The following is a 56205-nucleotide window of genomic DNA, read 5'->3' on the forward strand; positions in this document are numbered from 1 at the left end:
CAGCAATGTGTGGAGCTGACCGGTACTAATAGGCCGAGGGCTTGACCAACACACCTTGCATTGAATATCTACTGTCTCGCGTCCACTGTGCGGTTCTGAAAGTGCGGAACCCATCGTTCCACCACCCCCCCTGTCTTGACCGGACGGGTGTGGGTGGAGACTTTCACAGCGTTACGGCGGTCATGGCGAGAGGGAAACGCCCGGTCTCATTCCGAACCCGGAAGCTAAGCCTCTCAGCGCCGATGGTACTTCCCGAAACGGGGTCACAGCTACGGCTGTGGCCCCGTTTCGGCGTTCTGGTGACACCCCCTGTAGTGCAAGAAGCGCCTTTCTCGTCAGGACTCCTGACGAGAAAGGCGCTTCTTGCTGGGTGGGGTCAGCGGCGGCGATCGGGTGGGGCGGTGGTGGCGCCGACGTTGTCGGCGAGCCAGTCGTTCAGGGGCTTGAGCGCACGCCAGGTCTTCCGGACCCGGTCGAGGACCTCGCGGCTGTCCAGCCAGTCCTCCGGGGTCCAGTGCCGGCCGCCGTGGATGCTCTTGTGACGCAACAGCTCGATCCTGGGGTGGTCCGGGTCGTAGCCGCGGGGTGCGCGCTTGAGCTGTTCCCCGTCGACCGACAAGCCTGCCCGGCGGATCTTGGCGACGAGCTGTTCCAGCTGTCCACCGGGGAGGTCGTCGTCCACGGCGCGGCGGTAGCGCTCGACCTGGTCGGGCTGCATGCGCCAGCTGCCCCCGCGGGCGGCCAGTCCGTCCGCCGACACCTCGACGTACCAGGCACCGGTGCCGGCACCCTCGGGGTGCAGCACGGCGCCCTGGTGGGTCTTGTAGGGCGTCTTGTCCTTGCTGAAGCGGACGTCGCGGTACGGGCGGAAGAGCTTGGTCGCGCCGAACTCGGCCGCCAGCTCCTCGACCAGCGCCTGCATGGGTGCCTTGACGTGCTCGTCGTAGGCGGCCTTGTGTTCGGTCCAGTAGGACTTGCTGTTGTCGGCCTCGAGGCCCTCGTAGAAGACGAGGCCCTCGTCGGGGAAGCCGGTGAAGCTCACGCGTCGGTCTCCTGGGTGGGGTCGAGCAGCACGTGCCAGCGGTGCTCGCGGATGGTGGAGGTGCCCGTGTCGAGCGTGCGGGCCCAACCGTCTGCTGCCCACCCCGCGGACTGAAGGAAACCCGCGGTCACCTCGTCGGTCTCGGGCACCCACTGCTGCAGGCGCCGGACGCCGGTGGGCAGCAGGAGGTCGACCGCGGCGGCCAGGAGCCGGCTGCCGTGGCCGCGGCGCCCCCAGCGTGGGTCGACCACCAGGGCAGCCACCTCGGTGGTCGGGCCCTCGGGTGAGGACGTCTCGTCCTCGGCGAGCTCGGCGGGTCCGTAGGCCAGGTAGCCCACCTGTTCGGGCCCCTCGGTGGCGACCAGCAGGCCGTGACCGGGGGTGGGCGGGGACGTGATGGCCTGCGTCCAGCTCTCCGCCGCGGCGGTCTCGTCCCAGGTGTCCAGGACGTCGGCGGGCAGCAGGGAACGGTAGGCGGTGCGCCAGGTGACCAGCTGGACGTGCGCGATCGCCGGGGCGTCGGCCGGACGGGCGGGGCGGACGGCGGACTCGGCTCGACCCGTCAGCTGCACCCCCGCACCCTAGGCCGGGGCGGCCGTCCCACCCAGCGGGCAGGATCGAGTCCGTGCCCCCGCTCGAACGTCTCCCTGCTCCACTGGCCCGACGCATCGCGCTGGCGGCCCAGGGGCTGGCAGACGCCCGGCCCACGGCGGTGGCCGGCACCCGGGCGCTGCGGACGACGGTCGATCGGTTGGCCGTGGTCCAGATCGACTCGGTCAACGTGGTCTCCCGCAGCCACTACCTGCCGCTGTTCAGCAGGCTGGGCCCTTACGACCGCGCGCTGCTCGACGGTCTGCACGGCCGCCGACACGACGTGTTCGAGTACTGGGCGCACGAGGCCTCCTACCTGCCGGTGCGCCTGCACCCGTTCCTGCGCTGGCGGATGGCTGCCGCGGAGCAGGAGGCCTGGGGGTCGATGACCCGGGTGGCCCGGGAACAGCCGGGACTGGTGGCCGAGCTGCTCGAGCGGGTGCGTACCGACGGACCGCTGCGCGCCGGGGAGCTCGGCGGAGAACGGCCGAAGACCCCGGGCCAGATGTGGAACTGGCACCCGGGCAAGGCCGCACTGGAGTACCTGTTCTTCACCGGGCAGCTGACCGCGCGGTCGCGCACCGCCGGCTTCGAACGCGTCTACGACCTGCCCGAGCGGGTGCTCCCCGCCGCGGTGCTCCGAGCGCCCACCCCCGACCGGCCCGACGCGATCCGTGAGCTGGTGCGGACGGCGTCCCGGGCGTTGGGCGTGGCCACCGAGACCGACCTGCGGGACTACGTCCGGCTGAGCCCGGTCGAGACGCGGACGGCGATCGCCGAGCTGACCGAGGGCGGGGAGCTGATCCCGGTGGACGTCGAGGGCTGGGGGCGTCCTGCCTGGCTGGACCCCGCCGCCCGGCGGCCGCGGTGGGCCCGGGCCCGGGCGCTGCTGTCGCCCTTCGACTCCCTCGTCTGGGAGCGGCCGCGGGTCGAGCGGCTGTTCGGCTTCCGCTACCGGCTGGAGATCTACACGCCGGCCGCGCAGCGGGTGCACGGCTACTACGTGCTGCCGTTCCTGCTCGGCGACGAGCTGGTCGGGCGGGTGGACCTCAAGGCCGACCGGCAGGCCGGGGTGCTCCGGGTGCAGGCCGCGCACGTCGAGGAGCACCACCCCGCACCCGGTCTCGTGGCCGACCAGCTGGCGGCCGAGCTCCGGCTGATGGCCGACTGGCTGGAGCTGGGGGACGTCGTCATCGCCGGGCGGGGCGACCTGGCCCCCGCGCTCACCCGTGCTGTGGGCGGCTGACCCCGGCCAGCCGGTGCACCACGACCAGACCCGCCGGCGACCCCGGCCAGTGCCGGTCCACCGCGTCGACGCCGGCCCGCCGGACCACCGACCGCAGCGCCCAGGCGACCACGACGACGTCGTCGGCGTACCCCAGGACCGGGACGACGTCGGGCACGAGGTCGATCGGCGACAGCAGGTAGCCCAGGAGCAGCCACAGCCGCACCCGCACGCTCCTGGGGAGCGTGGGGTCGGCAGCGAGCCGACGCACCAACCGCACGGCGTCGGGCACCAGCCGGACGGCGTCGCGGACCGTGAGGTCGTCGGGGCGGCGCAGCCACAGCACCGCCAGGCCCACCAGCCAGAGCGCCAGCAGTGAGCCGGTCACGAGCAGGGCGGTCTGCCAGCCGGTCACCGGAGCAGCATGACGGGCACGTCACCGGAAGGGTCCTGGAGGTGTCGGCGTCCTCGCCGTAGGGTTCGTCCCCGTGCCCGCATTCGCCCCGTTGAAGGTCCAGGTCGTCGCCCAGACGCAGTTCACCCCGCCGGCCGACGTGCCGTGGGAGACCGACGTGGACGGCGGTCAGGCGCTCGCCGAGTTCGCCGGCCGCGCCTGCTACCAGTCCTGGACCAAGCCGAACCCGGCCACCGCGACCAATGCCGGCTACCTGCGGCACATCCTCGAGGTCGGGCACCTGTCGGTGCTCGAGCACGGCACGGTGTCGATGTACCTGACCGGCGTCTCCCGCTCGCTCACCCACGAGTTGATCCGGCACCGGCACTTCTCCTACAGCCAGCTCTCCCAGCGCTACGTCCCCGAGCGGGACGCCGCGTTCGTCGAGCCCGGCGTGATCGCCGACGACCCGGCGCTCCACCAGCTGTTCACCGATGCCGCGGACGCCTCGCTGAAGGCCTACACCGACCTCCTCGAGGGCCTGGAGAAGCGGTTCGCCGACGTCCCCAACGCCACCCTGCGCCGCAAGCAGGCCCGGCAGGCCGCCCGGGCCGTGCTGCCCAACGCGACCGAGACGCGCATCGTCGTCACCGGCAACTACCGGGCGTGGCGGCACTTCGTGGCCATGCGGGCCAGCGAGCACGCCGACGTGGAGATCCGTGAGCTCGCCGTGATGTGCCTGCGCGAGCTGCAGCGGGTGGCCGGCAACGTGTTCGAGGACTTCCGGATCAGCACGCTGGCCGACGGCAGCGAGGTCGCCGCGAGCCCGTACGTCAGCGAGGGCTGAGCGGGCTCACCGGCTCGGGGTCGCCGTCCCGGCGGCGGCCCACAGCGCCTGCACCGCGGCGACCACCGCGGGCAGGTCGGCGGTGGCGTCGACCTCGGCGTCGGCCGGCACCAGCGCGGCCTCGGCGTGCAGGGCGTCGAACTCGACGGCGCTGAGCGTGCTGCCGGCCGCCCGCCCACGGGCGACCTCCAGCGGCAGTCGCAACGCCACGACGAACGGGTCGGCGACCGCTGTCCGGTAGACCTCGGCCACCACCGGCCGCACGACGTCGCAGAGCACCACCTCCACGCCGGCGGCGACGAACGACGAGGCCAGCAGACCGGCCTGCACGGCGGCCAGCCGGTGCTGTCCCTCTCCGGCTCCCGGGCGCCACGGGTCGACCGCCCCGGAGCGGACCAGGCCCCGCAGGTCGGCCACCTCGACCAGGGCGCACAGCGGCCGGGACGCCACCAGGGCAGCGGCGACCGAGCTCGCGCCGGCGGCGGGCGGGCCGGTGATCAGCAGGGGACGGCGGAGCGGCTCGACGTCGGGGGCGGCAGCAGAGGTCACGCCCGCATGATGCCGGTACGTCCGCGGTGCGGGGCCCGGAGCGCTCGGTAGGTTGGCGGTCATGCCTGCACCCGTCGCCAGTGACCCCCGGCGGCCCTTCGGTCGACTGCTCACGGCCATGGTCACCCCCTTCACCGAGGACGGGTCGGTCGACCTGGCCGGCGCCCAGGAGCTGGCGACCCACCTCGTCGACCGCTGCCGGCACGACGGCCTGGTGGTCAACGGCACGACGGGGGAGTCCCCGACGGTCTCCGACGCCGAGCAGCGCTCGCTGCTGGAGGTCGTCCTGGACGCCGTCGGCGACCGCGCCACCGTGGTCGCCGGCGTGGGCACCAACGACACCGCGCACTCCATCGAGAAGGCCCGGGACGCAGCGCGGCTGGGCGCGCACGCGCTGATGGCCGTGACGCCGTACTACAACAAGCCCCCGCAGTCGGGCCTGCTCCGGCACTTCACCGCGATCGCCGACGCGACCGACCTGCCCGTGATGCTCTACGACATCCCGCCCCGCTCGGTGGTGCCGATCGAGGTGGAGACCCTGGTCCGGGCCGCCGAGCACCCGCGGATCGTCGCGGTGAAGGACGCCAAGGGCGACTTCTCGGCGGTGGCGTGGACGCTGGCCCGCACCGACCTCGCCTACTACTCCGGCGAGGACGCGCTCACCCTCCCGCTCCTGTCGCTGGGCGCGGTCGGCGTGGTCAGCGTGGTGGGGCACCTGGTCGGCCCGCGGCTGGCCGACATGATCGCCGCGGTCGAGGCCGGTGACCTGGCCCGCGCCCGGGAGCTGAACACCGGGATGCTGCCGGTCTACGACGGGCTGTTCCGCACCCAGGCCGCGATCCTGGTCAAGGCCGCCCTGAAGCTGCAGGGCCTGCCGTCCGGGCCGGTCCGCCCGCCGCTGGTCGACGCCACCGACGACGAGGTGGCCCGGCTGCGCCGCGACCTCGCCGCCGGCGGCATCGAGCTGTGACCGCCCAGCCGCACCTGACGCTCGGCCCACCGCCACCGGTCCCCGACGGCGCCCTGCGGGTCCTCCCGCTCGGTGGCCTGGGCGAGATCGGGCGCAACTGCGCGGTGCTGGAGTTCGGCGGCCGGCTGCTGGTGATCGACTGCGGGGTGCTGTTCCCCGAGGCGCACCAACCCGGGGTGGACGTCGTCCTCCCCGACTTCAGCCACCTCGCCGACCGGTTGGGCGACATCGAGGCCGTCGTCCTCACCCACGGGCACGAGGACCACATCGGGGCGGTGCCGTACCTGCTCCGCCTGCGGGCCGACATCCCGGTCGTCGGGTCGCGGTTCACCCTGGCCCTGGTCGCGGCGAAGCTGGCCGAGCACCGGATCGACCCGGTGCTCGTCGAGGTCGCCGCTGGCGACCACCACCAGGCGGGGCCCTTCGACACCGAGTTCGTCTGCGTCAACCACTCGATCCCCGACGCACTGGCCGTGGCGGTGCACACCCGAGCCGGCACGCTGGTGCACACCGGGGACTTCAAGATGGACCAGCTGCCGTTGGACGGGAAGGTCACCGACCTCGCCGCGTTCGCCCGGCTCGGCGCCGCCGGCATCGACCTGCTGCTCAGCGACTCCACCAACGCCGAGGTGCCCGGGTTCGTCACCGGCGAGCGCACCATCGGACCGGTCCTGGACGCCGTCTTCGCCGCCGCCGACCAGCGGTTGATCGTCTCCAGCTTCGCCAGCCACGTGCACCGCATCCAGCAGGTCCTGGACGCCGCCGTCGCGCACGGTCGCAAGGTCGCCCTCGCCGGCCGGTCGATGGTCAAGAACATGGGCCTGGCCCAGGAGCTGGGCCTGCTGCACGTCGAGCCCGGGCTGCTGGTCAGCGTCGACGAGGCGGTGACAATGTCGGCACACCAGGTCGTGCTCGTCAGCACCGGGTCGCAGGGCGAGCCGCTCAGCGCGCTGGGCCGGATGGCCCGCGGCGACCACAAGCAGGTCACCATCACCGCCGGGGACACCGTGGTGCTGGCCAGCTCGCTCGTGCCCGGCAACGAGACCGCCGTCTACGCCGTCATCAACGGCCTGACCAGGCTCGGCGCCACCGTGGTGCACAAGGAGACCGCCCGGGTGCACGTCTCCGGGCACGCCCCGGCCGGGGAGCTGCGGACCCTGCTGCAGGTCGCCCGCCCCCGGCACCTGCTCCCGGTGCACGGCGAGTGGCGGCACCTGCGCGCGCACGGCGCCATCGCCACGTCGGTGGGCCTGCGCCCGGAGCAGGTGCTGCTCGCCGAGGACGGCGTCGTGGTCGACCTGGTCGACGGGGTCGCCACGATGGTCGGGCGGGTGCCGATCGGCGACGTCTACGTCGACGGCAAGGTCGAGGGGCTCGTCGGCGAGGACACCCTGGCCGCCCGCCGGATCCTGGGCGAGGAGGGCTTCGTCGCGGTCACCGTCGTCGTCGAGCCCTCCACCGGCACGATCGTGGCCCCCCTGCGGCTCACCACCCGTGGGTTCGCCGACGACCCGGCGGTCTTCGACCCTGCCCTGGCCCTCGTCACCGAGGCCCTCGCCCGGGCCACCGCCGACGGGCCGGTCGACACCCACAGGCTGTCCCAGGTCGTGCGGCGCACCCTGGGCACCTGGGTGGCCCAGACCCACCGTCGCAAGCCGATGATCGTGCCCACCGTCATCACCGTGTGACGACGACGATGGGCGTGATCCCCTCGGACTCGGGCAGCTCGAAGCCGAGCACCTGGGCGTAGAAGGACAGCTCGCCGTCCAGCGAGGCACGGATGTTCTCCGCCTTGCGGAAGCCGTGCTGCTCGCCGGGGAAGAGCAGGTAGGCGTGCGGGACGCCCTTGGCGCGCAGGGCGGCCACCATCACCTCGGCCTGCTCGGGCGGGACGATCCGGTCCTCGTCGCCCTGGAACACCGCCAGCGGGGTGTCGAGGGCGTCGACGTGGTGGATGGGGGAGCGCGCGGTGTAGACCGCCTCCCCCGACGGCCAGGGCGCGATGAGCCCGTCGAGGTAGCGCGACTCGAAGGAGTGCGTGTCGGCGGCCAGCGCGGCGAGGTCGGCGACCCCGTAGTGGCTGGCCCCGGCGGCGAACACCCCCGGCCGGAAGGTGAGCGCGGCCAGCGTCGTGTACCCGCCGGCCGAACCGCCGCGGATCACCGCGCGGGCGGGGTCGACCCGCAGCTGCGCCGGGGCGTCGGCCGAGGACAGGTACGCCACGACGGCGGCCACGTCGTCCAGGTCGGCGATGCCCCAGCTGCCCTGCAGCGCGTCCCGGTAGACCCGGCCGTAGCCGGTGGAGCCGCGGTAGTCGACGTCGGCGACCGCGAACCCTCGGGAGGTCCAGTACTGCACGCCCAGGGTCAGCACCGGGGACGCCGCGGCCGTCGGCCCGCCGTGCACCACGACGACCAGCGGGGGCAGCTCGCCGTCGGGGCCGGCGACCTCGGGGTTGGTCGGCGGGTAGACCAGCGCGTGCGCCTGCGACGTGCCGCCGATCGTGGTGCTGGGGAAGGTGACGTGCCGGGGCCGGGAGAACCAGGCCGCGTCGACGTCCTGGGGTGCGGGGCGCAGCTCGGTGACCTCGCCGGAGTCGACGTCCACCCGGGCGACGACGGCCTTCGTGGTGGGCCCGCCCGCGACGCAGACGACCCCGGTGCCGTCGGCGCGGAGCTGGGCGAAGGAGGCGTACCGGGTCTCCAGCTCGCGGGGGCCGCCGGGCTCGAGCACCGCGAGCCGGTCGGCGCCGTCGCGGCCGTAGGCCACCACCAGCCGGCCGTCGGGGAGCTCGGCGTACCGGCTGGCGCCGAAGACCCACTGCGGGCCGGCCATGTCCGAGCCCGGGTCGAGCACCAGCTCGGGCCCGGTGCCGCGCCAGCGGAACAGCGACCAGGTGTCGGTGCGGTCGGCGTAGAACAGCAACGAGCCGTCGGCGGCCCAGGACGGCTGCACCACCGACTCCGGTCGGGTGCCCGAGCGACCGCCCGCGACGACGGTCTCGACCCCGTCGGGGGAGCGGACGACGAGCTCGGCGGCGTCCCACGGCATGTCCGGGTGCTGCCACTGCAACCAGCACAGCGACCCGTCGGGCCCCCGTCGCGGGTCGGAGACGAAGTCCGGGCCGGTGACCAGCACGGTCTGCTCCCCGTCGGGGGCCACGGCGACGACCTCGTGGACCACCTCGGCGGCGTCCCCGGAGGCAGTGTGGGTCTCCCGGACGCACAGCACGGCCCCGTCCGGGGTCACGCTCAGGTCGGCGAACCGCACCCCGGCGGGGAGCTCGGGCTCGGCCGTGAGGGCCTCGGGCTCCCCGCCCGGGACGACCCGGTACAGCCGCTGGTCGCCGAAGTCGGTGAAGAACACCTGCCCGTCGGCTACGGCCCACGAACCGCCGCCGTACTCGTGCACCCGGGTGCGGGCGTTCCAGGGGGCGGGCAGCAGGTCGGTCGTCGTCCCGTCGGGGGAGCGGTGCACCAGGACGGTGCGCCCGCCCTCGGTCGCCCGGGCCTCGGCCCACCACACCCCGTCGGGGGCCACGGCCACCTCACCCAGCCGGGCCGCGGTGGCGACCACCTGCTCGGAGGTGATCGGGGTGGGCCAGCTGCCGAACGGGAGCGTCTGCATGCAGCGACCGTAGCCACCGGCACCGACAGACACGCTGTCCCGCCTGCCCCACGAGCACCAGTCCGGCGCTTACCGTCGGCACATGCCTGCGCGCGCGACGACACCGAGCCGACGGCCGGCGGCCGGCGGTTCCTCGCGCAGCCGGCCGGCCACCACGGCGGCCAAGAAGAAGGCGCCGGCGAAGACCGCGGCCAAGCGGGCCCCCGCCAAGCGCGGCGGCTCGACCACCGCCGCCCGGCGCCCGGCCGCCAAGCAGCGCCGGTCGGTCGGTGCCGGCATCTGGTCGGCCGCCAGCGGCACCTGGTCGTTGCTGGCCCGCGGCGCCGGCGGCCTGGCCCGCTCGGTCGCCCGCCCGGAGGAGGCCGAGCCGCTGGCCCCCGAGCACCGCCGCGACGGGATCGGCCTGGCCGTGCTCGGCCTGGCCATCGTGCTGGGCGTCACCGCCTGGATCGGCGACGTCGGCCCCGTCGGCTCCACCATCGCCGGGGCCTTCCGCTGGGCCTTCGGCGTGCTCACCCTGCTGCTGCCCGTCGTCCTGCTGCTCACCGCGGTCCGGCTGCTGCGCCACGGCCCGCGCCCCGAGGCCCGCGGCCGGCTGGTCATCGGCTGGGCGTGCATCGTCGTCGCCGTCCTCGGCATCACCCACCTGGCCACCGGCTCGCCCACCGACGAGGCCGGCCGCGCGGCCGGCGGCGGCATGCTCGGGTGGCTGGTCGGCCAGCCGGTGGGCGCCGGCGTGGGCAGCATCGTGGGCATCGCGCTCTTCGTCCTGGCCGCCTTCTTCGGCCTGCTCGTGGTCACCGCCACCCCGGTGCACCAGGTGCCCGAGCGGCTGCGCGGGTTCCTCGACCGGGTCACCGGCCGTGCGGACGACGAGGACGAGGACGAGGAGTACGACGACGAGGAGTACGAGGACGACGACGTCCTGGACGCCTTCGCCCCCGAGCCCACCCCCCGCACCCGGCGCAGCCGCGCCAAGGCCGCGCTCGACGCGCTGCGCGACGACGGCACCCAGGACACCGGCGTCATCGACACCGGGGCGCTGGACGACGCCGCCGACGCGGTCGCCGTGGCCCCCGCGGCCACCACCGCGCTGCGTCGTCCCCCCGTCGTGGACCGCACGCTCAAGCCGGTCGAGCTCGAGCCGGTGCCCGCCGGGGAGACCGAGCAGCTGGCCATCGAGCCGGTCGAGGGCGACTACGTGCTGCCCTCGCTGAACACCCTGCGCGCGGGCACCCCGCCGCGGGCGCGGTCGAAGTCCAACGACGTCGCCATCGAGGCGATCACCGGCGTCCTCGAGCAGTTCAACGTCGACGCCGCCGTCACCGGGTTCACCCGCGGCCCGACCGTCACCCGCTACGAGGTGGAGCTGGGCCCGGCGGTCAAGGTCGAGAAGATCACCGCGCTGACCCGCAACCTGGCCTACGCCGTCGCCAACGACAACATCCGCATCCTGGCCCCGATCCCCGGCAAGTCCGCTGTGGGCATCGAGGTGCCCAACACCGACCGGGAGACCGTCAGCCTCGGCGACGTCATGCGCTCGGGCGCCGCCAAGCAGGACCCGCACCCGATGCTGGTCGGCCTGGGCAAGGACATCGAGGGCGGGTTCGTCTGCGCGAACCTGGCGAAGATGCCGCACCTGCTGGTCGCCGGGGCGACCGGTGCCGGCAAGTCCTCCTGCATCAACTCGCTGCTGACCTCGCTGCTGCTGCGGGCCACGCCCGACCAGCTGCGGATGATCCTCATCGACCCGAAGATGGTCGAGCTCACGCCCTACGACGGCATCCCGCACCTGATCACGCCGATCATCACCGACCCCAAGAAGGCCGCCACCGCGCTGGCCTGGCTGGTCGAGGAGATGGAGCAGCGGTACCAGGACATGCGGGCCACCGGGGTGCGGCACATCGACGACTTCAACAAGAAGGTCGAGCGCGGGGAGATCACCGCCCCGCCCGGGTCCGAGCGGGTCTACCGGCCCTACCCCTACATCCTGGCGATCGTCGACGAGCTCGCCGACCTGATGATGGTCGCCCCCCGCGACGTCGAGGAGTCCATCGTCCGGATCACCCAGAAGGCCCGTGCGGCCGGCATCCACCTGGTGCTCGCCACCCAGCGGCCCTCGGTCGACGTCGTCACCGGGCTGATCAAGGCCAACGTGCCCTCCCGGCTGGCCTTCTCCACCTCCAGCCTCACCGACAGCCGGGTCATCCTCGACCAGCCCGGCGCGGAGAAGCTGATCGGCATGGGCGACGCCCTGTTCCTGCCGATCGGGGCCGGCAAGCCGATCCGCGTGCAGGGTGCCTACGTCTCGGACTCCGAGATCGAGGCGGTCGTCGAGTTCACCAAGCGGCAGGCCGAGCCCGACTACCGCCAGGAGGTCGTCGAGAAGGCCGGCGGCGAGCAGAAGGAGATCGACGAGGACATCGGGGGTGACCTCGAGCTGCTGGTCCAGGCCGTCGAGCTCGTGGTCACCAGCCAGTTCGGCTCCACGTCCATGCTGCAGCGCAAGCTGCGGGTCGGGTTCGCCAAGGCCGGACGCCTGATGGACCTCATGGAGAGCCGCGGGATCGTCGGTCCGTCGGAGGGCTCCAAGGCCCGGGACGTGCTGCTCAAGCCCGACGAGCTCGACGGCACGTTGTTCCTGCTCCGCGGCGGCGGGGGAGAGGGATGACAGGGGCGCATACGCTGTCGTGGTGACTGCTCCGCCTGCTCTCCCCCTGTCCGACCTCCCGACCGGTGCGCGCCGGGTCGCCATGGTGACCCTCGGCTGCGCCCGCAACGAGGTCGACTCGGAGGAGCTGGCCGGCCGGCTGGCCGCCGACGGCTACGAACTGGTCGCCGACGCGCAGGACGCCGACGCCGTCCTGGTCAACACCTGCGGGTTCATCGAGACCGCCAAGAAGGACTCCGTCGACGCGATCCTCGAGGCCGGCGGGCACGGTGCGCAGGTCGTGGCGGTCGGCTGCATGGCCGAGCGCTACGGCAGCGAGCTGGCCGGGGCGCTGCCGGAGGCCACGGTGCTGGGCTTCGACGACTACACCGCCATCGGCGACCGGCTCGACGACGTCCTCGCCGGCCGCCCGCTGGTCCCGCACACCCCGCGCGACCGGCGCACCCTGCTGCCGATCAGCCCCGCCGACCGCACCCGCGCCGCGGTCGCGCCGACCTCCCCGGCGATCCCCGGCCACGACTGGCTCAAGCGCACCCGGCTGACCAGCGGCCCGTCGGCGGCGCTGAAGCTGGCCAGTGGTTGCGACCGGCGCTGTGCCTTCTGCGCCATCCCCACCTTCCGCGGGGCCTTCGTCTCCCGGCCGGTGGCCGAGGTGCTCGGCGAGGCGCACTGGCTGGCCGGACAGGGCGTCACCGAGCTGGTGCTGGTCAGCGAGAACTCGACCTCCTACGGCAAGGACCTCGGCGACCTGCGCACGCTGGAGAAGCTGCTCCCCGAGCTGGCCGCCATCGAGGGCCTGGTGCGCGTGCGGGTGGCCTACCTGCAGCCCGCCGAGCTCCGCCCCGGCCTGCTCGAGGTCATCGCCGGCACCCCGGGCATCGCGCCCTACTTCGACCTGTCCTTCCAGCACAGCTCGCCGACCCTGCTGCGCCGGATGCGTCGCTTCGGCGGCACCGAGGACTTCCTCGCCCTGGTCGACCGGGCCCGGGCCATCGCCCCGACCGCCGGGTTCCGCACCAACGTCATCCTCGGGTTCCCCGGCGAGACCGAGGACGACGTCGCCGAGCTCGAGCGCTTCCTGACCGCCGCGCGGCTGGACGCCGTCGGGGTGTTCGGCTACTCCGACGAGGACGGCACCGAGGGCGCCCGGCTGGACGGCCACCTGCCCCAGCACGAGGTCGACGCCCGGGTCCGCCGCATCACCGACCTGGTCGAGGAGCTCACCAGCCAGCGGGCCGAGGAGCGGATCGGCGAGACCGTCGAGGTGCTCCTCACCGAGGCACTGACCACCGTGGGCGACCCGCGCACCTGGACCGGGCACGCCGCCCACCAGGACCCCGACGCCGACGGCACCACCACCGTCACCGGGGTGCCCGTCGACGCGGTCGCCGGCCAGGTCGTCACCGCCCGGGTCACCGACACCGAGGGCGTCGACCTGGTCGCCGCCTGCCTCGTGCCCGTGGTCGCCGGTCGCTGATCCGATGACCAGCGGCCGCACCCACCAGGGGCCACGATGAGCAGCGTGGTCCCCGACCCCGCTGCGACGCCGTCGTCCTCGGCGCAGCTGGTGAACCTGCCCAACGCGCTCACCGTGCTGCGGCTGGCCGTCGTCCCGCTCTTCGCCTGGCTCCTGCTGGCCAACAGCGGCATGGACGACGGGCAGCGCTGGTGGGCGACGCTGTTCTTCGCCGTCGCGATCATCACCGACCGGTACGACGGGATGATCGCCCGCAAGCGCAACCAGGTCACCGAGTTCGGCAAGCTCGCCGACCCGATCGCGGACAAGGCGCTGACCGGCACCGCGCTCATCGGGCTCTCGGCGCTGGGGCTGCTGCCCTGGTGGGTGACCCTGGCGATCCTCGTCCGTGAGCTGGGGGTCACCCTGCTGCGGTTCTGGGTGATCCGGCACGGTGTCATCGCCTCCAGTCGGGGCGGCAAGGCCAAGACCGTCGTCCAGGCGCTGGCCATCGGGCTGTACCTCATGCCGCTGACCGGGGTGCTCGCCTCGGTGCGCTGGTGGTTCATGGGCGTCGCACTGGTGCTCACCCTGGTCACCGGGTTCGACTACGTGGTGCGGGCGCTGCGGCTGCGCCGCACGAGTGCCCGGGCGATGAAGGCCGCCGCCGCGCGCCGGGCCGCCGCGGGCGGTCCGCCCGGCGAGCGCCGCACCGACCGGGCCGCGTGAGCGCAGCCGAGGACGTCCTGGCCGCCCTGGCCCGGCGCGGGGAGAGCGTCGCTGCCGCCGAGTCGCTGACCGCCGGCCTGTTCTGCGCCACCCTGGCCGGGGTGCCCGGCGCCAGCGCGACGCTGCGCGGGGGAGCGGTGGTCTACGCGACCGACCTGAAGGCCACCCTCGCCGGGGTGGACCCCGACCTGCTCGCCCGGGTCGGCCCGGTGGCCCCGGAGACCGCGGCCGCCCTGGCCGAGGGCATCGCCGACCGGTGCGGCGCGACGTGGGGCGTGGGCCTCACCGGGGCTGCCGGCCCCGACCCGGTCGACGAGCACCCGCCCGGCACGGTGTTCGTGGGCCTGGCCGGACCCGACGGGACGACGGTCGAGCGGCTCGCGCTCAGCGGTGACCGGGCGGCCGTGCGCACCGGCACCGTGGCGGCCGCACTGCGGCTGCTGCTCACCCGTCTGGGGTGACCGGGGCGGGAACGCCGCCCTCGCTCCCGGCGTTACGCCAGGAGCGGACGACGTCCCGGCCGGCAGGTCGGCGGGGGTGCATCCGCGTACCGTGGGTGCACGGCGACCAGGGGGTCCCACCTCCTGCGGAGCCGTCGTGCACGACCAGACAGGAGACGGCCATGACGCTGCTGCGCACCCAGCTCGGCGACACACTGCGCGGCCACCGGCTGAGCCAGCGCCGCACCCTGCGCGACGTCTCCGGCGCGGCCCGGGTCAGCCTCGGGTACCTCTCGGAGGTCGAGCGCGGGCAGAAGGAGGCCTCCTCCGAGCTGCTGGCCTCGATCTGCGACGCCCTCGACGTCGGGCTCGCCGACCTGCTCGCCCAGGTGAGCCAGGAGCTGCGGCACGCCGACGGCGACCAGCTGCGCCCGGTCGCCCCCGCCCCGGAGACCCCGGTGGCCGAGCCGGCCCTGGCGCTCGTCGGTGCCGACGCCCCGCGCACCGCCCGCCGTCGCGGCGCCGTCGCGCTGGCTGCCTAACCCACCAGCCGGACGGCGAGGTCCGGGTCGAACTGGCCCGAGACCGTGCCCGCGCCGATCCCGCAGTCGCCGTCGGACTCCCCGGGCGGCTTGATCCACAGCAGGGCCAGCACGTCGTCCCCGAGCCCGGGGTCGGTGGTCGGCGGCGCGCCGACCCGCTGGCCGTCGGGGTTGCACCAGTCCCGGGTGCCGGTGCCGTTGCGGCTGGTGTCCACGACCAGGTCCAGCTGCTGGCCGGTGTCCCTGGCCAGCGCGCGGGCGGTCTCCCGGCCGAAGGCCACCGCGGTGTCGGTGTCGGTGTAGGCCGAGACGCCCAAGGCGATGCCGTCGGCGTCGGCGATGCCGGAGGCCACCAGCCGGTCGGCCAGCTCGTGGGCGTCGATGGACCAGTTCGCGGCCGAGCCGTCCAGGAAGACCTCGGACCGGGGAGCCGAGTCGGCGAGCACCGCGGTGGCGTCGGCCAGCAGGGCCTCGCGCTCGGCGACCTGCTCGTCGTCCAGGCAGTCGAAGTGCACCAGCGAGTCCGGCTCCAGGACGACCACCGCCCGCCGGGTGCCGATGCCCTCGGCGAACGACCGGATCCAGGAGCGGTAGGCCGCGGCGTCCTCGGCACCGCCGGAGGAGTACTGCCCGCAGTCGCGGTCGGGGATCGCGTAGGCGACCACGACCGGGGTCGCGCCGGTGATCGAGGCCTGGTCGACGTAGGCGTCCACCTGGGCGCCGACCTCGGTGGTGGGCTCGGTGAACCAGCGGGCCACCGGCCGGTCGGCCAGCCCGGCGAGGACCGCCGGCGTGCGACCGTCCCCGGGGTGCTCGGCGACCCACTGCACGGCCTGGGCGTCGGGGTTGCCGAACAGCCGCGCGCCGGGGCCCAGCGTGGGGGCGTCGCCACCGGCGAGCTGGCGGAGCTCGAAGGGCGCGGTGTCGGGCCGGGTGAGCACCCAGCCGGTCACGAGCAGGGCGAGGGACAGCACGGCGACGATCACGCGGCGCACCATGGAGTCCTCCTCACCGTGGCGCGACGGTGCCGGCCAGCCCGCTCACGCTAGGTCGCCGTCGGCCCGACGTCGCCACCCCGGCGGGTGACACACCCCGGTCGGGTGGCCGCGACACGACGCACGGCACTGCCGGATGTCCTTGACCCTGTGTGAGCGGGATGGGACACAGTGTGTGTGCATCCGCTCCCGCTGCCCGACCGGTACAGCCCGCGCTCCACCGCCGAAGCGCCCGCGCTCAGCGCGGTCCCGGCGCCGGTGGTCGACGACGTCCCCGCCGGGACGCACGGCACCATCGTGCTGGAGGGCCTGCCGCTGCTGCGCCGTCCCGAGGTGGCGCCGCTGCGCCCGGCCGGACCCGAGCACCAGGCCGGTGCGCACACGCGCTCGGGCAACGCCATGGGCCGCACCCGGCGCGGCCTGCTCGCCGGTGCCGCGGCGGCGTTCGCCGAGCACGGCCTGCGCCGGGCGACCATGCAGCACGTGGCCGCCGCGGCCGGCGTCGCCAAGGCCACCCTCTACAACCACTTCCGCACCAAGGACGACGTCGCCGCCGCCCTGCTGGAGGCCGAGCTGGACCGGCTCACCGCGCTGGCCGCCGCCGGCCCCCGCGGCAGGGCGCTGGTGGGGCTGGCCGAGGAGGTCGCCGACCACGCGGTGCTCCGCCGGCTCGCCGAGACCGAGCCCGAGCTGCTTGCCCGGCTGCTCTGCGCGGTGGACGACGACGCGCTGACCGACCGGTTGGCCGGGGCGTTGCGGCTGGACCGGGGCGGTGCCGGGCTGGTCCTGCGCTGGCTGGTCGGCCTGGCCTGCCGCCCCGGGACCACTCTGGACCGGGCCCGGCAGGCCGACGCCCTGGACCGCGCCCTCTGACCGCTCCCACCCGACCGGGGTCCGTGGGACATTCGTCGGCACCCGCCCCGTCGACCCCGGAGTCCCGCCCATGCGCTACCTGTTCCGGCCGCCGGCCACGGAGGCCGCGGCCCTGCTGCACCTCCCGTGGGGGGAACCGCTGGCCGAGTGGGACCCCGCGCTGCTCCTCGACGTCCCCCAGCGGGGCATCTCGCGGCACGTGGTGCGCTTCGTGGCCACCGAGGGCCGGGTCTACGCGCTGAAGGAGATCGCCGAGCCGCTGGCCCGGCGGGAGTACGCGCTGCTCGGGGAGTTCGAGGCCGAGGGGCTGCCCTCGGTGTCGGTGCTGGGCATCTGCGTGGACCGGCCGGGGGAGCAGGAGGCGATCCTGGTGACCCGGTACCTGGAGTACTCGATGTCCTACCGGCACCTGTTCTCCAGCCCGCGCAGCCAGCACTCGACCTCCCAGCTGCTGGACACCCAGGTCGTGCTGCTGGTGCGGCTGCACCTGGCGGGGGTGTTCTGGGGCGACTGCTCGTTGTCGAACACCCTCTTCCGGCCCGACGGGGACGGCCTGACCGCCTACCTGGTCGACGCCGAGACCGCCGAGCGCCGTCCCGAGCTGTCCTCCCGGATGCGCGAGCACGACGTGGAGCTGGCCCGCGAGCGGGTCGGCGCCGAGCTGATGGACCTGCAGTTCGGCGGGTTGCTGGCCCCGGACATCGACCCGCTCGAGGTGGCCGACGCACTGCCCGAGCGTTACGCCGCGCTGTGGGACGCGGTGACCCGCGAGGAGGTCTTCCGGCTCGACGAGCAGCGCTACCGGGTGGCCGAGCGGCTGCAGTGGATCAACGACCTGGGCTTCGACGCCGGCGAGGTCGAGCTGGTGCACACCCCCGAGGGCGCCCGGCTCCGGGTGCAGACCCGGGTCGCCGAGCCGGGCCAGAACCGCCGCGAGCTGTTACGGCTGACCGGGCTGGAGGTGCAGGAGAACCAGGCCCGCCGGCTGCTCAACGACCTGCGCAGCTACCGGGCGTGGCTGGAGCAGAAGGAGGGACGGCCGGTGCCGGAGTCCGTGGCCGGGCACCGGTGGATCGCCGAGGTCTACCTGCCCGTGGTCGAGGCCATCCCACCGCACCTGGTCGGCCGGCTCGCCCCGGCCCAGGTCTTCCACGAGGTGCTCGAGCACCGCTGGTTCCTCTCCGAGGAGGCCGGCGTCGACGTCGGGACGACGGCGGCGCTGCGCTCCTACCTGGACCACGAGCTCCCCAAGACCCCGGCGGACATGACCACCCCGTCGGTCCTCGCCGCCCCTCCGGTCTGACGCCCCGAGGCCGATCGGCATCGCCCTCCGGGACGGTCGGCGACACCGTCGATGGGGCTCGACCAGGGCGTTCACACCGACCTGGACACGAACTGGCAACGGCCTGGCCTTCGGCTTGACTCACTCTTTGACCTGGGTCACAGTCCCTGGACCGGGTGAAGATCATCCACCAGCCGGACCGTCGCGGCCCCCGGGTCGCTCGACGCCAACGGAGGCGGTTGCAGGGTGTCTGACAGCGTTGTCCACACGGGTCGGGAGCGGCGGAGTGCCGCGTCCGGCCGCAGAGCCCGGCGGGCCCTGGGGGCCACGGCCGCCGCCGTCGTCCTGGCGTCGGGGCTGGCCGCCTGCGGCGGCGGGGGGTCGGGGACCCCCGAGTTGATCTGGTACACCAACCCCGACTCCGGCGGGCAGGCCGAACTCGCCGCCCGGTGCACCGAGGCCGCGGGTGGGGCCTACACGATCACCACGTCGGTGCTCCCGCGGGAGTCCTCGGCGCAGCGCGAGCAGCTGGTCCGCCGGTTGGCGGCCAACGACGCGTCGATCGACATCATGAGCCTGGACCCGCCGTTCATCCCCGAGTTCGCCCAGGCCGGCTTCCTGGCCCCGGTGCCCGAGGACGTCGCCGAGCGGGTGACCACCGACGTGGTGGCCAGCGCGATCGAGGGGTCCACCTGGGACGGCGAGCTCGTCACCGTGCCGTGGTGGGCCAACACCCAGCTGCTCTGGTACCGCACCTCGGTCGCCGAGGCCGCCGGGCTGGACATGACCCAGCCGGTCACCTGGGACCAGATCATCACCGCCGCTCAGGACCAGGACCGCCTGATCGGCGTCCAGGGCATCCGCGCGGAGGCGCTGACCGTGTGGTTCAACGCCCTCATCGAGAGCGCCGGCGGCTCGATCATCGCGGAGAACTCCACCGACCCCGAGCAGATCCAGCTCGGCCTGACCTCCGACGCCGGGGTCCGCGCGACCGAGGTCATGCGGGACATCTCGAACTCCGGTCAGGTGGGCCCCGCGCTCTCCACGGCCAACGAGGACTCCACCGCCACCGGCTTCGAGTCCGACCAGGCCGGCTTCATGGTCAACTACCCGTTCGTCTACGCCCGGGCACTGGCCGCCGTCGAGGGCGGCACGCTGGACCAGTCCGCGGTGGACGACTACGGCTGGGCGGTCTACCCCCAGGTCGACGAGGGGACCGACGCCGCCCCGCCCTACGGCGGGATCAACCTGGGCGTGGGTGCCTACAGCGAGCACACCGACCTGGCCTACGAGGCGACCGAGTGCATCACCTCGACGGAGAACCAGGCCTTCTACTTCGTCAACGACGGCAACCCGGCGTCGGACACCGCGGTCTACGACGACCCGGCCGTGCTCGAGGACTTCCCGATGGCGCCGACCATCCTGCAGTCGCTGGAGCAGGCAGCTCCCCGCCCGCAGACCCCGTACTACAGCGAGGTCTCCGGCGGCCTGCAGCGCGAGTACCACCCGACGGCCTCCGTCGACCCCTCCAGCACGCCGCAGGCGGCGACGGAGCTCATCGAAGCGGTCCTGCGTAAGGAGCAGCTGCTGTGACCACGACCCAGGCGCCCACCGGGGCGCGCACCGGGGCCTCCGCCCCGGCGCCGGTGAAGAAGCAGGTCAGCGACCGGGCGAAGGCCGAGCGCAAGCTCGGCTGGATGCTGGCGGGGCCGGCGATGGCGGTGATGCTGCTGGTCACCGCCTACCCGATCGCCCAGGCCGTCTACGACTCGCTCTTCGACTACCGGCTCACCGACCCGGAGAACCGCTCCTTCACCGGGCTGAGCAACTACGTGGTGGTGCTCACCGACCAGCTGTGGTGGCAGTCGGTGGGGGTGACCCTGCTGATCACGCTGATCACCGTGGCCGTCGAGCTGGTCCTCGGCTTCGCCCTGGCGATGGTGATGAACAAGGCGCTGAAGGCCATCCGGCCGTTCCTGCGGGCGGTCATCCTCATCCCCTACGCGGTCATCACCGTGGTGTCCGCGTTCGCCTGGCAGTTCGCCTTCGACATCAACACCGGGTTCGTCAACAGCTGGTTCGCCTGGCTCCCCGGGGTCAGCGCCGAGACCGACTGGTTCGGTGACTTCGGGACGTCGCTGTTCGTCATCTGCCTGGCCGAGATCTGGAAGACCACGCCCTTCATCTCGCTGCTCCTGCTGGCCGGTCTCGCCCAGGTGCCCGAGGTCCTCCAGGAGGCCGCGCAGGTCGACGGCGCCACCTGGTGGCAGCGGATGCGTCGGGTGACCATCCCGAACATGAAGGCCGCGATCATGGTCGCGCTGCTCTTCCGCACCCTGGACGCCTTCCGCGTCTTCGACTCCATCTTCGTGATGACGGCGGGGGCCAACGGCACCGAGACGGTGTCCTTCCTCGCCTACCGGCAGACGATCTCCCGGCTGGAGATCGGTCTCGGGTCGGCGGTCTCGGTCCTGTTGTTCCTCGCGGTCGTCCTGATCGCGTTCATCTTCATCAAGGGGTTCAAGGTGGACCTGTCCCAGGCGAGGGGTGACGGCTGATGTCGACCAAGGAGAAGACCTGGTGGTACGTCGCCGGCATCGCGATCGCGCTGTACGCGCTCTTTCCGATCGCCTGGATCGTGTCCCTGTCGTTCAAGGCGCCGAGTGACCTGGCCAACGGGTCGTTCCTGCCCACGGCGTTCTCGGGGGAGAACTACGCGCTGATCCTCAACGGCGACGCCAGCAGCCTGTTCCTGCCGGCGCTGCGCAACAGCTTCGGCATCTGCCTGATTGCCACGTTCATCAGCGTGTTCCTGTCGATGTTCGCCGCCTACGCGATCGCCCGGCTGGACTTCCCCGGCAAGAAGCTGATCCTCGGCACCGCGCTCGGGGTGGCGATCTTCCCGGTGATCTCGATCGTCACGCCGCTGTTCAACCTGTGGCGCCAGATCGGGCTCTACGACACCTGGCCCGGGCTGATCATCCCGTACCTGTCGCTGACCCTGCCGCTGTCGATCTGGACCATGTCGGCGTTCTTCCGCGAGATCCCGTGGGAGATGGAGCAGGCCGCGCAGGTCGACGGCGCGACCACCTGGCAGGCCTTCCGCAAGGTGATCGTCCCGCTGGCCGCCCCCGGTGTCTTCACCACGGCGATCATCGCGTTCTTCATCGCCTGGAACGACTTCGTCTACGGCATCTCGCTCACCTCGACCGGCGCCTCCCGCCCGGTCCCGGCAGCGCTGGGCCTGTTCTCCGGTGCCTCGCAGTTCGAGGACCCCACCGGCGCGATCGCCGCAGCAGCGGTCATCGTGACCATCCCCGTCGTGATCCTGGTGCTGGTCTTCCAGCGTCGGATCGTCGCCGGTCTCACCAACGGCGCCGTCAAGGGCTGACCGGCCCGTCCCCTCAGCCCGACCACCACACTCCCAGGAGTCCACGATGGCCTCGATCGAGATGCGCAACATCGTCAAGAAGTACGGCGACGGGTTCCCCGCCGTGAACGACATCAGCCTGGACATCGCCGACGGCGAGTTCATGATCCTGGTCGGCCCGTCCGGCTGCGGGAAGTCCACCCTGCTGCGGATGATCGTCGGCCTGGAGGACATCACCTCCGGCGACATGGTCATCGGCGGGGAGCGGGTCAACGACAAGGCCCCCCGCGACCGCAACCTGTCGATGGTCTTCCAGAACTACGCGCTCTACCCGCACATGAGCGTCTACGAGAACATCGCCTTCCCGCTGCGGCTGGCCAAGACCCCCGACGACAAGGTGGACCGCCTGGTCAAGGAGGCCGCCGACGTCCTGGAGCTGCACGAGCACCTCGAGCGCAAGCCGGCCAACCTCTCCGGTGGCCAGCGCCAGCGGGTGGCCATGGGCCGGGCCATCGTCCGGCAGGCCGAGGCGTTCCTCTTCGACGAGCCGCTGTCGAACCTGGACGCCAAGCTGCGCGGCCAGATGCGCACCGAGATCGCCCGGCTGCAGCGCCGGCTGGGCATCACCACGGTCTACGTCACCCACGACCAGACCGAGGCGATGACCCTCGGCGACCGGGTGTGCGTGCTGCGCAAGGGCTCCATCCAGCAGGTGGCCTCCCCCCGGGAGCTCTACGAGCAGCCGGTCAACCTGTTCGTGGCCGGGTTCATCGGGTCCCCGCCGATGAACTTCCTGCCCGCGACCGTGGAGGGCAGCACGCTGCAGACGCCCTTCGGGCCGATCGAGCTCGACGAGCGCCGGGCCGCCGCGGTCGCCGGCCGCGATCTCCTGCTGGTGGGCATCCGGCCGGAGTACTTCGAGGACGCGTCCCTGGTCGACGACGCCAAGAAGCCGCTGGGCTCGACCTTCACCGCCCGGGTCGACGTCACCGAGTGGCTGGGGGACCAGCAGTACGCCTACATCCCCTACGAGGCGCCGGAGAAGATCCGCACCCACCTGCAGGAGCTCTCCCGCGAGCTGGACAGCGAGGAGCTGCGCACCCAGGCGATCGTGTCCATCGACTCGACCAGCCGCATCCGCGAGGGCCGGGACGCCGAGTTCTGGCTGGACAGCCGCAAGGTGCACGTCTTCGACCCCGAGTCCGGGGAGAACCTCACCCGGGACGCCGAGGCCGGTGCGGCACTGACCCAGATGGCCAACGAGGACCGCGAGGAGCAGGTGGCCGAGGCCGCCGGCGGACTCACCGGGGAGCGCTCCAGCGGCGCTGCCTGACCAGACACACCCGACGAGGGCCCCGGACCGTGGTGGTCCGGGGCCCTCGTGGTGTCCGGGGATCACCCCCGGGCGGCAGCCAGCTCGTCGCGGGTGGGCGGGTCCGCGCCCACCCGGGTGCAGCACAGCGCAGCGACCAGAGACGCGTCGGCGACCACCCGGGCGAGCAGGTCGTCGGCCACCCCGTCCAGCGCCGCCCGGGTGGTGACACCGGCGTCCAGCAGGCCGGTGAGGAACCCGGCGGCGAGGGAGTCCCCCGCGCCGACGGTGTCGGCGACGGTGACCGTGGGCGGGGTGTGCCGCAGCAGGGGCCGGCCCGTGCGGGCGACCCGCAGCGGGGCGCCACCGTCGGTGAGCAGCAGGACCCCGGGGCCGGCGTCGGCCCACCGCTGCGCGGCCTCGTCCAGGTCGGTGGTGTCGGGTTCGAGCCAGGCGAGGTCCTCGGCACTGACCTTGACCACGTCGGCGACGGCCAGCAGCCGGGACAGCCGGGCGCGGACGTCGGCAGCGGTGTTGCCGAACCCCTCGGCCAGCGCGGCCCGGATGTTGGGGTCGACGCTGACCAGGGCCGACCCGTCGGCGTGCAGCCGCTCGGCGAGGCCGGCGATCGCCTCGCACCCCGGCGCCGTCCAGGAGGAGATCGACCCGACGTGCAGGGCCTGGCTCCCCTGGGGCCAGGCCACGTCGAGCTCGTCGTCGGTCCACTGCCAGTCCGCGGCGCCCAGCACGTGGAACCCGTAGTCGGCCGACCCGTCCGGGGCCAGGCCGACCACGGCCAGGCTGACCGGGTCGCCGGAGTCCACCGACCCCGACAGGTCCACCCCGGACAGCTCGGCGTGCCGGCGCAGGTTGCCCGCCAGCGGGCCGGTGCCGAACCGGGCCAGCAGGTGCACCGGGTGCCCGAGCCGGCCGGCGGCGACCGCGACGTTGAGCGCGTTGCCCCCCGGGCGGGCGACGAACCGGGGGGCCGTGCCCTCGGGTCCGGCGTCGGCCGTGGGGTCGGGGATGAGGTCGACGACCAGCTCGCCGAGGACGGTCAGCACGCCCGCGACCCTAGCGGCGGCGGCCCCGCGGGGTGCCGTGTTGCCGCACGGGGGTGGTGTGCTGGGACGATGGGGGACGACGTCGTCGCCCGCGGCGTGTGTCGTCCGCTCCGGACGGCGCGCACCGGACCAGGAGGAACCATGCCCAACCCGTTCGTGAAGCTGTGGAAGTACCTGACGGCGTCGGCCAACGCGCAGATCGACGAGCGCGCCGACCCCAAGATCCAGATCGCCCAGGCCATCGAGGGCGAGCAGAACCGGCACCAGTCGCTGGCCAACCAGGCCGCCGCGGTGCTGGGCAACCAGCGCCAGCTGGAGATGCGCCTGAACCGCCAGCTCGGTGAGGTCGAGCAGCTGCAGGGCTCGGCCCAGCAGGCCCTCGCGCTGGCCGACCAGACCCGCGCCAAGGGCGACGAGGCCAAGGCCGCCGAGTACGAGAACGCCGCCCAGGCCTTCGCCACCCAGCTGGTCGCCGCCGAGCAGGGCGTCGAGGACCTCAAGCGCAGCCACGACGAGGCCCTGCAGGCCGCCGAGCAGGCCAAGGGCGCCGTCGAGCAGTCCCGCATGCGGTTGCAGACCATCCTGGCCGAGCGCACCAAGCTGCTCTCCCAGCTCGAGCAGGCCAAGATGCAGGAGCAGGTGTCGGCCTCGATCAAGAGCGTCAACGAGCTGTCGGCGCCGGGCAACACGCCCAACCTGGGCGAGGTCCGCGACAAGATCGAGCGCCGCTACGCCAACGCGCTCGGCCAGGCCGAGCTGGCCCAGAACTCCGTCGAGGGCCGCATGCTCGAGGTGCAGAAGGCGACCCTGGACGTCGCCGGCGCCTCGCGGCTGCAGCAGATCCGCTCCGGCATGGCCGGCGGGCAGGGTGGCCAGCAGGCCGTCACCGGGGGCACCCAGCCCGCCGGCGCGATCGAGCAGGGCACCCCGCAGGCCCAGCCGACCGAGCAGCCCGCCGCCCAGCCGGTGCAGCGCCCCGAGACCCACGGCGCCTGAGCTGAGCAGCTCCTCCGCCGGGGGAGACCCCACACCGACCGCCGGTCCCGCCGCTCGCACGCGGCAGGGCCGGCGGTCGGCGCGTGTGCGGCTGGCGGTCCTCTCGGTCCTCTACCGGCTCCTCGGGCTCGCCGCCTGCGTCGTCCTGACGCTGCAGGTGGGTGTGCAGGACGGCGTCGAGGGCGGTGAGGTGTTCTGGGGGGTCTGCTCCCTGGTGTTCCTCGCCGTCGTCGTCGCCGGGGTGCTGCGGGTGCACCGGCTCCGCCACCCGCCGCTGCTGCGGCCCTCGTCCGCGCCGTTGCCGCCGGAGACCAGCCGGGCCGCCGACACCGTGCGTCGGCTGCGCACCCGGGACGTCGAGCTGGCCGGCCACGCCGGCCGGCTGGGTCGCGACATCGACGTCGACTGGGTCGGGGTGGCCGCCTCGGTGGAGGTGCTCCACCGGCTGGCCGACGGCGTCGTGGCGGTCGAGGCGACCGGTGACCCGGAGCAGACCGGGCCCACCGTGGACCGGCTGGTCGCCCGGCTGCACGACGGCGTCACCGCGCACGACCGGCTCACCCGGGCCGCCGCCGAGGCCGTCGCCGGCGACCCGGCTGCCCGGCGTCGGCTGCCGGCCGCCGCCGAGCAGCTGGCCGGCACCACCCGTGGGCTGGCCCGGACCGTCTAGTAGCGCGCCCGGCGGGGCTCGGTGCCCGGCTGGCCGGTGCGGGCCCGCGGGACCGGGGCCGGGGTCGCCTGGCAGCGGGGGCACCACCAGGTGACCCGCTCCTGCAGGTCCGGGCCCTGGTCCCCGAGCAGGATCGTCGTGCGGCAGCGCCGGCAGGGGCGGCCCTTGCGGCCGGCCACCCAGTGGTCCTGGCCCCGCCGGGTGTCGCCGGTGGTGCTCTGCTCGGGCCGGTCGCGGTTGGCCAGCATGAGCGAGCGCCCGCGCTCCACCAGCCCGGGCAGGTCGGGGACGTCGGCCACCCGCGCCCAGGGGTTCACCCCGCACAGGAAGAGCGTCTCGACCTTGTAGAGGTTGCCCAGCCCGGCGAGGTTGCGCTGGTCGAGGATCGCGACGCCGATCTGCTCGTCGGGCTGTGCCCGCAACCGGCGCAGCGCCTCCTCGAGGTCCCAGTCCGGGCCGAGCACGTCGGGCCCGAGATGGCCGACGACCGAGGCCTCGTCGCTGGTGCGCACCATCGCCATGTCGTGCAGCCGGTAGCCCACGCACTCCCACTCGGGGGTGGTGAAGACCGCCCGGATGCTGAACGCCGGCCCACCCCGCCACCGGGCGCCCGGCCGGTAGACGTGCCAGCTGCCGTCCATCCGGTAGTGCGTGCGCAGCGTCCGGCCGTCGGCGAAGCGGATGAGCATGTGCTTGCCGCGCGGCACCACCTCGGTGACCGTGGCCCCGGCCAGGTCGATCTCGGCCAGCTGCGGCACCCGCAGCTCGCCCCGGACGAGCGTGGCCCCGTGCAGGGCGGCGTCCATCCGCTTCGCCGCCAGCCAGACGGTGTCTCCTTCGGGCACGCCGTCCATGATCGCGGTTGCGGACGCTGTGAGCCCCCTGACACCGGGGAAGGAGACGAGGTCTCTCAACGCTGAGACATCTCGTGCGCACACGATTCCAGGGCAACGCGGTGGCCGGGCTCCCCGAGCCGGTGACCGTGACGGCTGCCCGCACCGTCCGCCCCGACCGCCGGGAGGCGTTCGAGGCCTGGGCGAGCGACGTGCAGGAACTGGCGGCCACGTTCCCGGGGTTCCTGGGCTCCTCCACCCTGCGGCCCGGTGACGCGGGCGACGAGTACCACCTGGTCTACCGGTTCGCCGATGCCGCCTCGCTCGCCGGCTGGGAGGAGTCCCCGGAGCGGGCCGCCCAGCTGCAGCGGGTGCACGACCTCGTGGTGGACGAGCAGTTCGCCCGGGTCGAGGGCCTGCACGGCTTCTTCGCCCGGCCCCCGCAGCCCGCACCGGCCTGGAAGCTGGTGCTGCTGACCGTGCTCGGGGTCTTCCTGCTGACGTCGACCTTCCACCTGCTGGTCCAGCCCCTGGTGGCGGACTGGCCCTGGCCGCTCCGGCTGCTGATCTCGGCGGTCATCGTGGTCACCGGACTGCGCTTCGTCGTCATGCCGGCGCTCACCCGGGTCACGGCGGGCTGGCTGCGACCCAGCTGACGGCGTCCGGTCGGCTGGGGGAGGCTGGAGACGTGCCCCGCCGCCGTCCGCCCGCTCCGGACACCCACCCGGTCACCGTCACCGCGGCGCGCCAGGTGCGCCCGGAGCAAGTCCAGGAGTTCGAGGCCTGGGCCGCGGAGATCATGGCCCTGGCCGCCACGTTCCCCGGCCACCTGGGCTCGACGCTGCTGCGGCCGGGGCCGGGCAGCTCGGAGTACCACCTGGTCTACCGGTTCCACGACCGCGAGGCGCTCGCCGGTTGGGAGCGCTCGCCGCAGCGGCACGAGGCGCTGGGGCGGGCCGGGGCCATGGTGGACCGGTCGCGCTACAGCAGGGTGAGCGGCCTGGAGAGCTTCTTCACCGCCCCCGACCGGGCCGACGGTCCCTCCCGGCTGCGGCTGACGCTGCTGACGGTCGCCGTGGTGTTCGCGCTGCAGCTGGTGGTGCAGGCCGTGGTCGCCCCGCTGGTGGCGCACTGGCCGTTGGTGCTGCGGGCGCTGTTCTACGCCGTCGTGCTGGTGCTGGCCCTGGGGTACGTGTGCATGCCGTTCCTCACCCGGCGGCTGGCCCGCTGGTTGCGGCCCCGCGGCCGGTGAGTCGACGAGTCGACATGCCGACTCGTCGGCTCAGCCGCGCAGCCGCAGCCCGCGGGGGGTGGCGGAGAACCCGGCGGCCTGCAGGGCCGCCGACAGCGGGGTCGGCTCGTGCACCGAGGCGCCGTCGGCCTTCTGCACGACCATGCGGCCCAGCGCCCCGGCCGCGGCGGCGTTGGACAGCGCCGTGGCCGCCTCCTTGAGGGCCACCTCGTCCTCGGTCCACGACAGCAGCGTCTTCCCGCCGCGCTCGACGTAGAGCACCAGCTCACCGTCGACCAGGACCACCAGCGCGCCGGCCTTGCGACCCGCCCGGTGACCGGTCTGGCCGCGCTTCTTCCCGGCCGGAGCGCCCTCGCCGAGGTCGACGGCCTCGTCGGCACCGTCACCGGAGGGTGCCTCGCCCGGGGCGCCTCCCACGGTCCGCTCGGGCCAGGGCAGCGCCGCGCCGTAGACGTTGGCCGGGTCGGTGGCGGCGAGCACCACCGCCGGGGTGGGGGTGCGGTCGGGGGTGGCGAAGCTGCGCAGCCGGTCGATCGAGCCCGGGGTGCCGAACTGCGCGGCCCCGAGCGTCTCCACGAAGTACCCGCGGCGGGCACGGCCGTTCTCCTCGTAGGCCCGCAGGATCGGGTAGACCGCGCTGAAGCCGCCGAGCACCTGCTCGGCCATCACCGCGCCGCGGGTGAGCACGCCGTGCCGTTCCAGCAGCGACTCGGTGCGGGCGTTGTTGCGCTTGGTGGAGTTGGTCTCCAGGTCGGGCAGCCGGGACCAGCGGCCGGCCACCATCGGCGGCCCGCTGCGGGTGGGCATGGCCGGGCGACCGACGCGGGTGCGGCCGTACCGGGTGCGGTCCAGCCGCGGTCGTGGGGGAGCGGCCGCCTTCTTGTGCGCACCGCCCCCGGCGAGGCGGGCCCGCAGCGGGGCCAGCGTGTCGTTGGTCAGCCCGCCGGACCACACCAGGTCCCACACGACCTCGGCGAAGGCCTGGTCGTCGGTGGCGCCCACCCGGTCGGCGAGCCCGCGGAAGAACAGCGCCTGGCCACCGGCGAGCTCCTCCAGCACCTGCCAGCCCACCCCGCCCTCGTCCTGGGCGCCCAGCGGGGGCTCGGGCAGCAACAGCGACGCGAGGTCGGCCGGCACCAGGGTGATCCAGCCGTCCCCGGCGGCCAACCCGCCCGCACCGGCCCAGAGGACCTCTCCGGCGCTGGTCAGCTCGTCGAGCATCCCCGGCTGGTAGCCCTGCACCCGCGAGGGCAACACCAGGGACTCCAGCGCCGAGGCGGGCACCAGGGCCCCGGCGAGCTGCTCGACCACCGCCAGCACGCCGTCCACCCCGCGCATCCGGCTGCCGACCGACTGCCAGGACGGGGTGTACCGGGCCAGCGTCTCGATCGGGACCGGCTCGACCTCCTGGCGCAGCTTGGCCAGGCTGCGGCGGCGGATCGAGCGCAGCACCTCGGCGTCGCACCACTCCTGGCCGACCCCGCCGGGCCGGAACTCACCGGTCACCACCCGGCCGGTGCCGACCAGCCGCTGGATGGTCGTGGTCACCACGGCCACACCCAGCCCGAGCCGGTCGGCCACCTCGCCGGGGACGAAGGGCCCGTGGGTGCGGGCGTAGCGACCCACGAGGTCGCCCAGCGGGTCGGCCACCGGCTCGGTGAACACCTCGGGCACCCCGACCGGGAGGGCGGTGCCCAGGGCATCGCGGAACCGCCCGGCGTCCTCGATCGCGATGAACCGGTCGGCCCCGGCGATCCGGACCCGCAGCGCCCGGCGGGAGGCGACCAGCTCGTCCAGCCACTCTTGGGAGACCCCGCGCGGGGCTGCCTCGGCGGCACTCAGGTCCCCGACCACGCGCAGCAGGTCCGCCGCGGTGTCCACGTCGCGGGGGTGCCGGTCGGTGGGCAGCCGCTGCAGCTCGGCCTCGATCTCGGTGAGCGCATCGCCGTCGAGCAGCTCGCGCAGCTCGGAGCGGCCGAGCAGCTCGGCCAGCAGCCCGGTGTCCAGCGCCAGGGCCTGGGCCCGGCGCTCGGCCAGCGGGGCGTCGCCCTCGTAGATGAACTGACCGACGTAGCCGAAGAGCAGGGACTGGGCGAACGGCGACGCGGACTGGGTCTGCACGTCGGCCATCCGCACCCGCCGGGAACGGACGTCGCTCATCAGCTCGACCAGTCCCGGCACGTCGTAGACGTCCTGCAGCACCTCCCGGACCGCCTCGAGGGTGATCGGGAAGGAGGAGAACTCGCTCGCCACACTGAGCAGCTGGGCCGCGCGCTGGCGCTGCTGCCACAGCGGGGTGCGCCGCCGGGGGTCCCGTCGGGGGAGCAGCAGGGCGCGCGCCGCACACTCCCGGAAGCGGCTGGCGAACAGCGCGGAGTTGCCGACCTCCTCGGTGACCTCTCGCTCCACGTCGTCGGGGTCGAGCAGGACCAGGTCGGCCTCGGGTGGCTCCCCGGTCGTGTCGGGCAGCCGCAGCACGATGCCGTCGTCGGCGTGCATGGAGGCGACGTCCACGCCGTACTTCTCCCGCAGCCGGGCGGCCAGCACCAGCGCCCAGGGGGCGTTGACCTGCGCGCCGAACGGGGAGTGCACGACGATCCGCCAGTCACCCAGCTCGTCCCGGAACCGCTCGACCAGCAGCGTGCGGTCGTCGGGCAGGTGCCCGGTGGCCGCCTTCTGCTCGGTCAGGTAGGCCTGCAGGTTCGCCGCACCCCAGTCGTCGAGCCCGGCCGCCTTGGCCCGTGCCAGGCCCGCGGCCGGGGTGGCGCCGCCGACCTCGCGGAGGAAGGCACCCAGCGCCCGGCCCAGCTCCAGCGGGCGGCCCAGCGTGTCCCCGTGCCAGAACGGCATCTTCCCGGGCTGCCCGGGAGCCGGGGTGACCAGCACCCGGTCGTGGGTGATCTCCTCGATCCGCCAGGAGGAGGAACCGAGCAGGAAGACGTCGCCCACCCGGGACTCGTAGACCATCTCCTCGTCGAGCTCGCCGACCCGTCGCCCGCCGGTCTCCCCGCCGCCGGAGACGATGAAGACCCCGAACAGACCGCGGTCGGGGATGGTGCCGCCACTGGTCACGGCCAGCCGCTGGGCGCCCTGGCGCGCGGTGAGGGTGTCGGTGATCCGGTCCCAGGTCAGCCGCGGGCGCAGCTCGGCGAAGGCGTCGGAGGGATAGCGCCCGGCCAGCATGTCCAGCACGGCGTGCAGCGCCGAGTCCGGCAGCGAGGCGAAGGCCGCCGACCGGCGCAGCACCCCGGCCAGCTCGTCGACGGTGACCCCGCCGCCGGCCTCCGGGGGCACCGCGACGATGGCCACGATCTGCTGGGCGAGCACGTCGAGGGGGTTGCGCAGGTAGCGGATCGACTCGATCTCACCGGACTTCATCCGCTCGGCGACCACCGCCGACTGCACCAGGTCGCCGCGGAACTTCGGGAAGAGCACCCCGCGGCTGACCGCGCCCACCTGGTGCCCGGCCCGGCCGACCCGCTGCAGCCCGGCGGCGACGTTGGGTGGGGACTCGACCTGGATGACCAGGTCGACCGCGCCCATGTCGATGCCCAGCTCGAGGGAGGAGGTGGCGACCACGGCCGGCAGCTGGCCGGACTTCAGCGCCTCCTCGACCACGGCCCGCTGCTCGCGGGAGACCGACCCGTGGTGCGCAGAGGCGACCGGCTTGGCGTCCGCCGGGAGGCCCCCGCCGGCGCCGGCCTGGGCCATCAGCTGGGCGGCGTCGGCCCCGGCGGGCACGGTGTCGCCGGTGGCGCGCTCGTAGGCCAGCTCGTTCAGCCGGCTGGTGAGCCGCTCGGCCAACCGACGGGAGTTGGCGAACACGATGGTGGAGCGGTGCTCCTCGATGAGGTCCAGCACCCGTTCCTCGACCGCCGGCCAGATCGACGTCCGTGGCTGCGAACCGGCGGCCGAGCCGTCCATCTCCCCGGTCGGCTGACCGAGCTGGCTCATGTCCTCCACCGGGACGACGACCGACAGGTCCCACTTCTTGGTCGACGGCGGCGCGACGACCTGCACCGGCCGGCCTCCGGCCAGGAACGTGGAGACCTCGTCGATGGGGCGCACGGTGGCCGACAGCCCGATCCGCTGCGCGGGCTTGTCGAGGATCGTGTCCAGCCGGTCGAGCGTGACGGCCATGTGGGCGCCGCGCTTGCTGCCGCAGACCGCGTGCACCTCGTCGATGATCACCGTCTCGACCCCGCGCAGCGCCTCCCGCGCCTGGCTGGTCATCAGCAGGAACAGCGACTCCGGGGTGGTGATGAGGATGTCGGTGGGCCGCCGGGCGAAGGCCCGGCGCTCGTCGGCCGGGGTGTCCCCGGACCGGATGCCCACGCTGATCTCCGGGCGGGGGAGCCCCAGCCGGGCCGCGGCCTGGCCGATGCCGGTCAGCGGCGCCCGCAGGTTGCGCTCGACGTCGACGGCCAGTGCCTTCAGCGGGGACACGTAGAGCACCCGGCACCGGGACTTCTCGTCCGCCGGGGCGGTGGTGGCCAGCCGGTCCAGCGACCACAGGAACGCCGCCAGGGTCTTCCCCGAGCCGGTGGGGGCGACCACCAGGGCGTGCTCGCCGCTGCTGATCGCCGTCCAGGCGCCCTCCTGGGCCGTCGTCGGACGGTCGAACGCGCCGGTGAACCAGGCCCGGGTGGGCTCGGAGAACCGGTCGAGGGCGGACGGGGCGGTGGGCACGTCCCCAGTGTCCACAGGGGTACGACAGTTCGCCCCCGGCGACGGCCGCCGTCCGGCACCTGGAAACAGTCAGCGCTGTCGGTCACACTCGCCGCATGCGCTCCCACCTGTACGAGGCCGACCACGACGCCTTCCGGGACACCGCCCGGACGTTCCTGGAGAAGAACGTCGCGCCGTTCCACGGCCAGTGGGAGCGCGAGGGCATCGTGCCGCGCGAGGTGTGGACCGCCGGGGGCGCGCAGGGCCTGCTCGGGATGGACCTCCCGGAGGAGCACGGCGGCGGCGGGGTGCGCGACTTCCGGTACAACACCGTGCTCGGCGAGGAGCTGATGCGCATCGGTGCCTCCGGTGTCGGCTTCACCCTGCACAACGACGTCACCGGGCCCTACCTGCGCGACCTGGCGACCCCCGAGCAGCAGGAGCGCTGGCTGCCGCGGTTCTGCAGCGGCGAGCTGGTCAGCGCGATCGCGATGACCGAGCCGGGCACCGGCAGCGACCTGCAGGGCATCACCACGACCGGACGCAAGGACGGCGACGGGTGGGTGCTGAACGGGTCCAAGACGTTCATCACCAACGGGATCAACGCCGACCTGGTGATCGTCGTCGCCCGCACCGACCCCGACGCCCCGGCCTCCAAGGGCATCAGCCTGCTCGTCGTCGAGCGGGACATGCCCGGCTTCGCCCGGGGTCGCAACCTGGACAAGGTGGGTCTCAAGGCCCAGGACACCGCGGAGCTGTTCTTCACCGACGTCCGGGTGCCGGCGGAGAACCTGCTGGGCACCGAGAACCGGGGCTTCCTGCACCTGATGGAGAACCTGCCCCAGGAGCGCCTCTCGATCGCCGCCGGCGCGGTCGCGGCGGTGGAGACCGTGCTGGCCCAGACGGTGGAGTACGTGACCGGTCGGACGGCGTTCGGCAGGCCCGTCGGCAGCTTCCAGAACAGCCGTTTCGTCCTGGCCGAGCTGCAGACCGAGGCCACCATCGCCCGGGCCTTCGTCGACGAGTGCGTGCGCCAGCTCAACGCCGGGGAGCTCACCGCCACCGACGCCGCGATGGCCAAGTGGTGGACCACCGAGCTGCAGAACAAGACGGCCGACCGGTGCCTGCAGCTGCACGGCGGCTACGGCTACATGGACGAGTACCCGGTGTCCAAGGCCTGGCGGGACGCCCGCGTGCAGTCCATCTACGGCGGCACCAACGAGATCATGAAGGAGATCATCGGGCGGTCCATGGGGTTGTGAGGCCCCCCGCGCGGGGATGCACCCCGGCATGGACGCGATCGAGGAGTGGACGCAGGCCCAGGCGCGAGTCGTCGGGCTGGTCCGGGGGCTCGGCACCGGGCAGGCGGGCACCGCCGTCCCGGCGTGCCCGGACTGGACCGTGCGGGACCTGGTGTCCCACGTCGTCGGGGCCAACGTCGACGTGCTCGTCGGACAGGAGCCCGACGAGCACGACCCGGCCTGGACCCAGTCGCACGTGGACCGTCGCGCCGGCCGGGGGATCGGCGCCCTGCTGGCCGAGTGGGAGCCGCTGACCGGGCCGATGCGCGCCTGGATAGGCGAGCACGGCACCCGCCCGGTGAACGACGTCGTCGTCCACGAGCAGGACCTGCGGGGCGCGCTGGGCGTGCCCGGCGCCCGGGACACCCCGGCGCTGGCCGCCCTGCGCGAGCGCTTCGCCGGACGGGTGGCCGCGGCCGTGGACGACGCCGGGTTGCCGCCCCTGGCACTGGTCGGGGAGACCTGGCGCACCGGGCCCGCCGACGCCGCCGTGGTCGTCTCGGCCTCGGACTTCGACCTGGCGCGGGCCGTGCTGTCCCGCCGGTCGGCCGGTCAGCTGCGGTCCTGGACCACCCGCGGGGACGTCGACCCGTACCTGTCGTGCTTCGCCGTCCTGGGCCCGTTGCCCGAGGACGACCTCGTGGAGTGAGTCAGCGCCGCCGGATCATCACGACCAGCGAGACGAGCAGCAGACTCGCGGCGACGACCTGCAGGACGGTGTCCCAGGTGCCCGACCCGGTGCTGGGGAACATCCGGCCAGGCTAGGTGACGGCGGGGCGTGGGTACCGTGAGCCCGTGCGACTGCAGGAGTTCTGGGCCCGGATGCGTGAGCACTTCGGTGACCTGCGGGCCGAGAGCATCGCCCGGGACCACGTCTTCACCACCCTGGGCGGGCGGTCCGCGGTGGCGGCCATCGACGGCGGCGTCCCGGTGCGCACGGTCTGGCTGACCGTGTGCGAGGAGTACGACGTCCCGGCGTCGGTGCGCTGACCGTCGCCGGGACGTCGGGGACTCAGCCGGCCAGGACGGCGCGCACGTGCTCGGCCAGGGTGCGGGTGGGTCGACCGGTCAGGCCGGAGATGCCCGAGCCGCCGGTGTCGAGCTCCCCGGCGGCGATGCCGGTGTCGATCGCCGCGACGAAGCCCGCGGTGCCCTCGTCCAGGCCCACGCTGCGCAGCAGCTGCACGTGGTCCTCGGTGGACAGGTCGATGAAGGCGACCTCACGACCGGTCTGCCGGCCGACCTCTGCGGCAAGGTCGGACAGGGAGAACGGGGTGTCCCCGTCGAGCTCGACGGTGGCCGGCTGCACGTCGGGGTCGGTGAGGACGGCGACGGCGGCGGCGGCGAAGTCCGCCCGCGCCGCGGGCCAGGCCCGGCCGCCGTGGTCGCTGCCGGCGAGCTGCCCGGTGGCGGCCGCCTGGCCGATCTGGGCGTCGTAGTTCTCCCAGTACCAGTTGTTGCGGAGCACCACGGCGGGGATGCCCGCCTGTGCGATCAGCCCCTCGGTCGCCTTGTGCTCCGGGGCCAGCACGAGCGTGCTGGTCAGCGCCTTCGGGGCCGACGTGTAGACGAGCAGGTCGACACCGGCGGCCTGCGCGGCCTCGACGACGGCGGTGTGCTGGGCGACCCGCTGCCCCACCTCGCTGCCGGAGACCAGGAGGAGCCGGTCGACCCCGGACAGCGCGGCGTCCAGGGAGGCCCGGTCGGTGTAGTCGGCCACCCGCACGGTGACACCGCGGGCAGCAAGGTCTGCGGCCCGGCCGGCGTCCCGGACGAGAGCGGTGACCTCGGCCGCCGGGACGCCGGCGTCGAGCAGGCCGGTGACGACGAGGCGGCCCAGGTGGCCGGTGGCTCCGGTGACGGCGATCATGTGCTTCCTCCTCGGTGTGCACTAACTCCTGGTTAGCGCTTTCGGAGAGAACGTACACTCGTGCCGTGGCTGCCGGAGGGGTGCCCGGGACCGACCCGGTCGAGGCGTTCGCCGCCGACGTCTTCAGTCGCGCCTGCACCTCGCGCGAGGCCCTGGAGCACGTGACCGGCAAGTGGTCGCTGCTGGCGTTGTCCGCCCTGCTGGAGGCCCCGCACCGGTTCGGCGAGCTGCGTCGCCGGGTGGACGGGGTCAGCGAGAAGATGCTCGCGCAGAGCCTGCAGACCCTCGAGCGGGACGGGTGGGTGCACCGCGAGGTGCTGTCGGCCATCCCCCCGCACGTGGAGTACCGGCTGACCGCGGCCGGACGCGAGCTCGCGCCCCGGTTGCTGGACCTGATCGGGTTCGTCGAGGACCGGTTGCCGGCCGTGCACGCCGCACGCGAGGAGCACGACACCCGCCGCTGAGGTGTCGACACGCCCGCTGCGGCGTGTCGCTGGATTCGAACAGGTGTTCGTCCTACGGTTGTCCACAGGCCGGTGCCGGATCCACAGATCCTCCCGGTCGCCCGGTTTTGTCAGACCCTCGCCCTAGCGTCGGTCTCGACCCGCACACAGCGACTCAGCGACGACCCCGAAGGTGGACCCGATGGCAACCCTGGACCGCGACAAGGCCCTCGACATGGCCCTCGCCCAGATCGACAAGCAGTTCGGCAAGGGCTCGGTCATGCGCCTGGGCGACTCGCCGGAGGTGGCCATGAAGGTCATCCCGACCGGCTCCATCGCCCTGGACATCGCCCTGGGCATCGGTGGCCTGCCCCGTGGCCGGGTGGTCGAGGTCTACGGCCCGGAGGCCTCGGGCAAGACGACGGTCGCCCTGCACGCGGTGGCCAACGCCCAGGCCCTCGGCGGCATCGTGGCCTTCATCGACGCCGAGCACGCGCTGGACCCCGACTACGCCCGCGCCATCGGCGTCGACACCGACGCCCTGCTGATCAGCCAGCCCGACACCGGTGAGCAGGCGCTGGAGATCGCGGACATGCTGATCCGCTCCGGTGCGCTGGACCTGATCGTCATCGACTCCGTGGCCGCCCTGGTGCCGCGCGCGGAGATCGAGGGCGAGATGGGTGACAGCCACGTCGGTCTGCAGGCCCGCCTGATGAGCCAGGCGCTGCGCAAGATCACCGGTGCGCTGAGCAACTCGGGCACCACCTGCATCTTCATCAACCAGCTCCGCGAGAAGGTCGGCGTGGTCTACGGCTCGCCGGAGGTCACCACCGGTGGTCGGGCGCTGAAGTTCTACTCCTCGGTCCGACTGGACGTCCGGCGCATCGAGACCCTGAAGACCGGCACCGACGCGGTCGGCAGCCGGGTCCGGGTCAAGGTCGTGAAGAACAAGGTCGCTGCCCCGTTCAAGCAGGCCGAGCTCGACCTCATCTGGGGCCAGGGCTTCAGCCGCGAGGGCGGGCTCATCGACGTGGGTGTCGAGCAGGGCATCGTGCGCAAGTCCGGTGCTTGGTACACCTACGAGGGCGACCAGTTGGGTCAGGGCAAGGAGAACGCCCGCAACTTCCTGCGGGACAACCCCGACCTGGCCGACGAGATCGAGAAGAAGGTCAAGGACAAGCTCGGCATCGGTGTCGCGGCCGACGCTCCGGTCGACGCCGCGCCCGCCGACTTCTGAGCCGGCCGGTGGACCCCGCCGACCGCGGGCTCGACAGCTGGGACCCCTGGGCCGAGGAGTCCCAGGACCCGACGCCGTTCGTCGACCGCAACGAGGACCAGAGCGCAGCCGAGCGTCCTCGTCGCGGTGCCTCCGACGGCGCACCGGTGTCCTCCGCCGGCGCGGGGACCGACGGTCCGCCGGCCCCGCGCGCGCCGCGGGCTCCCCGCAGGCCGCGTACGGCAGCAGCGACCCGCACCGCGGCGGCCCCCGACGCCACTGCCCCGGGGGCCGGCGAGGAGGAGAGCACGTCGGCCGCTCCGGCCCGCCGGGGCGCCAGCTCCTTCGGTCAGCGCAGTGGGAAGGGCACCTTCGGCAAGCGTCCTCCTACCGGCGGCGGGAACAGCTCCTTCGGCCGCAGGGGGGCACCGGTGCCCGACAGCGAGGGTGCGGACGAGCCCGTCTCTCTCGAGGGCACGTCCAGCGCCGCCCGCGCTGCCCGCAAGGCCGAGCGCGCCGCCGAGGCGGGCTCCTTCGGCAGGCGGAGTTCGACGGGGTCGTTCGGGAAGGGCGGGGGAGCCGGCTCGTTCGGTTCCCGGTCGGGCGGCTCCAGTTCCTTCGGTGACGGGTCGTCCGGCTTCGGCCGCCCCGGGGGCAAGAAGAAGTCCCGTCAGCGCACCTGGGGCGTCCAGCTGGACGCCGAGGTGGAGGAGCCCGTGCCGGCTCCCGCCGGCGACACCGCCCCCGAGACCGAGAGCCCACCCGCCCCGGCGCGGTCGGGCAACCGCGGTCGGGCGGGGTCCTTCGAGCGGCCCCGGCGGGCCGAGGGTGAGCCCGCGCCCGAGATGGAGGACCCGGAGCAGGTCGCCCGCCAGCTCTGCCTGGCCGCACTGACCGGCACGGCGAAGACCCGTCAGCAGCTGGCGGACATGCTGCACGAGCGTGAGGTGCCCGACGAGGCTGCCGAGGCCGTGCTCGAGCGGTTCACCGAGGTGGGCCTGATCGACGACGCGGCCTTCGCCGCCATGTGGATCGACTCCCGGCAGACCGGCCGTGGGCTGAGCAAGCGGGCCCTGGCCCACGAGCTCAAGGCCAAGGGCGTCGACCCCGAGGTCGCCGCCGTCGCGCTGGAGGCGGTCGACCCGCAGGCCGAGTGGGACACCGCCCGCGCCTTGGTCGCCAAGAAGGTGCCCTCGATGCGCCGGCTGGACACCGCCACCGCCACCCGCCGGATGGTCGGGATGCTCGCCCGCAAGGGCTACGGCGGGGGGCTGGCCGCGATCGTCGTCCGCGAGGCTCTCGAGGCCGATGGTGCCGTCGAGGACGCCGCCGCGGTGGCTGACGACGCTCCGCCGGAGCTGGGCGGGTCCAGCGAGGGCACCGGTCTCGGTGCGTGGTCCCGCCGGCCGGTCGACGAGACCGAGGTCGGGGAGGGGCTCACCCTCGACGGCGTCGCCCGGTCCCGGCCGATGCAGCGACGCTCCGGCGGCCGGACGAGCTGACGGGCAGGTCGTCCGGCTGAGGTCAGCGGGCCAGCCAGGCGCCCACGTCGACGGCGGTGCCGGCAGGGGAGTCCTCGTCGGGCACCAGCCAGGACGGGTCTTCGGGGCGGCCCTCGGTGAGCCAGCGCCGGATCTGCACGTCCAGGTCCGGGGACGTCGGGACCCCCGGGGACCGACCGGCGGGGCCGAGGAAGGTCACGTCGGACTCCGCGCCGTCCGCCCAGCGGAGCACCACCCGGCACCGGGAACGGCGGTGCCGCGCCGGCGGCACCGCCTCCCGGACCACCGCCGTCTGCGCGCCGGCCGCCGAGGCGAAGCCCCGAGCGGCCGACCGCAGCCGGCTGACGAACAGCTGCTCCGGGTCGGCGACGGGCAGCGGGGCGGCAGCGGGGGTGTCCATGACCGGACCAGTCTCACCCGTCGGGCACCGCGGCATCCGCAGCGGCACGCGTCCGGTCACAGTCCCGAGTTGTTGCCCGTCGTCACCGGTGCGTTGGGCAGGTCGATCGCACCCACGGCGGCGGTCTTCGAGTTCGACCGGGTGCGCTTCTCCACCAGCTTGGCGATCTGCGAGATCAGCACGTTGATGAGGATGTACATCAAGCCGGCGCCCACGTAGATCTGCAGCGTGTAGATGTTCCCGAAGTTGAAGTTCAGGAACTCCACGAGGCTGCGTGCCTGCCGGAGCAGTTCGAAGTACCCGATGATGAAGCCCAACGAGGTGTCCTTCAGCAGCACCACGATCTGGGCGATGAGCACCGGCAGCATCCGGCGGGTGGCCTGGGGGAGCAGCACCAGGGTCATCACCTGGGTCTTGCGCATCCCCAGGGCCAGCGCGGCCTCCCGCTGGCCCTTGTCCACCGACAGGATCCCGGCCCGGAAGATCTCGGCCAGCACCGCCATGTTGTAGAGGGTGAGCCCGACGGCCAGGGCGGCGAACGCGCTGAGCTCGATGCCGAACCGGGGGAGCACGAAGTACAGCGCGAAGATCACGACCAGCAGCGGGATCGAGCGGAAGAACTCAATGAGCGTGGTGACCGGGATGCGCACGAAGCGGTGCTCGGAGAGCCGGCCGACGGCCAGCAGCACACCCAGCGCGGTGGAGGCGACCATGGCGACCACCGCGACCTGCAGGGTGCGCACCAGGGCCTGTCCGAGCGCCTGGGGCACCCCCGAACCGGGGTCGAAGAGGATCGCCCAGCGCGCCGGGTCGAGCTGGCCGTTGCCGTTGAGGCCCAGCAGCACGATGCCGATCAGCCCGAGCGCGACGAGGACGCCGATGACCGTGCCGATCCGGATGCGGGCCTTCGCCTTGGGGCCGGGGACGTCGAACAGGACCGGTGCGCTCATCGCAGGATCGCCACCCGTCGCTCGAGCCGATTGACCGCGAAGGCCATCGGCAGCGTGATGATCATGTACCCGACGACGACGCCGAGGAGCACCAGGAGCAGGGCTCCGGCGTCGGCGTTGACCAGTCGGGGGAGGGTCGAGCTGAGCTCGGTGACCGAGAACCCGGCGGCGATCGAGGTGTTCTTCACCATCGCGATGAAGACGCTGCCCAGCGGCGGGACGACGGTGCGGAAGGCCTGGGGCAGCACGATCTCACGCAGCGACTGGCCGAACGTCAGGCCCAGGGCGCGGGAGGCCTCGGCCTGCCCGGCGCTGACGGAGTTGATGCCCGAGCGGATGGCCTCGGCGACGAAGGCCGCGGTGTAGGTGCCGACCGCGATGACCGCACCGGGGAAGAAGCCCACCACGGTGTCGATCTGGGGCAGCCCGAAGATGACGAAGAAGAAGACCACCGTCAGCGGGGTGTTGCGGAAGAGCTCCACGTAGAAGGTGGCCAGGCCGCGCAGCGGGGCGATCGGGCTCACCCGCATCGCGGCCAGCAGGGTGCCGAGCACCAGGGCCAGCACACCGGCCAGCAGGCTCATCGAGAGCGTGGTGAGGAAGGCCTTCAGGAGGACGTCGAAGTTGTCGGTGAAGAACTGCACAGCGCCTCCCTCCGGGAGTGTGGGGTGACAGCACCGGCCGGGGCGCGGGGCCCCGGCCGGTGCGTGTCAGTCGTCGTTCAGGTGGTGCAGCGGTGCGTCAGTAGCGGTCGACGGCCGGCGGCTCGGGGGCCTCGGTGCCGGTGATCTGGCCGGCGGTGGCGTCCCAGGCCGCGGCCCACGAGCCGTCCTCGAAGGAGGCCTCGAGGGTGTCGTTGATGAAGTCGCGGAACTCCGTGTCACCGAGCTCCAGGCCGATGCCGTAGGGCTCCTCGGTGAAGGGGTTGCCGACGAGCTCGAAGCCCTCGGGGTTGCCCGCCACCAGGCCGGTGAGGATGACGTTGTCGGTGGTGACCGCGTCGACCTGGCCGTTGGTGAGGGCGTCGGCGCACTTGGAGTAGACGTCGAAGAGCGTCAGCTGCGCCTCGGGGTAGTTCGTCCGGATGTTCTCCGCGGGGGTCGAGCCCTCCACCGAGCAGACGTTCAGGCCCGCGAGGTCGTCGGGGCCGGCGATGCCCTCGGGGTTGCCGGCGGCGACCATGATGTCCTGGCCGGCCTCGTAGTACGGCCCGGCGAAGTCGACGAGCTCCTTGCGGGTGTCGTTGATCGTGTAGGTCGCGATGACCAGGTCGACCTGCCCGTTCTGGATGAAGGACTCACGGTTGGCCGACACGGTCTCGACGAACTCGATGTCCTCGGGCGCGATGCCCAGCTGCGCGGCGATCAGCGTGCCGATCTGCACGTCGAAGCCCTCGGGGACGCCGCTGGGGTTCAGCAGACCGAAGCCGGGCTGGTCGTACTTGGTGCCGATGGTGATGGTGCCGGCGTCGGCGAGCTCGGCCATCGTGGTGCCGGCCTCGAAGTCGACGTCCTGCTCGACCTCGACGGTGGCGTCGGCGGCCTCCTCGGCCTGCTGGCCGGCCTCGCTGGAGCAGCCGGTCAGGACGACGCCGAAGGCGGCGGCCGCCGCGGCGTAGCGGGTGAGACGCATGGGTCCTCTTCTCGTGGGGGAGCGGGCGGTCAGTGGTTCAGGATCTTGGACAGGAAGTCCTTGGCCCGGTCGCTGCTCGGGGTGGTGAAGAAGGTCTCGGGGTCGCTGGACTCGACGATCCGGCCGCCGTCCATGAAGACCACCCGGTTGGCCGCCCGGCGGGCGAAGCCCATCTCGTGGGTGACGACGACCATGGTCATGCCGTCCGCGGCCAGCCCGACCATGACCTCGAGGACCTCGTTGATCATCTCGGGGTCCAGGGCGGAGGTGGGCTCGTCGAAGAGCATGACCTTGGGGTCCATGGCCAGGGCGCGGGCGATGGCCACGCGCTGCTGCTGGCCGCCGGAGAGCTGGGCGGGCACCTTGTCGGCCTGGTGGCCCACGCCGACCCGGTCCAGCAGCTCGCGGGCGCGCTTCTCGGCGTCGGCCTTGGACTGCTTGCGCACCTTGACCGGCCCGAGCATGACGTTCTCGAGGATCGTCTTGTGGGCGAACAGGTTGAAGCTCTGGAACACCATGCCGACGTCGCTGCGCAGCGCGGCCAGTTCCTTGCCCTCGGCCGGCAGCGGCGTGCCGTCGATGCTGATCTCGCCCTGCTCGATCGACTCGAGCCGGTTGATCGTCCGGCAGAGCGTGGACTTGCCCGACCCGGACGGGCCGATGACGACGACGACCTCGCCGCGGTCGATGGTCAGGTCGACGTCCTGCAGCACGTGCAGATCGCCGAACCACTTGTTGACACCGGAGAGACGGACGAGCGGTTCTCCGGTCCGGGCGCTGGTCACGGAGAAGGACACTAGGGCGGCCCCGGTGCCCGGCACGAAGCCCGGCCATCACGAACCTGTAACGAAGCTGGCAACGACATGGGAGTTCCCGGTGGACGGGAGGCGTCGGTCACGTGCCGGTCCGGACAGGATCGCGCCGTACCCTCGCTGTCGTCATGACGAGCACCCAGACCCCCGCCGCGCCGCGCACCTACCGGGTGCGCACCTACGGCTGCCAGATGAACGTGCACGACTCCGAGCGGCTCTCGGGCCTGCTCGAGGAGGCCGGGTACGCCGCGGCCGGGGAGGGCGACGAGCCCGACGTCGTCGTCCTGAACACCTGCGCGGTGCGGGAGAACGCCGACAACAAGCTGTACGGCAACCTCGGCCAACTGCGGCCGGTCAAGGCCGGTCACCCCGGCATGCAGATCGCCGTGGGCGGCTGTCTGGCGCAGAAGGACCGCGCCTCGATCGTCAGCCGGGCACCGTGGGTGGACGTCGTCTTCGGCACCCACAACGTCGGTTCGCTGCCGGCCCTGCTCGACCGGGCCCGGCACAACGAGGAGGCCCAGGTCGAGATCGTGGAGGCCCTCGAGGTCTTCCCGAGCTCCCTGCCCGCCAAGCGGGACAGTGCCTACTCCGGCTGGGTGTCCATCAGCGTGGGCTGCAACAACACCTGCACGTTCTGCATCGTCCCGGCCCTGCGCGGCACCGAGGTCGACCGGCGGCCCGGCGACGTGCTCGCCGAGGTGGAGGCCCTGGTCGCCCAGGGCGTGCTCGAGGTGACCCTCCTGGGCCAGAACGTGAACGCCTACGGCACCGGGATGGGCGAGCGCGGCGCGTTCGCCGACCTGCTGCGGGCCACGGGTGCCGTCGAGGGCCTGGAGCGGGTGCGGTTCACCAGCCCGCACCCCCGCGACTTCACCGACGACGTCATCGCCGCCATGGCCGAGACCCCGGCTGTCTGCCACCAGCTGCACATGCCCCTGCAGTCCGGTTCGGACGACGTGCTGCGCCGGATGCGCCGCTCCTACCGGCGAGACCGCTACCTCGGGATCATCGAGCGGGTCCGCGACGCGATGCCCGACGCGGCGATCACCACCGACGTCATCGTGGGCTTCCCGGGGGAGACCGAGCAGGACTTCCAGGACACCCTGGACGTGGTCGCGGCCGCGCGGTTCTCCTCCGCCTTCACCTTCCAGTACTCCAAGCGCCCCGGGACCCCGGCTGCCGAGATGGACGGCCAGCTGCCGAAGGAGGTCGTGCAGGAGCGCTACATGCGGCTCACCGGCCTGCAGGAGGAGATCAGCTGGGCCGGCAACCGAGCCCTGGTCGGACGCACCGTGGAGCTGCTGGTCGCCTCCGGCGAGGGCAGCAAGGACGCCGACCGCGGCCGGCTCTCCGGCCGGGCCCGGGACGGGCGGCTGGTGCACTTCGTGGCGCCGCCGGCCGGTGGCGTCCGTCCGGGGGACGTGGTCGAGACCGTCGTGACGGAGGGCAAGCCGCACTTCCTCATCGCCGACGGCCCGCTGCTCTCCCACCGGCGCACCCGCGCGGGGGACGCCGCCGAGTCCGGTGTCCGGCCGACCACCCCGGGGGTCAGCCTGGGGATGCCGGTCGTCGGTCGTCCCGCGCCGCTGCCGGCCGCGGCGGGCTGCGCCCTCTAGCAGGTCGGGCGCCCGCTCGGGCGTCGCCGTCCACACGCCCGGGCGCTGTCCACAGATCCGCCGGACGGCGCCCACGGGCACCCGGGGCCGCCCAGGCTGGCCCCATGTCGCGAACCCGACGCCCCCGCCACCAGCGCCGTCCCACCCCGGCCCGCACCAGGCCCCGACGTGAGCCGGAGACCGTCCTCCGGGGCGGCCCGCACGAGTTCGCCGCAGCGCTCCCGGAGATCCTGGGGTTCCCTCCCCGGGAGTCCCTGGTGCTGATCTGCCTGGGGGGCGCCGGTCGGCCACCTCGTCGGATGAGCCTGGACCTGCGGGTCGACCTGGCCGACCCCCGGCACGACCGGTTGCTCGCAGCAGAGGTGCTGTCCCCGGTGAGCCGGATGGCGCCCCTGCCCGCGGCCGCCCTGGTCTTCGTCGTCACCGAGGACCCCGACGACCGGGTCGCCTCGATCCGCCCCGATCCCTGGCGCACCCCGGTACCCGACCCGGACGCGGGTGGTCTGCCCGACCTGCCCCGGCGGGCGTTGGTGCACGCCTGCATCGAGGAGCTGTCCGCGCTGGGCATCGAGACCGTGGACGCCGTGTTGGTGCGGGCCGATCGGTGGTGGAGCTACCCGGACGTCGACCCGGTGACGGGGGCAGGGCCGGGAGAACCACTGGACCACGAGGGTTCCCGACTCACCGGGATGGCGGCCCTGCGGGGCACCGTGGTGGCGGCCGACCGTGCGGCGGTGGTCGGGCAGGCCTGGCCGCGGACGCCGGTCACCCGGCACATGGAGACCGCGTGCCTGTGGGCCGACAGCGAGGTGGGCGACCTGGTCGACGCCGGTGTGGCGGGCCCGGAGATCGTGGACCGGTGTTGGGCTGCGGTGCGGGACGCCCTGGCCGCCCACGCCCCGGGCACCCGGGCCGCCCTCACCGACGACGCGGCGGCCGCGGTGGGCATCGCCCTGCAGCTGGTCCCGGTCCGGGACCGGGCGCTGGCCCTCGTGGCCGCCGCCGAGGACGACGAGACGGCAGCGGCCCAGGCGCTGTGGACCGACCTCAACGCGCGGCTGCCCGCCGAGCTGGCCGGTGTGCCGGCGCTGCTGCTGGGCTGCACGGCCTGGCTGCAGGGGTCCGGCGTGCTGGCGGTGGCCGCCCTGGAGCGCTCGTGTGCCGTGGACCCCACGCCGATGGGGGAGATGCTGCTGCAGTTGCTCGCTGCCGGCACCCCACCCGACGTCCTCCGGGGGCTGATGTGCGACCCGGAGGACGCCGAGGTGGCGTGAGGGTCGGGTCAGCGGCGGCCGGAGCCGGCCTTCTCGGCTGCGGCCAGGAACTCCCGGCGGCTGGCCAGGTTGGCCTCGGCGTCGGCGATCCGCTTGGCGTCCCCGGCCGTCTGGGCCTTGGCCAGCTGCTGCTCGGCCTTCTCCGCAGCGGCCCGCAGGGACGTCAGCATCGGGTTCTCGGCCACCGTGCGGGGGCGACCGGCATCGGCGGCACCGCGGACCTTCTCCTCGACGTCCTGCATCCGGTCCTCCAGGGAGCGCATGACCTCGCGCGGGACGTGCCCGATCGCGTCGTAGCGCTCCTGGATCTTGCGCAGCGCGGCCTGGGCGCCCCGCGGGTCGCGGCTGGGGTCGATCTTCTCGGCCTCGGCGAGCAGGGCCTCCTTCTGCTCCTGGTTGGCCTTCTGCTCCCCGTTGCGCGCCTTGTCCGACTCGGTGCGGGCGGCGAAGAAGACGTCCTGGGCGGCCCGGAACTTCTTCCACAGGTCGTCGTCGGTGTCCCGACCGGTGCGCGGCACGGCCTTCCAGCGGTCCATCAGCGACCGCATCGCCGCGCTGGTCGGGCCCCACTCGGTCGAGGTCGACAGCTTCTCGGCCTCCGCGATGAGCTCGCTCTTGGCTGCGCGGGACTCGGTGCGCTGCACGTCCAGGGCGGCGAAGTGCGAACCACGCCGACGGCCGAAGGCGTCCCGGGCGGCCGCGAAGCGCGTCCACAGCGCCTCGTCGGTCTTCCGGTCGATGCCCTTGATCGTCTTCCACTCCTCGACGATGGCCTTCAGCCGGTCGCCGGCGGCCTTCCACTGGGAGGAGTCCGCGGCGATGGTCTCGGCCTCGGCGGCCAGGGCCTCCTTCTTCGCGATCTGGCCGGCGCGGGCCTGGGCCTTCTCCGCCTTGCTGACCGCGACGGCACCCTCGGCGGCGTCGATGATCGTGCCCAGCCGGGAGGCCAGGGCAGGCAGGTCGCCGACCACGTCGGCCGTGGGGACGGTCTCGGCGAGCGCCTGGGCCTTGGCCCGGATCTCGGTCGGGTTGCCCGTGTGCGCCCGCAGCCGGGCCTCGAGCAGGGAGACCTCGGTGGCCAGGTCGTCGTAGCGGCGGCCGTAGTGGGCCAGGCCCTCGGCCGGCTCGCCGGCCTGCCAGTTGCCGACCGCGCGCTCGCCGTCGCCGGTGCGCAGGTAGACGGTGCCCTCCTCGTCGACCCGGCCCCAGAGGCTGGGGTCCGAGGCGGGGGTGGCGACCGGCGGCGGGGTGGGCCGGGCCGGGCTCGCAGCGGGGGTGGCCACGTCGGCGGTCTCGCCGGTCACCTCCGTGGTCGGGGTCCCGGCGGCGGCCGGGTCGCCTGCGGCGCCGTCGGGAGCCGGGGAGGCGATCGCGTCGGAGGCCTCGGTGACGGCGGCGTCGGCGGGCACCTCGGTGGTCCCGCCGTCGGTGTCGCTCGCCCCGGTGGACCCGTCGCCGGCCACGGCGTCGGAGGTCTCCGGGGTCTCGGACACGTCGAGCAGGTCGCCCTCGGCGGGCACGTCGGCCGAGGCGATGACCTCGGCGGTGTCCGGCACCTCGACGGGTGCCTCCTCCACCGTGCTGGGCGCGGCGTCACCGGAGGGGGCGTCGGCGGTCGGGTCCGGGACGGCGGCGTCGGCGGGTTCGGCGGCGGCCGGGGTGCCGGCCTCGTCGGTCACCGCCTCCGAGGCGGCGGGAGCCGCGGGGGCCTCCTCGGGGGCCTCCTCGTGGGCTTCGGCCTGCGCCGGAGCGTCCGCGGTCGTCGCTGCGGCGACCGGCGTCTCCGACTCGGGGGACTGCTGGGTCACGTCTGCGGTGTTCTCCGTGCTCGACACGGCTCAGAGTCTCCCACGTGCGATCAGCGACACTCCCCCCGTGAGTCCCGGACCCGCGCCCTCCCCTCTGGTGGCGGTCGCGTTCTGCCCGCACCCGCCGTCGCTGTTGCCCACCTCCGGCGGCGCCCCGGCGCCCGGGACCGGCGCGCTCCGCTCGGCCTGCGAGGAGGCTCTGCACACCGTCCTCACCGCGGGACCGGACGTGGTGCTCGTGGTGGGGGACGGGCCGGCCGGGGTGCGGTACGGCGCCGGGGACTCCGCCGACCTGGCCCCGTGGGGCGGCGAGGGGCGGGTGGCCTTCGCGGGGAGGGTGCGCCCCGGTGGTCGGCCGCTGCCGCTGGGGCACGCCGTGGCCGCCGGCCTGCTGGACCGGGCCGGGCACGCCGGCACCCGGCTCGGAGTCGCCCCCGACGACCTGGCGACGGCGCTGTCGGACCTGCCGGGCCCGGTGGTCGTGCTGGCCATGGGCGACGGTTCGCCCGCCGCCGTGGCTCGCGCACTGGCGGCCGGCGACCCGGCGGCGCTGGCTGCCCCGGCTGCCCGCGAGGCGGGTCGGGGGCCGGCGACCGGCGCGGACACGTGGCAGGCGGTGGGCCGCGTCCTGACCGACCGCCCGGTCACGGCCCGGCTCCTGCACGGGTCGGCCGACGTCGAGGACGGGCACCTGGTCGCCGACTGGCTGGTCGCACCCGTGCCCGACCGGATCCCGGGCTGGGTGACGCGGTGAGCACCACCGACGGGCCGACGGTGATCGCCGTCGTCGGCCCGACCGCGACCGGCAAGACCGCCCTCGCGGTGGCCCTGGCGCACCGGCTGGGCGGGGAGGTGGTCAACGCCGACTCGATGCAGCTGTACCGCGGGATGGACGTCGGCACCGCCAAGCCCACCGCCGCCGAGCGGGAGGGGGTGCCGCACCACCTCATGGACCTCTGGCACGTCCGGGAGCCGGCCAGCGTCGCGGAGTACCGCACCCGGGCGCGCGCCGAGATCGACCGGCTGCGGTCTGCCGGGGTGGTCCCGCTGCTCGTCGGGGGTTCGGGGCTCTACGTCCGGGCCGTCCTCGACGAGCTGGAGTTCCCCGGCACCGACCCGGTCCTGCGCGCGCGCCTGGAGGCCGAGTTGTCCGCGGTGGGTCCGGCGGCCCTGCACGAGCGACTGGCGGCCACCGACCCGCAGGCGGCCGCGGCGATCCTGCCCGGCAACGGCCGCCGCATCGTCCGGGCGCTCGAGGTCGGTGAGCTCACCGGAGGCCCGTTCGCAGCCGCCATGCCGGAACCGCGACCGCACTACCCGGCGGTCACGATCGGCCTCGACCGCGAGCCGGCCCTCCTCGACGAGCGCGTCGAGCTGCGGGTGGCCCGGATGTGGGCGGCCGGGTTCGTCGCCGAGGTCACCGCCCTGGCCGCCGACGGCCTCCGGGAGGGCCCGACGGCGTCCCGCGCGCTGGGGTACGCGCAGGTGCTCCGGCAGCTCGACGGCGCCCTGACGCCCGACGCGGCCCGGGAGGAGACCGTCCGCACCACCCGCCGGTTCGTCCGCCGCCAGCGGTCCTGGTTCCGCCGCGACCCCGCCACCACCTGGCTCGACGCCGGCGACCCCGACCTGGAGGCGCACGCTCTCTCTACGATCGGCCCGTGAGCACCCCGACGACGGCACAGGGCCCGCGTGTCCTGAAGGGCCACGGCACCGAGAACGACTTCGTGGTCCTGCCCGACCCCGACGGTTCGGTCTGGCCCGAGGACCGGCTCGACGGTGCGCTCGTGCGGCGGCTCTGCGACCGGCAGGGCGGACTCGGTGCCGACGGCGTGCTCCGCGTCGTCCCCAGTGCCCTCGTGCCCGATGCCCCCGGCGTCCTCGGCGACGCCCTGGGGGACTGCACCTGGTTCATGGACCACCGCAACGCCGACGGCTCCTACGCCGAGATGTGCGGCAACGGCATCCGGCTCTACCTGCACGTGCTGCTGGCCGAGGGACTGCTGACCCGGGAGGAGGCGACCGCCGGGGTGCTCGTGGGCACCCGGGGCGGGCCGCGCCGGGTCGGGCTGGGGGAGACCGGCTACCGGGTGGACATGGGGCCGGCCCGCCCGACCGGCCGCAGCGAGGCCCACCTGGGCGGCGCGACGTTCCCCGGTCTGGGCGTCTCCATGGGCAACCCGCACCTGGCCTGCCTGACCGACGTGGCCGTGGACTCCCTGGACCTCACGGGCACCCCCCGGGTCGACCCGGCGCTGTTCCCCGAGGGCGTCAACGTCGAGTTCGTCAACGTGCTCGGCGCCGAGGAGGGCCCGGCCGGGACGACGGCCCACGTGCGGCTGCGGGTGGTCGAGCGCGGGGTGGGGGAGACCCGCTCCTGCGGCACCGGCGCCTGCGCCGCCGCCTGGGCGGCCCTGGAGGCCGGGGGGAGGAGCACCGGCACCGTCGTCGTCGACGTCCCCGGGGGACGCCTCACCGTCGAGGTCGACGAGCGCACGACCGTGCTGTCCGGCCCCGCCGTGGTGGTCAGCAGCGGAACGCTCAGCCCGGAGTGGCTGGGCTGACCGCCTCGTCCGACGTCGCGTCGAGGGCGTCGGGCAGGTCGCGCATCCCGAGCAGCGGGCTCAGCAGCACCGGCAGGGCGGCCAGGAGCTGGCCGGCCACCGCCACCCAGAGGGCCGGGACGACGCCGAGCGCCGTCCCCAGCACGCCGCCGAGCAGCCCGCCCACCGGCATCGTCCCGAACACGATGAACCGGACCGAGGCGTTCATCCGGCCCAGCAGCGCCGGCGGGCACAGCCGCTGCCGGAAGCTGACCTGCACCACGTTGTAGACCACGACGGCCCAGCTCACCCCGATGCTGCCGCCGACCAGCAGCACCACCCGGGCCGCACCCTCGACCGAGGCGGCGAGCGGGGTGAGAGCGGCGAAGAGCCCGAAGCCGACCGCAGACAGCGGGATGGTCCGGCCCTCCCCGACCACGCGGGCGAAGCGGGCGGCGGTGAAGGCGCCCAGCAGTCCACCGGCCGCCCCGGCCGAGAGCACCAGTCCCAGGGTCGACTCGGCCAGCCCCAGGGTGCGCAGGACGTAGATCGCCAGCAGCGTCCCGGTGATGGAGCCGAACAGGTTGCCGGTGCCGGTGCAGGCCACGATCCGGCGCAGCAGCGGGTGCCGGACGACGAAGGACAGCCCCTCGCCGATCTCGACCCGCAGCCGCCGGCGGGTGCTGCGGTCGGGGACCACGTCGACGTGCCGGATCCGGCCGACGAAGAAGGCCGACAGCAGGTAGCCCGCGGCGGTGACCACGATGAGCAGTGGCGCCGCCAGGACCCGCAGCAGCACGCCTGTCAGGCCGGGCCCGGCGACCTGGGCGACGGCGCGGCTGACCTCGAGCTTGCCGTTGCCGTCGGTGAGCTGGCTGCGGTCGACCAGCGAGGGCAGGTAGCTCTGGTAGGCCACGTCGAAGAAGACCGTCGCGGTGCCGACCACCGCCGCGACCAGGTACAGCTGGCCGAGGGTGAGGGCGTCGAGCAGGTAGGCCACCGGGATGGTCACCAGCGCCAGGGCGCGCACCACGTCGGCCCGCACCAGCACGCGCTGGCGACGCCACCGGTCCACCCAGGCGCCGGCCGGGAGGGCGATGAGCAGGAAGGCCGCCGTCTCCAGCGCGGTGAGGACGCCCATCTCCAGCGGGGTCGCGTCCAGCACCGCGACGGCGACGACGGGCAGCGCGACGCCGACGACCTGGGTGCCGACGTGGCTGGCCGTCTCGGCGATCCAGAGCTGCCGGAAGTCGCGGTGGTGCCAGAGGCTGCGGGTCACGGGCGGCAGCCTGCACCCAGTGATTGGGAAGAGTCAATCACTTTCCCGGCGCGTCGCTACGCTCCCCGCATGGAGTCCAGGGAGTGGGGCGAGCGTCGTCCGGCCACCGACGCCGAGGCCCGGGCGCTGGCCTCGGCGGTGCGGCTGCGGATCCTGCGGCTGTGCCTGGACCGGCCGCTGACCAACCGGGAGATCGCCGCCCGGCTCGACCGGAACCCCGCCTCGGTGCTGCACCACGTGCGCACCCTGGTCGACACCGGCTTCCTGGTCGCCGAGGAGCCCCGGCGCGGTGCCCGGGGCGCCCGCGAGGTGCCCTACCGGGCCACCGGGCGGTCCTGGCAGCTGGACTTCTCCGGGTCGCCGGTCGCCGACCAGGACCCGGTGCTCGGCGCGTTCCTGGGCGAGGTGGCGGCCGTGGGGGAGCGCGAGCTCCGCAGCACCCGGCTCGGTCTGCGGTTGACCCCCGAGCACCGGGAGGAGTTCTTCGACGAGCTGTACGGGCTGCTCGACCGGTGGGCCCGGCGGACCCCCGACGAGGACGGCGACCGGTGGTCGGTCTACCTCGGGGTGCACCCCGAGGGATGACTCCCGCCCGGCGCGGTGTTGTGCGCTGTGGAAGTCAGGTGCCTCGGACCGCCGAGGCATGACACGCTGGGAGACGATGACCACAGCACAGAACCGGGCCGTCCTCGAGGACGCCGTCGCACGCGCCGACAAGGCCGCCGTGACGCCGCTCCCGACCGAGACCGCGGGGGACAGCCGTCCGGCCCCGCGCGGGCAGTGGGACGAACCGGACGAGACCACCGGCTCCTACGTCAAGGAGGAGCGCGGGGCGCTCCGCCGCGTCGCGGGGCTGTCCACCGAGCTCACCGACGTCACCGAGGTCGAGTACCGCCAGCTGCGCCTGGAGCGCGTCGTCCTGGTGGGCGTCTGGACCGAGGGCACGGCGAAGGACGCCGACCGCTCCCTCGTCGAGTTGGCCGCGCTGGCCCAGACCGCCGGTTCCGAGGTGCTCGAGGCCGTCAGCCAGCGGCGGGACAAGCCCGACGCCGGCACGTACGTGGGGTCGGGCAAGGCCGCCGAGATCCGGGAGATCGTGGCGGCCACCGGCGCCGACACCGTCATCTGCGACGGCGAGCTCACCCCCGGCCAGCTCAACCAGCTGGAGAAGATCCTCAAGGTGAAGGTGGTCGACCGGACCGCGCTGATCCTGGACATCTTCGCCCAGCACGCCACCAGCCGGGAGGGCAAGGCCCAGGTCGAGCTCGCCCAGATGCAGTACATGCTGCCGCGACTGCGCGGCTGGGGTGAGTCGCTGTCCCGGCAGGCCGGTGGGCGGGTCGCCGGCGGTGGCGGCATCGGCACCCGTGGTCCGGGTGAGACCAAGATCGAGACCGACCGTCGCCGGATCCGGGCCAGGGTGAGCAAGCTGCGCAAGGAGATCGCCGGCATGGCGACCGCCCGCGCGACCCAGCGCTCGGGCCGGGACCGCAACCAGACCCCTTCGGTCGCGATCGCCGGGTACACCAACGCCGGCAAGTCCAGCCTGCTCAACCAGCTCACCGATGCCGGCGTCCTGGTCCAGGACGCGCTGTTCGCCACCCTGGACCCGACCGTGCGCCGGGCCGAGATGCCTGACGGCCGGGACTACACGCTCACCGACACCGTGGGTTTCGTCCGGCACCTGCCGCACCAGCTCATCGACGCCTTCCGCTCCACGCTGGAGGAGGTGGCCGCCGCCGACCTGCTGGTGCACGTCGTCGACGGCTCCGACCCCGACCCGCTGGGCCAGATCGACGCGGTGCACGTGGTGCTCGCCGAGATCGACGCGGCCTCGGTGCCGGAGCTCATCGTCGTCAACAAGATCGACGCGATGGACGACGAGGACGTGCTGGCCCTGCGCCAGGCGCTCCCCGGCGCCCAGTGGGTCTCCGCAGCGACCGGGGAGGGGATGGCCGAGCTCCGCGACGTCATCGCCGCCCGGCTGCCGCACCCCGACGTCGACGTCGACGTGCTGGTGCCCTTCGACCGGGGCGACCTGGTCTCCCGGGTGCACCAGGACGGGGAGGTCCTCAGCGAGGACTTCTCCGCCGACGGGACCCGGCTGCACGCCCGGGTCGACGGCGCGCTGGCCGCGGCGCTCGAGGAGTTCACCGCGCCGGTGGCGTGAGGGTGCACGGACCGGGCCCGGTGCCCGGTCCGTGCACCGCGCCGGTCACGGTCAGGTCACGACGCGGCGGTACGTTGACCCCGTGAGCCTCCCCAGCGTCGCGCCCCCGGCGGCTCGTCGCCCGGGGGTCATCGGGACCGGGCGCCCCGCCTGGTGGGCCGTCGTCGTCGCCGCGCTGGTGACCGCCGTGGTGACCGCGGACCTGCTGTCCCGCGGCGTGCTGGAGCGGATGGACCTCACGGTCTCCGAGGTCGTCAGCTCCTGGGACCTGCGGAACTCCGACGTGTACTGGGGTGTCTGGGTCTTCACCCAGGCCGGTGGGCGCTTCACCATCCTGGTGGTCCTGGTCGCGCTCGTCGGCTGGATCTCCTGGCGCCGGCGCACCGTCGTCCCGGTGCTGCGGGTGCTGGTCGCCCTGGCGCTGCTGACCGCGGTCGTCTACGCCTTCAAGTACGGCACCGGCCGGACGGCGCCGGCCTACCCGGGCTCGTTCTTCCACCGGGACGGCGCCTCCTACCCCTCCGGGCACGTCGCCAACGCCGTGCTGATGTGGGGCGTGGCGCGGTGGCAGGCCGTGGAGTTCGGGCTGCCGGCGCAGGTGCAGCGCGCCCTGTGGGTGCTCAGCGTGTTCGGCCCGCTCGTGACGGGAGTGGCCATGGTGGCCCTGGACTTCCACTGGGTCACCGACGCGGTCGTCGGCGCTGCTGTGGGACTCGTCCTGCTGGGCGTGGTGCACGCACTCGACGCAGTCGTGATGTCACGCTTCGTGCGTGCCAGAGCCGGTCGGTCGACTGCCTGAGCCCGCCGGGCGATGCCCGCGGGCCCTCGTGGCGACCGTCCTGGGGATCGGCGTCGTCGCCGGGCCGTTCCTGCCGGGCTCCTTCCTGTCCGCGGCCCAGACCGGGTCGGCCGCCGTCGTCACCGCCGCGGCCGAGGAGGTCCTCGCCCCCTTCGGCGAGCCCGCCACCCCCTGCTCGGTGACCGACGCCCGACTCCCGGAGATCTCCGGGATGGCGGTGTCCGGGGACACCACGCTGGTGATGAACGACGGCGGGGACGCCGTGACGGTCCACCTGCTGGACGCCTCCTGCGCCGTGGTCGGTGAGCGGACCGCCGCGGTGGACCCCTACGACCCCGAGGACATGGCGCTGGCGGCCGACGGCACCGTCTGGTTCGCCGACACCGGGGACAACCGGCTGTCCCGCGAGACCGTCGCGCTGATCGCGCTGCGCCCGGACGGCACCGCGCAGGTGCACCGACTGACCTACCCCGACGGTCCCCACGACGCCGAGGCCCTGCTGCTGGCCCCCGACGGCACGCCCTACCTGGTCACCAAGGAGGTGCTGGGGGTCAGCGGGGTCTACCGACCGACCGCCGCCCTCGACCCCGCCGCGACCGTGCCCATGGAGCGGGTCGCCGAGCTGGCGCTGTCCCTGACGGGCACCCCCGGTGGCCCGGTGGGCCGGGCCGGGCAGCTGCTGGTGACCGGCGGCGCGGTGAGCCAGGACGGCGCGCTCATCGCGCTGCGCACCTACACCGACGCCTACGTCTGGCCGCTCGTCGGCTCCGACGTCCCCGGCGCGCTGGCCGGTGCCCCGGCCCGGGTCGCCCTGCCCGAGTCGCCCCAGGGCGAGGCGGTCGCCTTCGCTGCCGATGCCCGCAGCCTGGTGGTCTCGGGCGAGGGTCTGCCCGCGGCCGTCACCGTGCTGCCCTCGACCGGTGCGCTGTCCCCGGCTGCGGCGGTCGGCCCGGCCGACGCCGCGACCGCTGTCGAGCCGGGCACCGCCTCCGGTGGTCTCTCGCCGTGGACGGCCGGGGTGATCGCCGCGCTGGCTGCCGGCGTGCTGGTCTGGGCGTCCGGCAAGCTCCGCCGCCGGCACTGACCTCCCCGGGGCCGGGTCCCGCCGCGGCGGGACCCGGCCGTCGACTCAGAGCCGGCGCAGGACCGTGACCACGCGGCCCAGCACGGTCGCGTCGTCACCCGGGATGGGCTCGAAGGCCGGGTTGTGCGGCAGCAGCCACACGTGCCCGTCGCGCCGCTTGTAGGTCTTCACGGTGGCCTCACCGTCGATCATCGCCGCGACGATCTCGCCGTTCTCCGCGCTCGCCTGCTGCCGGACGACGACCCAGTCGCCGTCGCAGATCGCCGCGTCGACCATCGACTCACCGGTCACCTTGAGCATGAACAGCGTGCCCTCGCCGACCAGCTCGCGGGGGAGCGGGAAGACGTCCTCGACGGCCTGCTCGGCGAGGACCGGTCCACCGGCGGCGATCCGACCGACGACGGGGACGTAGGTGGGGACCGGCGCCTGCGGGTCGTCGACGCCGCTGGCGGCACCGGACCCGGCCAGCGCCGAACCGCTCGCGTCGGCCATCGGGTGGTCGCCGGGCAGTCGGACGTCCAGGGCCCGGGGCCGGTTGGGGTCGCGGCGCAGCCACCCCTTCTTCTGCAGCACGGAGAGCTGGTGGGCGACCGAGGAGGCCGAGGACAGCCCGACGGCCTCGCCGATCTCCCGCACGCTCGGCGGGTAGCCGCGCCGGTCGATCGAGTCGCGGATGACCTCCAGGACCCGACGCTGGCGCTGGGTGAGACCGTCGCCGGCCTCGCCCCGCTCCGGGAACTCGCGCACGGTGGCGTCCCCGGGGGTGGCCTCGGCCCCCGCGGTCGCCGCGGCCCGTCGGGTGGACGTCTTCTTCCGCGCCGCGGGGGCCTTCACGGCGCCCGTGCCGTCCGGTGTGTCGCCCTCGACCGCCACGTGTCCTCCTCCGACTGCGTGCCCGCAGCTCGTCCGGTGCCGACGGTCGGACGCCCGCCGGACGGGCGTCCCCCGGGGGAGGGCGCGCAGCCGACGGTGACCGTCGTGATCAACACGGACGGTAACGCCTCGAACCGCTCCGTTCAAACAGGTGTTCGAACGACACGCCGTGTCGCCTCGATTTTGTCGGACCCCTCGGGTAGACATCCGCACAGACGTTCGATCGAACAAC

At 73.9% G+C, this 56205-nt stretch carries 53 protein-coding genes and 1 rRNA gene; 35 read left to right on the forward strand and 19 right to left on the reverse strand.

Annotation, left to right across the window (positions count from 1 at the left end):
• Positions 1-172 precede the first annotated feature (172 nt).
• Positions 173-281: ribosomal RNA gene (rrf, locus tag ASG36_RS20980) — 5S ribosomal RNA — on the forward strand.
• Positions 282-376: 95 nt separating this feature from the next.
• On the opposite strand, the gene ASG36_RS20985 is transcribed toward rrf, so the two are convergent.
• Both ASG36_RS20985 and ASG36_RS20990 read right to left on the reverse strand, forming a co-directional pair.
• Positions 377-1042 carry a DUF2461 domain-containing protein gene (locus tag ASG36_RS20985; RefSeq protein ID WP_055769068.1) on the reverse strand — a complete coding sequence of 222 codons (666 nt, stop codon included), beginning with the start codon at positions 1040-1042 and terminating at the stop codon, positions 377-379.
• The gene (locus tag ASG36_RS20990; protein WP_055769073.1) at positions 1039-1614 is read right to left on the reverse strand and encodes a GNAT family N-acetyltransferase; all 576 of its coding nucleotides are present in this window, start codon (positions 1612-1614) and stop codon (positions 1039-1041) included. Before ASG36_RS20990 ends, ASG36_RS20985 begins: the two co-directional genes overlap by 4 nt.
• A 53-nt stretch (positions 1615-1667) precedes the next feature.
• On the opposite strand from ASG36_RS20990, the gene ASG36_RS20995 reads away from it, so the two are divergent.
• Positions 1668-2879 (forward strand): winged helix-turn-helix domain-containing protein, encoded by a 1212-nt coding sequence (locus ASG36_RS20995; RefSeq protein ID WP_157499041.1) that lies wholly within the window; start codon positions 1668-1670, stop codon positions 2877-2879.
• Here ASG36_RS20995 and ASG36_RS21000 read toward each other — a convergent pair.
• A complete protein-coding gene (locus ASG36_RS21000) occupies positions 2857-3273 on the reverse strand; it encodes a YkvA family protein (RefSeq protein WP_055769079.1) in 417 nt (138 codons plus the stop codon). The two genes, ASG36_RS20995 and ASG36_RS21000, sit on opposite strands and share 23 nt — an antisense overlap.
• A 73-nt stretch (positions 3274-3346) precedes the next feature.
• On the opposite strand from ASG36_RS21000, the gene thyX reads away from it, so the two are divergent.
• Positions 3347-4099 carry an FAD-dependent thymidylate synthase gene (thyX, locus tag ASG36_RS21005; RefSeq protein ID WP_055769083.1) on the forward strand — a complete coding sequence of 251 codons (753 nt, stop codon included), beginning with the start codon at positions 3347-3349 and terminating at the stop codon, positions 4097-4099.
• Between the two features lie 6 nt (positions 4100-4105).
• On the opposite strand, the gene ASG36_RS21010 is transcribed toward thyX, so the two are convergent.
• A complete protein-coding gene (locus ASG36_RS21010; RefSeq protein ID WP_055769086.1) occupies positions 4106-4648 on the reverse strand; it encodes a hypothetical protein in 543 nt (180 codons plus the stop codon).
• Between the two features lie 61 nt (positions 4649-4709).
• Here ASG36_RS21010 and dapA point away from each other — a divergent pair, with 61 nt between their 5' ends.
• Both dapA and ASG36_RS21020 read left to right on the forward strand, forming a co-directional pair.
• Entirely contained in the window at positions 4710-5618 is a 909-nt protein-coding gene (gene dapA / locus ASG36_RS21015; protein ID WP_055769089.1) for a 4-hydroxy-tetrahydrodipicolinate synthase, read from the forward strand.
• Complete coding sequence (locus ASG36_RS21020; protein ID WP_055769091.1) at positions 5615-7306, forward strand: ribonuclease J; 1692 nt, start codon at positions 5615-5617, stop codon at positions 7304-7306. The genes dapA and ASG36_RS21020 overlap by 4 nt, the downstream gene beginning before the upstream one ends.
• Here ASG36_RS21020 and ASG36_RS21025 read toward each other — a convergent pair.
• Positions 7296-9245: a prolyl oligopeptidase family serine peptidase gene (locus ASG36_RS21025; protein ID WP_055769095.1), complete on the reverse strand. Its 1950-nt coding sequence runs from the start codon at positions 9243-9245 to the stop codon at positions 7296-7298. The two genes, ASG36_RS21020 and ASG36_RS21025, sit on opposite strands and share 11 nt — an antisense overlap.
• Positions 9246-9327: 82 nt before the next feature.
• Between ASG36_RS21025 and ASG36_RS21030 the strand changes: the two genes are divergently transcribed.
• From ASG36_RS21030 to ASG36_RS21050, 5 genes are all read left to right on the forward strand, one after another.
• Positions 9328-11916 (forward strand): DNA translocase FtsK, encoded by a 2589-nt coding sequence (locus tag ASG36_RS21030; protein WP_055769097.1) that lies wholly within the window; start codon positions 9328-9330, stop codon positions 11914-11916.
• 22 nt (positions 11917-11938) lie between these two features.
• Positions 11939-13393, forward strand: a complete 1455-nt coding sequence (gene rimO, locus ASG36_RS21035; protein WP_235495412.1) for a 30S ribosomal protein S12 methylthiotransferase RimO — start codon at positions 11939-11941, stop codon at positions 13391-13393.
• 36 nt (positions 13394-13429) lie between these two features.
• Positions 13430-14101, forward strand: a complete 672-nt coding sequence (gene pgsA, locus ASG36_RS21040) for a CDP-diacylglycerol--glycerol-3-phosphate 3-phosphatidyltransferase (RefSeq protein WP_055769103.1) — start codon at positions 13430-13432, stop codon at positions 14099-14101.
• On the forward strand, positions 14098-14562 hold the full coding sequence (locus ASG36_RS21045; RefSeq protein ID WP_055769105.1) for a CinA family protein: 465 nt from the start codon (positions 14098-14100) through the stop codon (positions 14560-14562). Before pgsA ends, ASG36_RS21045 begins: the two co-directional genes overlap by 4 nt.
• A 161-nt stretch (positions 14563-14723) precedes the next feature.
• Positions 14724-15083 (forward strand): helix-turn-helix domain-containing protein, encoded by a 360-nt coding sequence (locus ASG36_RS21050; RefSeq protein WP_055769108.1) that lies wholly within the window; start codon positions 14724-14726, stop codon positions 15081-15083.
• On the opposite strand, the gene ASG36_RS21055 is transcribed toward ASG36_RS21050, so the two are convergent.
• A complete protein-coding gene (locus ASG36_RS21055) occupies positions 15080-16081 on the reverse strand; it encodes a glycoside hydrolase family 6 protein (RefSeq protein WP_055769111.1) in 1002 nt (333 codons plus the stop codon). The two genes, ASG36_RS21050 and ASG36_RS21055, sit on opposite strands and share 4 nt — an antisense overlap.
• 174 nt (positions 16082-16255) lie before the next feature.
• Between ASG36_RS21055 and ASG36_RS21060 the strand changes: the two genes are divergently transcribed.
• From ASG36_RS21060 to ASG36_RS21085, 6 genes are all read left to right on the forward strand, one after another.
• On the forward strand, positions 16256-16951 hold the full coding sequence (locus ASG36_RS21060; protein ID WP_235495414.1) for a TetR family transcriptional regulator: 696 nt from the start codon (positions 16256-16258) through the stop codon (positions 16949-16951).
• Between the two features lie 70 nt (positions 16952-17021).
• Positions 17022-18254: a DUF4032 domain-containing protein gene (locus ASG36_RS21065; protein ID WP_055769114.1), complete on the forward strand. Its 1233-nt coding sequence runs from the start codon at positions 17022-17024 to the stop codon at positions 18252-18254.
• A 375-nt stretch (positions 18255-18629) separates the two neighbouring features.
• On the forward strand, positions 18630-19826 hold the full coding sequence (locus ASG36_RS21070) for an extracellular solute-binding protein (protein WP_235495416.1): 1197 nt from the start codon (positions 18630-18632) through the stop codon (positions 19824-19826).
• Complete coding sequence (locus ASG36_RS21075; protein ID WP_055769117.1) at positions 19823-20791, forward strand: carbohydrate ABC transporter permease; 969 nt, start codon at positions 19823-19825, stop codon at positions 20789-20791. The genes ASG36_RS21070 and ASG36_RS21075 overlap by 4 nt, the downstream gene beginning before the upstream one ends.
• Positions 20791-21624: a carbohydrate ABC transporter permease gene (locus ASG36_RS21080; RefSeq protein WP_055769120.1), complete on the forward strand. Its 834-nt coding sequence runs from the start codon at positions 20791-20793 to the stop codon at positions 21622-21624. The genes ASG36_RS21075 and ASG36_RS21080 overlap by 1 nt, the downstream gene beginning before the upstream one ends.
• Before the next feature lie 46 nt (positions 21625-21670).
• Complete coding sequence (locus tag ASG36_RS21085) at positions 21671-22936, forward strand: ABC transporter ATP-binding protein (protein ID WP_055769123.1); 1266 nt, start codon at positions 21671-21673, stop codon at positions 22934-22936.
• A gap of 62 nt (positions 22937-22998) precedes the next feature.
• Here ASG36_RS21085 and ASG36_RS21090 read toward each other — a convergent pair whose 3' ends face one another.
• Entirely contained in the window at positions 22999-23979 is a 981-nt protein-coding gene (locus ASG36_RS21090; RefSeq protein WP_055769128.1) for a PfkB family carbohydrate kinase, read from the reverse strand.
• Positions 23980-24120: 141 nt separating this feature from the next.
• On the opposite strand from ASG36_RS21090, the gene ASG36_RS21095 reads away from it, so the two are divergent.
• Entirely contained in the window at positions 24121-24975 is an 855-nt protein-coding gene (locus tag ASG36_RS21095) for a PspA/IM30 family protein (protein WP_055769131.1), read from the forward strand.
• An 85-nt stretch (positions 24976-25060) separates the two neighbouring features.
• Entirely contained in the window at positions 25061-25645 is a 585-nt protein-coding gene (locus ASG36_RS21100) for a hypothetical protein (RefSeq protein ID WP_055769134.1), read from the forward strand.
• Here the strand turns inward: ASG36_RS21100 and ASG36_RS21105 are convergent.
• Positions 25642-26499 carry a DNA-formamidopyrimidine glycosylase family protein gene (locus ASG36_RS21105; protein WP_369794113.1) on the reverse strand — a complete coding sequence of 286 codons (858 nt, stop codon included), beginning with the start codon at positions 26497-26499 and terminating at the stop codon, positions 25642-25644. The genes ASG36_RS21100 and ASG36_RS21105 overlap by 4 nt on opposite strands.
• A 74-nt stretch (positions 26500-26573) precedes the next feature.
• Here ASG36_RS21105 and ASG36_RS21110 point away from each other — a divergent pair, with 74 nt between their 5' ends.
• On the forward strand, positions 26574-27134 hold the full coding sequence (locus ASG36_RS21110; RefSeq protein ID WP_055769136.1) for an antibiotic biosynthesis monooxygenase: 561 nt from the start codon (positions 26574-26576) through the stop codon (positions 27132-27134).
• A gap of 32 nt (positions 27135-27166) precedes the next feature.
• A complete protein-coding gene (locus ASG36_RS21115; protein ID WP_055769139.1) occupies positions 27167-27730 on the forward strand; it encodes an antibiotic biosynthesis monooxygenase in 564 nt (187 codons plus the stop codon).
• Between the two features lie 30 nt (positions 27731-27760).
• Here ASG36_RS21115 and ASG36_RS21120 read toward each other — a convergent pair whose 3' ends face one another.
• Complete coding sequence (locus tag ASG36_RS21120) at positions 27761-32419, reverse strand: ATP-dependent helicase (RefSeq protein WP_055769141.1); 4659 nt, start codon at positions 32417-32419, stop codon at positions 27761-27763.
• Positions 32420-32514: 95 nt separating this feature from the next.
• Between ASG36_RS21120 and ASG36_RS21125 the strand changes: the two genes are divergently transcribed.
• Entirely contained in the window at positions 32515-33660 is a 1146-nt protein-coding gene (locus tag ASG36_RS21125; RefSeq protein WP_055769144.1) for an acyl-CoA dehydrogenase family protein, read from the forward strand.
• A gap of 28 nt (positions 33661-33688) precedes the next feature.
• Complete coding sequence (locus tag ASG36_RS21130) at positions 33689-34348, forward strand: maleylpyruvate isomerase family mycothiol-dependent enzyme (protein ID WP_200944620.1); 660 nt, start codon at positions 33689-33691, stop codon at positions 34346-34348.
• A 1-nt stretch (position 34349) separates the two neighbouring features.
• Here ASG36_RS21130 and ASG36_RS22125 read toward each other — a convergent pair whose 3' ends face one another.
• Complete coding sequence (locus tag ASG36_RS22125; RefSeq protein WP_157499043.1) at positions 34350-34451, reverse strand: LPXTG cell wall anchor domain-containing protein; 102 nt, start codon at positions 34449-34451, stop codon at positions 34350-34352.
• Between the two features lie 43 nt (positions 34452-34494).
• Between ASG36_RS22125 and ASG36_RS21135 the strand changes: the two genes are divergently transcribed.
• The gene (locus ASG36_RS21135; protein ID WP_055769150.1) at positions 34495-34689 is read left to right on the forward strand and encodes a DUF3046 domain-containing protein; all 195 of its coding nucleotides are present in this window, start codon (positions 34495-34497) and stop codon (positions 34687-34689) included.
• A 22-nt stretch (positions 34690-34711) separates the two neighbouring features.
• Here the strand turns inward: ASG36_RS21135 and ASG36_RS21140 are convergent, their stop codons facing one another.
• On the reverse strand, positions 34712-35569 hold the full coding sequence (locus ASG36_RS21140) for an NmrA family NAD(P)-binding protein (protein ID WP_055769154.1): 858 nt from the start codon (positions 35567-35569) through the stop codon (positions 34712-34714).
• A gap of 65 nt (positions 35570-35634) precedes the next feature.
• Here ASG36_RS21140 and ASG36_RS21145 point away from each other — a divergent pair, with 65 nt between their 5' ends.
• The 3 genes from ASG36_RS21145 to ASG36_RS22825 all read left to right on the forward strand — a co-directional run bounded on the left by ASG36_RS21145 (position 35635) and on the right by ASG36_RS22825 (position 38730).
• Positions 35635-36033, forward strand: coding sequence for a helix-turn-helix domain-containing protein (locus ASG36_RS21145; RefSeq protein ID WP_235495419.1), 399 nt, complete (start codon positions 35635-35637; stop codon positions 36031-36033).
• A gap of 181 nt (positions 36034-36214) precedes the next feature.
• Complete coding sequence (recA, locus tag ASG36_RS21150; RefSeq protein WP_055769238.1) at positions 36215-37249, forward strand: recombinase RecA; 1035 nt, start codon at positions 36215-36217, stop codon at positions 37247-37249.
• Between the two features lie 8 nt (positions 37250-37257).
• Positions 37258-38730, forward strand: a complete 1473-nt coding sequence (locus ASG36_RS22825) for a regulatory protein RecX (protein WP_055769160.1) — start codon at positions 37258-37260, stop codon at positions 38728-38730.
• Between the two features lie 22 nt (positions 38731-38752).
• On the opposite strand, the gene ASG36_RS21160 is transcribed toward ASG36_RS22825, so the two are convergent.
• The 5 genes from ASG36_RS21160 to ASG36_RS21180 all read right to left on the reverse strand — a co-directional run bounded on the left by ASG36_RS21160 (position 38753) and on the right by ASG36_RS21180 (position 42497).
• A complete protein-coding gene (locus ASG36_RS21160) occupies positions 38753-39130 on the reverse strand; it encodes a hypothetical protein (RefSeq protein WP_055769163.1) in 378 nt (125 codons plus the stop codon).
• A gap of 56 nt (positions 39131-39186) precedes the next feature.
• Entirely contained in the window at positions 39187-40080 is an 894-nt protein-coding gene (locus ASG36_RS21165) for an amino acid ABC transporter permease (RefSeq protein WP_055769166.1), read from the reverse strand.
• Positions 40077-40724, reverse strand: coding sequence for an amino acid ABC transporter permease (locus tag ASG36_RS21170; RefSeq protein ID WP_055769168.1), 648 nt, complete (start codon positions 40722-40724; stop codon positions 40077-40079). Before ASG36_RS21170 ends, ASG36_RS21165 begins: the two co-directional genes overlap by 4 nt.
• 97 nt (positions 40725-40821) lie before the next feature.
• On the reverse strand, positions 40822-41712 hold the full coding sequence (locus ASG36_RS21175; protein WP_055769170.1) for a glutamate ABC transporter substrate-binding protein: 891 nt from the start codon (positions 41710-41712) through the stop codon (positions 40822-40824).
• A gap of 29 nt (positions 41713-41741) precedes the next feature.
• Positions 41742-42497, reverse strand: coding sequence for an amino acid ABC transporter ATP-binding protein (locus ASG36_RS21180; protein ID WP_200944621.1), 756 nt, complete (start codon positions 42495-42497; stop codon positions 41742-41744).
• A gap of 155 nt (positions 42498-42652) precedes the next feature.
• Between ASG36_RS21180 and miaB the strand changes: the two genes are divergently transcribed.
• Together miaB and ASG36_RS21190 are read left to right on the forward strand one after the other, a co-directional pair.
• Positions 42653-44143 carry a tRNA (N6-isopentenyl adenosine(37)-C2)-methylthiotransferase MiaB gene (gene miaB / locus ASG36_RS21185; protein WP_055769174.1) on the forward strand — a complete coding sequence of 497 codons (1491 nt, stop codon included), beginning with the start codon at positions 42653-42655 and terminating at the stop codon, positions 44141-44143.
• A 104-nt stretch (positions 44144-44247) separates the two neighbouring features.
• On the forward strand, positions 44248-45417 hold the full coding sequence (locus ASG36_RS21190) for a DUF4192 domain-containing protein (protein ID WP_082523408.1): 1170 nt from the start codon (positions 44248-44250) through the stop codon (positions 45415-45417).
• A gap of 8 nt (positions 45418-45425) precedes the next feature.
• Here the strand turns inward: ASG36_RS21190 and ASG36_RS21195 are convergent, their stop codons facing one another.
• Complete coding sequence (locus ASG36_RS21195; protein ID WP_235495421.1) at positions 45426-47252, reverse strand: DUF349 domain-containing protein; 1827 nt, start codon at positions 47250-47252, stop codon at positions 45426-45428.
• Between the two features lie 40 nt (positions 47253-47292).
• Between ASG36_RS21195 and ASG36_RS22460 the strand changes: the two genes are divergently transcribed.
• From ASG36_RS22460 to dapF, 3 genes are read left to right on the forward strand one after another with little or no spacing between them, the layout of a single operon-like run.
• Positions 47293-47979, forward strand: a complete 687-nt coding sequence (locus tag ASG36_RS22460; RefSeq protein ID WP_200944622.1) for a hypothetical protein — start codon at positions 47293-47295, stop codon at positions 47977-47979.
• Positions 47976-48890: a tRNA (adenosine(37)-N6)-dimethylallyltransferase MiaA gene (gene miaA, locus ASG36_RS21205; protein ID WP_200944623.1), complete on the forward strand. Its 915-nt coding sequence runs from the start codon at positions 47976-47978 to the stop codon at positions 48888-48890. The genes ASG36_RS22460 and miaA overlap by 4 nt, the downstream gene beginning before the upstream one ends.
• Positions 48887-49789 carry a diaminopimelate epimerase gene (gene dapF, locus ASG36_RS21210; RefSeq protein ID WP_082523410.1) on the forward strand — a complete coding sequence of 301 codons (903 nt, stop codon included), beginning with the start codon at positions 48887-48889 and terminating at the stop codon, positions 49787-49789. Before miaA ends, dapF begins: the two co-directional genes overlap by 4 nt.
• Here dapF and ASG36_RS21215 read toward each other — a convergent pair.
• The gene (locus ASG36_RS21215) at positions 49767-51047 is read right to left on the reverse strand and encodes an MFS transporter (RefSeq protein ID WP_157499045.1); all 1281 of its coding nucleotides are present in this window, start codon (positions 51045-51047) and stop codon (positions 49767-49769) included. The two genes, dapF and ASG36_RS21215, sit on opposite strands and share 23 nt — an antisense overlap.
• Before the next feature lie 69 nt (positions 51048-51116).
• Here ASG36_RS21215 and ASG36_RS21220 point away from each other — a divergent pair, with 69 nt between their 5' ends.
• The 4 genes from ASG36_RS21220 to ASG36_RS21235 all read left to right on the forward strand — a co-directional run bounded on the left by ASG36_RS21220 (position 51117) and on the right by ASG36_RS21235 (position 55100).
• On the forward strand, positions 51117-51632 hold the full coding sequence (locus tag ASG36_RS21220) for a transcriptional regulator (protein WP_055769183.1): 516 nt from the start codon (positions 51117-51119) through the stop codon (positions 51630-51632).
• A gap of 76 nt (positions 51633-51708) precedes the next feature.
• A complete protein-coding gene (gene hflX / locus ASG36_RS21225; protein WP_055769192.1) occupies positions 51709-53217 on the forward strand; it encodes a GTPase HflX in 1509 nt (502 codons plus the stop codon).
• 82 nt (positions 53218-53299) lie between these two features.
• Positions 53300-54016 (forward strand): phosphatase PAP2 family protein, encoded by a 717-nt coding sequence (locus ASG36_RS21230; protein WP_055769195.1) that lies wholly within the window; start codon positions 53300-53302, stop codon positions 54014-54016.
• 28 nt (positions 54017-54044) lie between these two features.
• Entirely contained in the window at positions 54045-55100 is a 1056-nt protein-coding gene (locus ASG36_RS21235) for a hypothetical protein (RefSeq protein ID WP_235495423.1), read from the forward strand.
• A gap of 45 nt (positions 55101-55145) precedes the next feature.
• Here ASG36_RS21235 and lexA read toward each other — a convergent pair whose 3' ends face one another.
• Positions 55146-55847 (reverse strand): transcriptional repressor LexA, encoded by a 702-nt coding sequence (gene lexA / locus ASG36_RS21240; RefSeq protein ID WP_055769256.1) that lies wholly within the window; start codon positions 55845-55847, stop codon positions 55146-55148.
• Between the last annotated feature and the right edge of the window lie 358 nt (positions 55848-56205).

The sequence above is a fragment of the Geodermatophilus sp. Leaf369 genome (assembly GCF_001424455.1).
In the GTDB taxonomy this organism is placed as follows: domain Bacteria; phylum Actinomycetota; class Actinomycetes; order Mycobacteriales; family Geodermatophilaceae; genus Klenkia.

What these genes read in the sequence shown, in the direction of transcription:
- dapA (WP_055769089.1), top strand. Translation starts at nt 4,710, where the DNA reads ATGCCTGCACCCGTCGCCAGTGACCCCCGGCGGCCCTTCGGTCGACTG.
- ASG36_RS21025 (WP_055769095.1), bottom strand. Translation starts at nt 9,245, where the DNA reads ATGCAGACGCTCCCGTTCGGCAGCTGGCCCACCCCGATCACCTCCGAG.
- ASG36_RS21175 (WP_055769170.1), bottom strand. Translation starts at nt 41,712, where the DNA reads ATGCGTCTCACCCGCTACGCCGCGGCGGCCGCCGCCTTCGGCGTCGTC.
- ASG36_RS21065 (WP_055769114.1), top strand. Translation starts at nt 17,022, where the DNA reads ATGCGCTACCTGTTCCGGCCGCCGGCCACGGAGGCCGCGGCCCTGCTG.
- ASG36_RS21095 (WP_055769131.1), top strand. Translation starts at nt 24,121, where the DNA reads ATGCCCAACCCGTTCGTGAAGCTGTGGAAGTACCTGACGGCGTCGGCC.
- ASG36_RS21140 (WP_055769154.1), bottom strand. Translation starts at nt 35,569, where the DNA reads ATGATCGCCGTCACCGGAGCCACCGGCCACCTGGGCCGCCTCGTCGTC.
- ASG36_RS21080 (WP_055769120.1), top strand. Translation starts at nt 20,791, where the DNA reads ATGTCGACCAAGGAGAAGACCTGGTGGTACGTCGCCGGCATCGCGATC.
- ASG36_RS21165 (WP_055769166.1), bottom strand. Translation starts at nt 40,080, where the DNA reads ATGAGCGCACCGGTCCTGTTCGACGTCCCCGGCCCCAAGGCGAAGGCC.
- ASG36_RS21160 (WP_055769163.1), bottom strand. Translation starts at nt 39,130, where the DNA reads ATGGACACCCCCGCTGCCGCCCCGCTGCCCGTCGCCGACCCGGAGCAG.
- ASG36_RS21085 (WP_055769123.1), top strand. Translation starts at nt 21,671, where the DNA reads ATGGCCTCGATCGAGATGCGCAACATCGTCAAGAAGTACGGCGACGGG.
- miaB (WP_055769174.1), top strand. Translation starts at nt 42,653, where the DNA reads ATGACGAGCACCCAGACCCCCGCCGCGCCGCGCACCTACCGGGTGCGC.
- ASG36_RS21190 (WP_082523408.1), top strand. Translation starts at nt 44,248, where the DNA reads ATGTCGCGAACCCGACGCCCCCGCCACCAGCGCCGTCCCACCCCGGCC.
- ASG36_RS21030 (WP_055769097.1), top strand. Translation starts at nt 9,328, where the DNA reads ATGCCTGCGCGCGCGACGACACCGAGCCGACGGCCGGCGGCCGGCGGT.
- ASG36_RS21105 (WP_369794113.1), bottom strand. Translation starts at nt 26,499, where the DNA reads ATGGACGGCGTGCCCGAAGGAGACACCGTCTGGCTGGCGGCGAAGCGG.
- ASG36_RS22125 (WP_157499043.1), bottom strand. Translation starts at nt 34,451, where the DNA reads ATGTTCCCCAGCACCGGGTCGGGCACCTGGGACACCGTCCTGCAGGTC.
- ASG36_RS21125 (WP_055769144.1), top strand. Translation starts at nt 32,515, where the DNA reads ATGCGCTCCCACCTGTACGAGGCCGACCACGACGCCTTCCGGGACACC.
- recA (WP_055769238.1), top strand. Translation starts at nt 36,215, where the DNA reads ATGGCAACCCTGGACCGCGACAAGGCCCTCGACATGGCCCTCGCCCAG.
- ASG36_RS21220 (WP_055769183.1), top strand. Translation starts at nt 51,117, where the DNA reads ATGGAGTCCAGGGAGTGGGGCGAGCGTCGTCCGGCCACCGACGCCGAG.
- ASG36_RS21050 (WP_055769108.1), top strand. Translation starts at nt 14,724, where the DNA reads ATGACGCTGCTGCGCACCCAGCTCGGCGACACACTGCGCGGCCACCGG.
- hflX (WP_055769192.1), top strand. Translation starts at nt 51,709, where the DNA reads ATGACCACAGCACAGAACCGGGCCGTCCTCGAGGACGCCGTCGCACGC.
- pgsA (WP_055769103.1), top strand. Translation starts at nt 13,430, where the DNA reads ATGAGCAGCGTGGTCCCCGACCCCGCTGCGACGCCGTCGTCCTCGGCG.
- ASG36_RS21130 (WP_200944620.1), top strand. Translation starts at nt 33,689, where the DNA reads ATGGACGCGATCGAGGAGTGGACGCAGGCCCAGGCGCGAGTCGTCGGG.
- ASG36_RS21055 (WP_055769111.1), bottom strand. Translation starts at nt 16,081, where the DNA reads ATGGTGCGCCGCGTGATCGTCGCCGTGCTGTCCCTCGCCCTGCTCGTG.